Raw genomic sequence first — 57,671 nt, 5'->3', positions numbered from 1 at the left:
GGAAGGCGTCGATGATTTCTACAAAATAAGGGTTCTCGCGGTGTAAAATTAAGGCATTCATATAAATGACCCCCATTTCGTCAGTAATAGAGGCATCAACTTTCATAAATTGAGTTGTTTTAAACTTTTCAAACCATAGCCCAAATTTCCGAGCGCGGGCAAGATGTCTAGCATCGGCAGTGTCAATAACTTGAGGGCTTGAATTTTACTTCGTATGTAATGTCATAATTGGTTTCAAATACATACGAATTGTTCTTCCCCCCTTTAAATTCAAAATCATACTTTGACGACTTTTGACCCTCTTTCTGCATTTCTTTCTCGAAGTTTTCGTATTGCCTCTTGGTATTCAGGCGTTTTTACATCTTCTTGTGCTTCTTTCTCCAATTCGCGTTTGCTTGCCAACAATCTTTTCGCCCAGGCTACTGCCCGCTCTTGGCGCAACTGCTCCTCTGTTTTTGCGATAGTTTCCATGTTCGTTGGATTTTTTTACAAAGATAGTGATTCGGGATGTAAAAATTTTTAATAGTATGCTTGCATACTATTTTTGTTTGTTCTAATTTTGTATGCAAGCATAACACTATTTAAAAATTCCTGAAAAACCATGACAACCGTAGAAAATCGCGCTAGTATCAAAGGTGGAGAATTCTTGATTAAAGATACGGAGGCATCTCAAGTGTTTATTCCCGAAGAGTTTACCGAAGAACAGTTGATGATTGCGCAATCGTGCCGTGACTTTTTGGCGACCGAAATTTGGCCACGCGTCGAAGAAATCGACAAGGCAAAGTCTCCTGAGCTGATGTCGTCGCTGCTCGATAAAGCGGGTGAGCTCGGCTTGTTAGGAACGGCAGTTCCTGAAGAGTACGGCGGATTTGGAATGAACTTTAATACATCGATGCTCGTAGCCGAAGCGACGGGAGCGGGGAACTCGTTCTCGGTGGCGTTGTCGGCACACACGGGGATTGGCACATTGCCCATCGTGTATTACGGAAACGAAGCACAAAAATCGAACTACTTACCAAAGTTAGCTTCTGGCGAATGGAAAGCAGCGTATTGCTTGACCGAACCCGATTCAGGCTCGGATGCCAATTCGGGTAAAACCAAGGCGGTATTGAGCGAAGACGGAAAGAGCTACGTGCTCAATGGCCAGAAAATGTGGATAACCAACGGTGGATTTGCCGACGTATTTATTGTATTTGCTAAAATAGACGAAGGCGGAAAAACCGATAAAAACCTAACGGCTTTTATTGTAGAGAAGACATTTGGCGGAATTACAATGAATGAGCCTGAGCACAAAATGGGTATCAAAGGCTCAGACACGCGCCAAGTTTTCTTCAATGACTGCCACGTACCCGTTGAGAATATGCTTTCTGACCGCGGAAACGGGTTTAAGATTGCGGTAAATATTCTCAATATTGGTCGTATCAAATTGGCGGCGGCTACCATGGGCGGAGCAAAACAAGTAGCGGCCCACGCGGTACAATATGCCAACGAACGTAAACAGTTTGGAACGGCGATTAGCAATTTTGGCGCTATTAAGCACAAATTGGGCGAAATGGCCGTGAAATTGTACGCTACTGAGTCGGCTTCGTACCGCGCAGGTCAAAACATCGACGATGCCATTGAAGACCTTAAAGCAAAGGGTATAAACGATGCCGAAGCCAAGTTGAAAGCCTTGGAACAATTTGCCATTGAGTGCGCCATGATGAAAGTACACGGCTCGGAAGTGCTTGATTATGTGGTGGATGAAGGTGTGCAGGTGTATGGTGGTATGGGCTTTTCGGCCGATGCGCCTATGGATCGTGCGTACCGCGACAGTCGTATCAACCGTATTTTTGAAGGTACAAACGAAATCAACCGCATGTTGACGGTCGATATGATGCTCAAGCGTGCCATGAAAGGTGAACTCGATTTGATGGGGCCTGCGATGGCGGTGGCCAAAGAAATCATGTCGATTCCTGATTTTAGCAGCACCGACGATGAAGTACCATTTGCTGCCGAGAAAAAAGTGATTAAAAACTTGAAAAAAGCGGCCTTGATGGTAGCGGGTGCGGCTGTGCAGAAGTTTATGATGAAGCTTTCGGAAGAGCAAGAAGTCTTGATGAACGTAGCCGATATGGCCATCGAGATTTACGCGGCAGAATCAGCCGTTTTGCGTACCGAAAAGCTAATAGGAATCAAAGGCGAGGCGGCTTGTGCGTTGCAGAAAGATTTGGCAATGTGCTATTTGCACGAAGCTGTTGAAAAAGTAAACAGCGCAGGAAAATCGGCGATTATGTCGTTTGCAGAAGGTGATGAGCTTCGCGTGATGCTCATGGGCTTGAAACGCTTCACGAAAATTGAGCCGTTCAATACCAAAAATGCGCGTCGTCGCATTGCCGATGCGATGATTGCGGAGAACAAATACGTTTTTTAATCAATAAACATAGTTACACTTTAAGCTAAGAACCAAGTAGTTGACCAAGCCGTGCTTCGATTGAAGCACGGCTTTTTTTTATGAGTTCAACAACTGCCCCACTACTTCGGGAAAATGTTTGTGTTCCAGTACTTGCACTTTTTTAGCAACGTCCTCGGGCGTATCGGTGGCTACTACGGGGCAAGAGGCTTGAAAAATAATGGCTCCTTCGTCGTAGCGCTCGTTGACATAATGAATCGTAATGCCCGACTCCGTCTCTTGGGCGGCCACCACGGCTTCGTGGACAAAATGCCCGTACATGCCTTTTCCGCCGTATTTGGGAAGAAGCGCGGGGTGAATATTGACAATTTTGTTGGGAAATGCCTGCACCATGCTTTCGGGAATCAGCATCATAAAACCCGCTAAAACAACAAGGTCGATGGCCTGTCCTTGGAGAAGTTCAACGATGCGGGCCGACTCGTAAAAAGTGGTACGGTCGAACACCACCACAGGAACGTGCAAACGCCGTGCGCGAGCAATGACGCCCGCTTGAGGGTTGTTGGTAAGAATCAACGAGATTTCGACCTGGCTATCGGAAGCAAAGTGTTCAGCGATTTTTTCGGCATTAGAACCCGAGCCCGAAGCAAAAATGGCAATACGTTTTTTGGTCATGGGAGGTGAGTTTTGAGGTACTTGCGGGGGCAAAGTTAGCTTTTTGTAGGGGTTGATGCGCTATTATCCCCTAGAATCGCCTAATTTCGCTCTCAGTTGTTAGTTTTGATTGATTTTTAAATACTATGCAAATTCTTGAAGTAGGCACCGATGCTGCCCGTCAGCGCGAGTTTTTGATGTTACCCGTGCGGCTTTATAAAAATAATCCCTACTGGATTCGCCCGCTCGATAAAGACGTGGAGGATACGTTTAACCCCGATAAAAATAAATATTTTAAGGGAGGTGCTTGCGTTCGGTGGATTGCCGTGGACGACCAAGGGCAGACCATCGGAAGGGTGGCGGCTTTTGTCAATCAAGGAACAGTGTTGAAAGGAAACGACCAACCGACGGGCGGAATGGGCTTTTTTGAGTGCATCGAAGACCAAGCAGCGGCGTTTGCCCTTTTTGATACTTGTAAAAAATGGTTGCAAGAACAAGGCATGGAGGCCATGGACGGCCCAGTTAACTTTGGCGAACGCGATCGTTTTTGGGGACTCTTGACCGAAGGTTTTGACAAAGAACCTCTCTACGGAATGGGGTATCATTTTCCATATTATCAAACATTCTTTGAAGCCTACGGATTTCAGACCTACTTCAATCAGCTTACGTTCTTTTTGCACATGTTCAAAGAGAAGTTTATGGAGCGGGTAAACATGTTGTTTTTTGAACGCGCGGAGCGGATTTTAAACAATCCAGAATTTTCGTTTAAACACATCGATAAAAAGCAGTTGGGGCAGTTTGCAGAAGATTTTCGGACGGTCTATAACAAAGCTTGGGCAAAACACCTCGGTACCGACGACATGACTCCCGAAAAGGCAAAAGCCATTATGCAGCGGATGAAGCCCATCATGGACGAGGAAATGATGTGGTTTGGTTACCGAGACGGCGAACCCGTGGCGTTTTTTATTATGCTTCCCGAACTGAATCAAATCTTCAAGCACGTCAATGGGAAACTAGATTTGATAGGGAAAATCAAGTTTTTGTACCACAAGCTTCGGAAGAAAAATTACAAAGCCTTCGGGGTAATTTTTGGCGTTATTCCTGAATATCAAGGTCGAGGAGTGGAGTCGGCCATGGCTCTGGCTTCGACGCGCGTGGCTTGGCGTCCCAATTACCAATATACCGAACTTGAATTTAACTGGATTGGTGACTTTAACCCTAAGATGGTGCGCTTTGCGGAGCTTTTGGGCGGCGTACCTCACAAAATTCATACGACCTATCGTTATCTTTTTGACCGTACCAAAGAGTTCAAACGCCACCCGATGATTTAAAAGCAGTCGCGTCGGGTTGTGAGCAACCCTTTTCACAGTGTGGTTGTGAGCAACCCGACGCACAGTGGGGAGGGTTGCTCACAACCCTCCTTTTTTGTCGCTATGTTTGACAGCTTTTAACCAATCTTCTACTCCTTTGCGAATTTGCTTCGCCATTTTTTTGCGAAAATCATCGTCGGTCAACAGCGCTTCGTCGTCGGGATGACTCATAAACGCACCTTCTACGAGTATATTCGGGTATTCGATGGGGCTATTTAGGGCAAAATTGAACCGCCCGATGTTACCATATTCCACCAGCCCCATTTCGAGTAACCGCTCCAATACCGCTTGACTTAGCGGTCGGTAGCCAATGTGTTTGTAGTAGGTACTTGTTCCGCGTGTTTTGGTGGTATCTCCCGCGGCATTGTTATGAATACTAATCAACAAATCAGGTTGAAGTGCGCGGAAATGTACAATGCGGTCAGTGTTATTAAAAAGAGTATCGTTCGTTCGGGTCATGAGCACGCGTACCCCTTTGTCTTCCAGTTCTTTTTTGAGGTGTAAAGCGATGCTCAAATTCAGGTCCTTTTCCCATTGCTTTGAGCGCAAACCACGCGCGCCCAAATTACTGCCTCCGTGGCCTGCGTCAATGGCCACGGTAAGCTCCCCGAGTTTGAGTTTTTCGGGTTGGTGTTTGACGCGAATCACAAGGCGGCGCCCTTCGTACCCAATCCGATATCCCCAGTGTTGGCCGTGGGCTAGTTGGATGGTTATGCGCAAATGCTCATCGGCAAGTTGTTCATAATCAACGTTCTTGATTTCGGTGGCGGACTTAAATTGCGTAATCCAGTTGGTATTGGTGGTTGCGCCAAAAATATCAACGACAATCCGCGAAGGATTCATTTCTTGCCAACTCCGATACGGAAGGCGCTCCGTGAGTGGAATAGAAATATAATCAAAACGGTCATCGCCCCACGTTCTCCACGAAGTTGTTAAATACTGAATCGGTGGTTTGACGATGGTATCGCGACGGGTAAGGTTTTGCGGAATCCAAGCCGATAGCGTAGAAGTCAGTCGAACGCGGTATTGGTCTTTGTAACGCCCTGTTACGTTCAGCAAAACCAGTGAATCCAAATACCCCATTTTGGCTCCTCCTAGACGGTCTTCGCCCAGGCCATAATTGAGGTAGGCCAACGGGCCTTTGGTACGAATAAAAACGGCCGAGTCGGGGCGAAATTGGTAAAGTGTATCGCGAAGCTGGGCGGAACCAGTGTAGTAAAAAAAGACAAGAAAGAGGCTATAAAACAGACGGGGCATGGGAGTAAGATTTGGCTAAAAGTACGCAAAATCTTACTCCAAATAAAAAGGAAGATACCATTAGGCAGGTTTTAGCGACGATTCCCGAATGACCAATTTAGTTTCTAAACGCTTGGTTTCGAAACGGATGGTACTTTTGGGGCGTTCGATTAAATCAATCAAAAACTCGGTGGCTAGTTGCCCCATTTCGTAGGCAGGCTGCGTAACAGCACTGAGCGCAGGACTAAGCAAATGCGCGGAAATGAGGTTGGTAAACCCAACGATGGCAATGTCTTCGGGAATGCGTAAGCCTTCGCGTTTGATGAGCGACATCGACGAAGTAGTAAGGCGGTCGCCTGCGGAAAAAATCGCGTCGGGGCGTTCGGGATGATGAATGAGTTCGAGGACGGCTTTTTCCACTTCTTCGGGAATCATCCCACCGTGGCTACAGTACTTGATGTACGATTCTTCAATCGGGATTCCGTGGTTTTGTAGTGCCTTTTTGTAGCCCTCAAGTCGCTCGTAAGTGATTGATAACCAAGAGGGACTGGTCAGGTGGGCGATTTTTCTAAAACCTTGTTGAATCAAGTGGGCCGTGGCTTCGTAGGCACCCACAAAGTTGTCGGCGCTCACTTTATGGGTGATGTAATCTTGCGGAACGCGGTCAAAAAAAACAATCGGAAGCCCTTTGGATTGCAATTCTTTGAAGTGCTCCAAGTCGTTGCTTTCACCCGATAGTGACACGATGAGGCCATCTACGCGGCGTTGGGCAAGGTACTGCGTATTGACGAGTTCGCGTTCGTACGATTCGTGATTTTGGGAAATAACAACGTGGTAGCCGCGGTTGTAGGCAATCGACTCCATCCCATTAATGGCCTGCGAAAAGAAGTTGTTGGCGATTTCGGGGATAATTACTCCAATCGAACGGCTTCGGTTTTCTTTCAGGCTAAGCGCGATGGGGTTGGGGCGATAGTTCATGCGTTCGGCATATTCCATCACGAGGCGTTTGGTCTCAGGGTTAATTTCATAACTCCCCCGCAATGCCCTCGAAACAGTTGAGGTCGAAAGGTTGAGTGCTTTCGCTATGTCTTTTATAGTAATCACTTCCACAGTCCTAGATGTTGGTTTTGTACAATTTATCCCCTCGATAATGACGGAAATAATTTGGAGAGGTGAAGATACACTTTTTTGTAAAGTAACTAAAAAAAAATACCTGAAAGTAAAAACTCCCCTTTTTGGCAACGTTACCGACAACGATTGCATAAAAAAAGTCAACAATTTATTTGTAATGTACCATAAAGGCGTACTAAACTTGACTACTGCTTTCTGAGTAGCTGTTGTATTAACCCAAGTTCAATTTCTAAAAAAAATTAAAATTTATTCTTAATGAACAACTTTGACTTGACGGGTAAAGTGGCGTTGGTATCGGGTTGCGATAGTGGCATCGGCATGGCTATGGCCGTTGGGCTGGCTGAAGCGGGGGCTGATATTGTGGGCGTATCGCGTTCAATGCCTTTGGAAGGAAGCGGAATTGAGCAGGCCGTCAGGGCATTGGGACGGAAATTTAGCCCGTATCAAGCAGATGTAGGAAACCGAAATTCGCTGTACCGTTTTATCAAACAAGTCAAAGAAGATTTTGCCCACATTGATATTCTATTCAACAACGCGGGCATTATTTTGAGAAACCCAGCGGCGGAGCATTCTGATGAATATTGGGATCAGGTTCTTTCGGTGAACTTGGACGCTCAATTCATTTTGGCGAGAGAATTTGGAAAAGAAATGATAACGCGCGGTTACGGAAAAATCGTTTTTACGGCTTCAATGCTCACTTTTCAGGGAGGAATCAATGTGCCAAGTTATGCCGCGAGTAAAGGTGCTATCGGAAGCTTGGTGAAAGCACTCGCCAACGAGTGGGCTTCTAAAGGAATCAACGTCAACGCCATTGCGCCAGGCTACATTGCTACGGCCAACACGGCGGCACTCCGTGCCGACGAAGACCGAAGTGCGGCAATTTTGGGCCGTATTCCTGCGGCTCGTTGGGGGCAGCCCGAAGACTTCAAAGGGCCTGCGGTGTTTTTGGCCTCGTCGGCTTCGGACTATGTCCACGGAACCATTCTGACCGTTGACGGTGGTTGGATGGGCCGCTAATATTTTTATGAAACGAACAAATCGACTGAAAATAAAGAACCAAATGCAAATCAGACACGAAAGTAGCCGTAAGGAAGTAGCCCAAATGAACACAGAGGAGTTGCGGGAAAACTTTTTGATTGAAACCTTGTTTGTCCCCGACCAAATCTCGTGGGTTTATTCGCACTATGACCGCGTATTGGCGGGAGGAGTGATGCCTGTTGCCACCCCCGTAACGCTCGAAACCCACGACGCGCTCAAAGCGAACTTCTTTCTGGAACGTCGCGAGTTGGGTATCATCAACGTAGCAGGAAAAGGGGCTGTAGTGGCTGATGGACAAACGTTTGCGTTGGATAAGCTAGGCTGTTTGTATCTTGGAAAAGGTACGCAGCAAGTGAGTTTTCAAAGCGAAGATAGTACAAATCCTGCGCGCTTTTTCTTGCTTTCGTCGCCAGCGCACCATACATACCCTAATCACGCTTTTACCAAAGAGGAAGCATCGCCCGTGACGTTGGGAGCACTAGAAACTTCTAATCATCGTACCATCTACAAATACATCCACGAAGGTGGGATTCAGAGTTGCCAGTTGGTCATGGGGCTCACGGTGCTTCAGCCAGGAAGTGTGTGGAATACCATGCCGTCGCACACCCACGACCGCCGTATGGAAGCGTACTGCTATTTTGATATTCCTGAAAACCATGCCGTGTTGCATTTGATGGGTGAGCCTACCCAAACGCGCCACCTGTGGGTAGCAAACCACCAAGCCATTATTTCGCCACCGTGGTCGGTACATTCTGGCTGTGGTACGTCGAGTTACTCATTCATTTGGGGCATGGCGGGTGAAAACAAAGACTTTACCGATATGGACGGAGTGCCTATTCTTTCATTACGATAACGATTGCTCACTTACTTAATTTAACTAACACTTGATATGAAAAAACAATTATTCACACTGCTGTTACTGCTGGGTTGCATGTCGGTGGGATGGTCGCAAAACCGTCGGGTGACGGGGACCGTAACCGACGGCAATACAGGCGAAACCCTGCCAGGGGTAAGTATCTTGGTTAAAGGCTCGTCGGTAGGAACGACGACCAATACGGACGGAAAGTTTACGATTAACGTTCCCGACAAAAAAGAAACGGCGATTATTTTCAGTTTTGTAGGGTATTTGCCCGAAACGGTCGTCTTAGGCGCTCGTTCGGAAGTGTCTGTTGCGTTAAAAACCGACCAAAAAATGCTCGAAGAAGTGGTGGTTATTGGTTATGGAGAAGCCATTAATCGCCGCGACCTGACGGGTTCGGTATCGTCAGTTGGCGCAAAACAATTGAAAGATATTCCGTTGACCAACGCCGCCGAAGCCCTTACAGGACGTTTAGCTGGGGTTCGCGTAACGACTTCAGAAGGAGCACCAGGCGCTGATATTCAGATTCGTATTCGTGGGGGTGGTTCGATTACCCAAGACAACTCACCGATTTATATTGTGGACGGGATTCAGGTAGAAAACGCACTTAGTTTTTTATCTCCCCAAGACATCGAAACCATTGACGTATTGAAAGATGCGTCCACCACTGCTATCTATGGAGCACGTGGTGCCAACGGCGTAGTGATTATCACCACCAAATCGGGTAAAAACGGTAAAACGACTGTTAGCTATAACGGGTCGGTAGGTTTCCGCGAAATCTTTAAAAAAATGGATGTGATGAGCCCGTACGATTTTGTGCGTTGGCAATACGAACGTAGTCGCAACGATGCCACTGCCGAAAAAAGCTTTTCGGACATGTACGGAACGTGGGAAAACATCAATCAGTACAAAACCGTTACGCCTATTGATTGGCAAGAAGAAGTGTTTGGTCGGAGAGCTCAGTACCAAAATCATAACTTGAACGTAAACGGAGGCAATGCCAATACTAACTACAACCTAAGCTTAACCGCCAACCGTGAAGACGGCGTGTTGTTAGAGTCAGGGTTTGACCGTTATTTAGCTACATTTAAGATGGATCACAAAGCCAATGATAAGTTACGTTTAGGCTTTAACGTTCGTTATTTGAACCAGACGGTGAGCGGGGCAGGTACAACGGCAAGCGGTACCAAATCAACCAACCGCCTACGTCACTCGGTGCAATACCGTCCTTTGTTGGTAGCTGCTCAGCCAGAGGTAGATGACTTTGACGAAAACCTGTATATCTCGTCAGGAAACTTGGTGAATCCTATTTTGATGACCCAAGCCGAATACCGTAAAGCATACACGAAGGCTATTAACTTGAGTGGGTACGCGAGCTACGCTATTTTGAAGAATTTGACCTTTAAAACAACCGTTGGTATTGATAATAACGATGTGCAAACGAACTCTTTTTGGAGCAAAATCACGGGAACGGCTCGCAACTTCGCGTCGCAGCCCGTAGCGTCGATTTTACAACAAGGAACGGTGACCATCAATAACTCAAATACCTTGCAGTACGCCAAGAAGTTTGACAATAAGCACGACTTGAACGTGATTGTAGGGCAAGAAATTTACCACAACGCCTCAAAAAGTACCTTGATGGAAACCCGCTATTTCCCAGCTGATATTTCGGCAGAGCAAGCGTTGGCCAACATGGGGTTAGGTTCTGCACCTACGGGAGCTACTCAGCCACGTCCAAGCTCTAATGAAACGCCACCTAACCGTTTATTTTCGTTGTTTGGACGCGTAAGTTATGGCTACAATGATAAATACTTAGCCACCGTCTCGTTACGTTCCGACCGCTCGACCAAGTTTAAATATGCCAACGGAGCGTTGGTATTCCCTTCGGGTACGTTGGCGTGGCGCTTTACGAAAGAAGATTTCTTGAAAAATAACCAAATCCTAACCGATGGTAAACTTCGTTTGGGCTACGGGGTAGCGGGGAACAACCGCATTGGTGATTTGTTGTACCAACAATTATACGGCGTAACGGGCGAATACGCCCTCAACCATACCGTGGTACCAGGTTATGCACCGGTAGCGTTGGCCAACGAAGATTTGAAGTGGGAGTCAAACGTGTCGCAAAACGTCGGTCTTGACCTTTCGTTTTTGAACAATCGCTTCCAAGTGTCGATTGATGCCTACAAAAACTCAGGAAATAACCTTCTTTTGGCCGTAGCCATTCCGCCAACGTCGGGGTATTCGTCGCAAATCAAGAACTTAGGTTCGACGACCAACAAAGGGGTAGAGTTGCAGCTGAATGCGTACATTATTCAGAAAAAAGACATTACGTGGAACTCAAGCTTTAACATTTCTACCAACAAAAACACCGTAACAAGCCTTGGAACAGTAACGCAACTAACGCGTAACTCAGGATGGCAAGGCTCTGATGGTACCGACGATTACTTGGTAAAAGTGGGTGAGCCAGTAGGGTTAATGTACGGTTTTGTAACGGACGGTTACTATAAAATCGACGATTTTACGTACAACGAAACCACCAAAACGTACACCATCAAACCAGGCGTTCCTGTTAACTCGGTGTACGGAACGCCGCAGCCAGGGATGTTGAAATGGAAAGACATCGACGGCGATGGCTTGATTACGGCCGACAAAGACCGTACGGTCATTGGGAATGCAAACCCGAAATTTATCGGAGGATGGAACAACCAAGTCGTTTATAAAAACTTTGATTTGAGCTTGTTCTTGAACTGGGTCGTAGGCAATGACATTTACAACGCCAACAAAATCGAAATGACGGACGGTGCATTTCCGAGCTTGAACATGTTGTCGTTCATGAAAGACCGTTGGACCAACATCAACGACCAAGGCGCAGTAGTGACTGATCCTGCCGAATTGGCCAAAATCAATGCCAATGCGACGATTTGGTCGCCTGTGCGGGTTCAGCGTTATTGGTTGCACTCGTGGGCGGTCGAAGATGGCTCTTTCTTGCGGGTCAACAACCTAACGGTAGGCTATTCATTGCCGAATGACTGGTTGAAAAAAATCAAGATTTCGCGTTTTAGAGCGTATGCAACGGTCAATAACCTAGCCACTTTTACGAAGTACACAGGCTATGACCCAGAAGTAAACACGCGCCGTACTGACCCATTGACGCAAGGGGTTGATTTTGCAGGCTATCCTCGGGCAAAAACGTGGGTAGTTGGGGTAAATGTAACCTTCTAACACGCACTAAAACTGATTTTAAGACATTCTAACTTTGATAGAAATGAATAAATTACTCAAAAAAATAGCCACCTTGGGAATTCCGTTTGCCATAACAATGACGATGGTGACGGGTTGCAAGGAGTTCTTGGAAGTACAACCAAAGTCTCAAATTAGCATTTCGGACGCGTTTTCTAACCTTGCCAATGCCACCAACGCCGTGATTGGTGTTTATGACGAACTCATGGGCGACAATGGCTACGGAATCCGTATCAACATGTATTATCCGTATGATTCGGACGAAATGATTGTGTCAGGAAACATCGACAACGGACGCCGTGGTATTGGCCGTTATCAGTTGTTGTTGACCAATACCGAAATTCGTAACCCTTTTTTGCAATTGTACCGTGGGATTGAAAAAGCCAATTTGTGCATCGAACAAATTCCACAAATGGCGCTTTACAACAATGGTAGTGAAGCAGATAAAAAAGAACTACGTCGTTTGCACGGAGAAGTGCTGACGCTCAGAGCACAATTTATGTTTGAATTGCTTCGTAACTGGGGCGATGTGCCTGCACCGTTTACGCCAGCTTACAAACAAACTGATTTGTTTATACCGCAGTCTGACCGTGATGAGACGTATAAAAAACTCATTGATGACCTCAAAGTGGCCACCGACCTTGTGCCTTGGAGAACCGAAATTCCTGTGCGCAACGAACGCGTGACGAAAGGGGCGGTAAAAGCGCTTCGAGCGAAGTTAGCCATGTTTCGCGGCGGGTATTCGTTGCGTAGCAATGGTAAAATTGAGCGTAATGCCGATTACCAAACGTACATCAAAATTGCGCGTGATGAGTGCGCCGATTTGTTGGCAAAACGTACTGAACACACGCTTAACCCTAGTTTCGAGGATGTTTGGCGTAAGTTGACTTCGTTTACCTACGACCCTTACGGCGAAATTATTTTTGAAGTAGGGGCAGGAGGGTCAAATTCAACCTCGGATAGCCGCATGGGGAATTACAACGGCCCATCGGTCAATGCTTCGTCGCGTTATGGTACAGGAGGCGGTGGTCTATTAGTGTTGCCTAACTATTTTTATGCCTTTGACTCTACTGATACGCGTCGTGATGTAACGACAACATTGTATGCTGTGGCTGCAACGAACGTCAAGTCTCCGCGCCGTTTGGGTGAAATTACGGATGGTAAATTCCGTAAAGATTGGCGGAATCCATTGTTGCCAGGAACAGCCCTAAACGTAGGATACAACTGGCCGTTGATTCGTTTTGCCGATGTTTTGTTGATGTTTGCCGAAGCAGAAAATGAATTGAACGGAGGACCAACAGCGGCAGCCATTTCGGCTTTTGAAGAGGTTCGCAAGAGAGCTTACAAAGGAAATGAAACCAAAATAGGAAAAACTCCTACGGACAAAGCGGGCTTTTTTGACGCCATCGTCAATGAGCGTTATCTTGAGTTTGGGAGCGAAGGGATTCGTAAATTTGACCTGATTCGTTGGAATTTATTAGCGCAAAAAATTGCCGAAACGCGCCAAAAAATCCAAGACATTCGGGATGCCAAAGGGGCGTACGCCAACGTGCCACAGTACATTTTTTGGAGAAATAACGGGGAAGAAATTCAGTGGCAAAACTCTTTCTATAAGCCGAGTACCACCACCACGGCCCCAACGGGTTGGACGCGTTTGGATTGGCGTCAGCACCTAACGACTAACCTTATTGATGGGGTGCAATTGCACGCGGGCATTGCTCGTTTCTTTGTGACGGGTAAAAGCGAATTGTTCCCGTACGATCAAGCAACGGTGGATGCTTATCAAGGTAAGTTGAAGCAAAATCCTGGGTATTAATAATGAGAATAATATCTTTTGTTTTCTTACTACTTTGTAGCTTCATTCTGGGATGCAAAGCAGGAACTAACTTCCCGAAAGCTTTGAGCTTTCGGGAAGTTGAAGTTCTTAAAGATTCAGTCGCTGAGCGGATGTTGTTGTACCAACGAAACAACGGTGGTTGGCCGCAGCCAGGAGGAGACCCCATAAATTATAACAACACACTTTCGGAGTCGTTGAAAATCAGCTTATTGGCTGATAAAAATAAGCTGGATGCGACCATCGACGATAAAGCAACCACGCGCGAAATCAACGCGCTGGTATCTGCCTACAAAAAGACCCAAAATGCAGTGTATTTGAAAGCCGCTGAAAATGGAATAAAGTACTTATTGACGGCGCAAAATACCGCAGGAGGCTGGGGACAGTTCTTCCCAGATACCAGTGGATACCATAAACACATCACGTACAACGACCAAGCGATGATGGATGTGATGTGGATTTTTAAAAACATTACCGAGGGAAAAAACGATTTTGATGCAGTAAAAACCTTGATTCCCCAAGCCAAAGCCGCAATGACAAAGGGAATCAACTGCATCCTGAAAACCCAGTATGTCCAGAATGGAAAACTCACGGCTTGGTGTGCCCAGCACGACCGTAAAACGCTCCTTCCTGCCAAGGCACGGGCGTTTGAGCTAGCCTCACTAAGCGGCAATGAAAGCGTAGGCATCGTCCAGTTTTTGATGGCCATCGACAATCCTTCGCCCGAAATCAAAAGAGCTATTACGTCGGCGGTAGCGTGGTTGGAATCCGTCAAAATCGTTGGAATTCGGGTGGATAACATCGTGGATGCGTCACAGCCAAAGGGAAAAGACCGTATCGTGGTGGCCGACCCTAGCTCGACCTTGTGGGCACGTTTTTACAACCTCGATACCAATAAACCCTTTTTTACGGGGCGGGATAGTGTCCCAAGGGCGACTTTGGCCGAAATCGAAAACGAACGCCGCGTGGGCTATGCCTACTATGGAAATTGGCCTGCTAAGCTTTTATCAACGGAGTACCCAAATTGGGTTCAAAAATGGGGAAATAAATAAAAACATGAGAAACGTCCTTTTGTTATGTCTTCTGTTGGCGGGGTCGGTGTTGGCTCAAACAACCCCTAAGAACCTCCTAATTGTTGCCCAAGACGGGTCGGGGGACTTTACGACGGTGCAGGCAGCATTTAATGCTATCCCGCTCAATAATACGAAAGACGTGCTCATTCGTATCAAAAAGGGGATTTACAAAGAAAAACTGACGCTCGATTCGACCAAAAACCACGTGACTATCATGGGAGAAGACCCCGAAGGTACAGTTTTGACGTACGATGATTTTTCGGGAAAAATAAACCCACAAGGCGTAAAGCTCGGAACCACTACCTCCACTTCGACGCGCATCGTTGCCAACGATTTTATGGCCATCAATATCACCTTTGCCAACTCCGCAGGCCCCGTTGGTCAGGCTGTGGCTATGTTGGTCGATGGTGACCGTGCTCGTTTTATCAATTGTCGGTTTTTAGGATGCCAAGATACACTCTACCCCAAGCGAGAAGGAACGCGGCAGTATTACCAAAACTGTTACATTGAAGGAACGGTCGATTTTATTTTTGGCTGGGCAACGGCCTATTTTCAACAATGCCACATACGATCAAAGTTGCAAGGTGGCTACTACACGGCAGCCTCTACGCCGCAAGGACAAGCCCACGGTTTTGTGTTTAACGAATGCACGCTCGATGGCGAATCGCCCGAGGCAAGTGTGTATTTGGGACGGCCGTGGCGAGATTATGCCCAAACGGTGTTTTTGAACTGTACGATGTCGAACGTGGTGAAGCCCGAAGGCTGGCATAATTGGGATAAGGTTCATGCCGAAAAAACCGCTTTTTATGCCGAATATGGTTCAAAAGGTGCGGGTGCTATTGCCTCAAAACGAGTGGCATGGTCAAAACAGGTGACCGAAATCGAAGCCCAAAAATATACGATTGGGAAGGTGCTTGCAGGGAAAGATAATTGGAATCCGCAAGGGCCGTTGTTGACCTTTGGCTTGACCAACGTCCCTGATACTTCGTTTAACGTACCCAAAGCTTTTTCTCAACTTCAAAAACAGTACCCAAACGCCTCTAAAGTATCCTTTCCGCTGCCAATTTCAGTAGCAGAAGAACGGAATGTGACCTATTGTTCGGTAGGTACTCGCAATTTGCAGTTGGATGTGTTTTATCCCAAAAGCAAGTCCAAGAAACCTCGCCCAGCGGTGTTGGTGATTCATGGCGGTGGCTGGCGTTCGGGCGACCGTACGCACCACGTGCCTTTGGCGCAAAAACTGGCGGAACAAGGTTTTGTAGCCGTAACAGTTGAGTACCGCCTTTCGACCGAAGCCTTGTACCCCGCTGCCGTTCATGACTTGAAAGCGGCGGTACGTTGGATGCGTGCCAATGCCAAAAAATACCAGATTGACCCCAATAAAATTGCCTCTTTGGGCTTTTCGGCGGGAGGGCAATTGGCGGCTTTGCTGGGGACAACCAACGATAATCCCGCTTTTGAGGGAAGCCAAGGCGAGTACATGGCTTTCTCAAGCCGAGTCAACGCCATTGTTGATTTGGATGGAACGTTGGCCTTTATTCATCCCGAATCGGGAGAGGGCGACGACAGCAAAGGAATTTCGGCCGCTACGTATTGGTTTGGCTACAACAAAACCCAAAAGCCTGAGCTTTGGCACGAAGCAGGCGCCCTCAATCACGTGGACAAAAGCACGCCTCCTATTTTGTTTGTGAATAGTTCCGTAGATCGTATGCACGCTGGTCGTGACGACATGCGACGAAAACTGGATGCACTTCATATCTATTCCGAAGTCCATTCTTTTCCCGACGCGCCGCATACGTTTGTACTGTTTCATCCGTGGTTTGAACCCGTCTTGAACCACAGCGTTCGGTTCTTAAACAAGGTTTTTGAAACGAAAATTAAATAGCCTTTTTTAACCAAACCATAGTTTCGTATTTTTTCGAGAAAGGGAGCGCTCTGCTCCCTTTTTTATTGCTACTAAATAGGGTTAAAGTTCTATTCAAGCAGACAGTTCAGGAGGGTTAGTTTTTTTAAAAAAAGTATAATTGTCATCAGGTTTCGGCGGATAATTCTTGAAAAATTGCAAAAACCCCTTAAAATGGCTCAAAAAGCCTTTTTTTAAGAACCCACCTCAACACAATGAAGCCCTTATGAGTCTATTGGCGGAGAAAAACGATAAATAACCTCAAAAGAAAAAAGAAAATTCTTTCATTTGTTTTTGTTTTTATTGTTTTTTTCTTCGTTTGTCAGGGGTAGTTAACTGAAAAAATAACACAATTAGCTTTTGTTTTCATGGTAATCCAACGTTTTTTTATTCCTTTTTTCTTCTGCTTAGTCGTTACTCAAGCTGCTTTTTCGCAATTGGCCAAATGGCAGTCGGGAGTAGTGGTAGATGAATTTGTTTTTGAAACAGCGCCTTTCCCTGAAAGCCACGCTTCAACCATCGCCGAAACGCCCAAAGGGTTGGTCGCGGCTTGGTTTGGGGGGACCAAAGAACGTAATCCCGACGTATGTATTTGGGTGAGTCGTCAAGTAAATGGCAAGTGGATCGCTCCCCAGAACGTAGCCGATGGCGTGGTCAACGACAAACTTCGCTATGCGTGTTGGAATCCCGTTTTGTACCAAATTCCGAAGGGCGACTTGATGTTGTTCTACAAAATTGGCCCAAGCCCGTCGGAATGGAAAGGCTGGTTGAAGACCTCTTCGGACGGTGGCCTTACGTGGTCAGACGCTAAAGCCCTGCCCGAAGGATTTTTAGGCCCGATTAAAAACAAGCCCGTGTTGCTTTCCAACGGAAATTTGATGAGTCCAACCAGCACCGAAGGCAAAAGCGGTTGGCAAATTCATTTTGAGGTAACGCCCGATTTTGGCAAAACGTGGCGAAAAATAGGCCCCATCAACGACGGCAAAACCCTCAACGCCATTCAACCGAGCATTTTAGACCACGGCAAAGGCAAATTGCAGATATTGGCGCGCAGCCGAAACCGCGCATTAGTGGAAGCATGGTCAAATGACAATGGCGAGACTTGGTCGGAATTGACTAAATCAAGTTTACCCAATAATAACTCTGGTACCGATGCCGTGACGCTCAAAGACGGCCGTCATGCGCTGGTTTACAATCACGTATTGCCTCCAGGGGATTTGGCCAAAGGCCCTCGTACACCCTTGCATCTTTCTGTTTCAAAAGATGGGAAAGAATGGGCGGCAGCGGTGATTTTGGAAGATTCGCCCATTAGTCAGTATTCGTATCCATCGGTGATTCAGACGTCCGATGGGATGATTCACGTGATTTATACGTGGCGTCGCCAACGCATCAAACACGCGGTGGTCAACCCCAAGAAGCTAAAATTAGTGCCTATCAAAGACGGCCAATGGCCCGCTTTGGAGGGCTATAAAGCGCCCCAACCAATTGAAGCCGCGAAAGAGTAATAATTTGAAAATGTGATAATTCGGCAATTTGAAAATGATTTTAGTTACACCATTTTCAAATTTGCTAATTTTTCAAATTACCCAATTAACCGAATCCTCTAATAACCATAAATAAGTACCCATGCTCACCCATCGTCGTCAATTCCTGAAACAAAGTAGTGTACTAATTGCAAGTATGCTATTGGGAGGGACGCGTGGGTGGGCGGGTTCAAGTCACCGTTACAAAGTAGCGGTGGTGGATTTGATGATTTTGAAACGCCAAAAATTAAGTGCTTTCCAGCTAACCAAAGAGATTGGCGCCGACGGAGTAGAAATCGACATGGGAGGTTTGGGTAATCGAGAAACCTTTGATAGCCAATTAGCTAGGTCAGAAGTGCGCCAGCAGTTTTTGGACAAAGCCAAAGAGCTTCAACTGGAGATTTGTTCGCTGGCAATGACGGGTTTTTATGCCCAATCGTTTGCGACGCGCCCCACTTACCAGCGCATGGTGCAAGACTGCATCGATACCATGAAGGCCATGAATGTGAAAGTGGGCTTTTTGCCATTGGGTGTTCAGGGAGATTTGGTACAAAACCCCGAATTACGCCCCGCCATCGTAGAAAGGCTCAAAGTAGTAGGGCAAATGGCCAAAAAAGCAGGAGTGGTGATTGGCATTGAAACGTCGTTGGACGCTCAAGGAGAAGTGGAACTTTTGAAAGAAATAGGTTCAAAACACATCCAAATCTATTTCAATTTTTCCAATCCGCTCAAGGCAGGACGTGATTTGCTGAAAGAGCTTAAACTACTGGGTCGCAAGCGCATTTGCCAGATTCATTGTACGGATGAGGATGGCGTTTGGCTTGAACATAACACCCGCCTCGACCTTAAAAAAGTAAAACAAACCCTCGATGAGATGAAATGGGAAGGCTGGCTGGTTATTGAGCGTTCCCGCGATGCCAAAGAGCCGCACAACGTCAAGAAAAATTTTGGAGCAAATACCCAATACATCAAGTCTGTTTTCCAAACCTCTTAAACGGATGAAAAAACTCCTTTTTCATATCCTTCTACTTCCTTTTTGGGGGTACGCACAGGACTACCAACTGTGGTACAATGCGCCTGCCGAAAAATGGACGGAAGCGTTGCCCATTGGCAACGGCAGAGTGGGGGCAATGGTGTTTGGAGGGGTAAAAAAAGACCGTATTCAGTTCAACGAAGAAACCCTCTGGACGGGCGAGCCACGTAACCCAAACCGACAAGATGCGGCGAAGTACCTGGCCGAAATCCGTCAGTTGTTGGCCGAAGGAAAGCAAAAAGCCGCCGAACAACTGGCCGAAACCCATTTTATGGGGCTAAAAACCCAAGAAGGCAACAGAAAACAATGGACGGCTGACATGCTGGCCTTGAAGGGCTTGGTGGGAAATCCTGCGTTGATGGACTTTGATGACTCCCGCTGGGAAACCATGCCTGTGCCTTCCTACGAAGGCTGGGAAGCCATTGGTTTTGAAGGGTTGGATGGAGCCGTTTGGTTTCGTACGACCGTTGACGTTCCTGCCAACTGGCAAGGGAAAAGCATAGTGCTGGACCTAAACCGCGTTCGTGATTATGACCTGACGTACGTCAATGGGCAATTGATTGGAACTACCAACAGCCTTGACCCTAGAAAATACCGCGTCCCTGCCAATTTATTGAAACCAGGCAGCAATGTAATTGCCATTCAGGTGATTAACTTTTTTGACAAAGGTGGAATTGCAGGTTATAAAGATACTTCGCGGCCCATCGGGTTGTATCCTGAAGGCGAACCGACTGCGTTGATTTCGTTGGTAAAACCGTGGAAATACAAAATTCAGGACGAAAATCCCCCTGCGACACCCAAATACCAGGCCGATTATCAGCCGTTTGGGGATTTGACGTTGACGTTTTCAGATTTGGGCGAAATCAGCGATTACCGCCGCGAGCTTCGTCTGTCGGACGCACTTTGTAAAACCAGCTTTCGCACCAACGGAACGCATTTTACCCGAACGTATTTTGTGAGTGAACCTCAGCAAGTCATGGTCGTTCGCTTAGAAGCTGACCGCAAAGCCAGTTTATCCCTCACGGCTGCGTTGAGCAGTCCGCACAAAGGCTACTTACTTCGCCGCGTGGACAAGCATACGTTGGCATTGTCAGTAAAAGTGAAAAACGGTGCGTTGAAAGGCGAAAGTTACCTGACAGTGCAGTTGCAAAATGGCACGCTTAAATGCACCGACCAAGGCATTGAAATTGAAAAAGCCGACCAAGTCACGTTTTACCTAGCAGCAGCGACGAACTACGTCAATTACCAAGATATTTCGGCCAATCCCGTAGCGTTGTGTCAACAAACGATGACGAAAATTGGCAAAAAAACGTACGAAGAAATACTAACAGCGCACATTAAAGAATACCAATCGTATTACCAAACGTTCTCGATTGATTTGGGTAAAAGCGCCGCCGAAAACCTACCAACTCAGCAACGACTTACGCAGTTTGGCCAAACCCCAGACCCCGCTTTGATGGCCTTATACGTACAATATGGCCGTTATTTGTTGATTTCTAGCTCACGCCCTAAGACCCGCCCCGCCAACTTGCAGGGGATTTGGAACGACTTATTAGCGCCGCCCTGGGGAAGTAAATATACCACCAACATCAACGCCGAAATGAACTATTGGGGAGCCGAAGTGCTCAACCTCTCGTCGTTGCACGAGCCGTTGTTGGAAATGATCAAAGAATTGTCGGTAGCAGGGCAAGAAACGGCTCGTAACTACTACAACGCGCGCGGCTGGGTGGTGCACCACAATACCGATATTTGGCGCAATACCACCCCCATCAACGCCTCCAATCACGGTATTTGGGTCACGGGGGCGGCGTGGCTTTGTCAGCACCTGTGGGAACACTACTTGTTTACCCAAGACCGTGAATTTTTGCAAAAAACCGCCTACCCGATGATGAAAGAAGCGTCGGCGTTTTTTGTGGATTTTTTGGTCAAAGACCCCAAAACAGGTTGGTTGATTAGTACACCTTCCAATTCACCCGAAAACGGCGGGCTGGTGGCAGGCCCAACGATGGACCATCAAATCATTCGCGGATTGCTTAAAAGCTGCATCGCGGCGTCGGAAGTACTAAAAACCGACGAGGCATGGCGTAAGACCTTGCAAACTACTTACGCCCAAATTGCCCCCAACCAAATTGGGAAATACGGACAGTTGCAAGAATGGCTCGAAGACAAAGACGATACCACCAACAAACACCGCCACGTATCGCACTTGTGGGGGCTACACCCAGGTAACGAAATCAATTGGGACGAAACACCTGAGGTGACCAAAGCCGCTCGCCAATCGCTGCTGTACCGTGGCGACGAAGGGACAGGCTGGAGTTTGGCGTGGAAAATCAACTTTTGGGCACGTTTTAAAGACGGTGAACACGCCCAAAAAATGGTCAAAATGCTGTTGCGCCCTGCTTCGGGAGCAGGCGGGTCGTACGCCAACTTGTTTGACGCCCACCCACCGTTTCAGATTGACGGCAATTTTGGTGGCTCGGCAGGCATCGTCGAGATGTTGCTACAAAGCCACACCAAGTACATTGACCTCCTCCCTGCATTGCCCCAAGACTTACCCAAAGGAAATATCCGAGGCATTAAAGCGCGTGGTGGTTTTGAACTAGATGTGAGTTGGGAACAAGGCAAACTCACCTACGTAAAAATCACGTCTATGGCGGGAAACCCTTGCACCCTTCGCTACGCTGGCAAAGTACGAGAGTTGGTTATCCAAAAAGGGCAAACAATTGAATTGAAAGAGTTTTGAATAAATATAACTAATTGAAAATGAAAAGATTGTTGTTTGTTTTCTGGGCTGTGACCACGACTGCATTGGGGCAAGCCAACGACAAAGAAATCGCGTATGAACAAGTAGTAATGCAGCGTGCCCAAAAGATAGTGGCGGCGTTGCAACTGCCTGATTCTGCTCAGTTCAAACGGGTAAGCCACCGCGTAGCCAAGCAATACCTCGATTTGAATACCCTTCACGAAGGCGTAAAGGCGGCTAAAAAAACATTGACCGACCCGTCGGAAGAAAAAACAAAACAGTTGGAGGCAGAAACGAACGCTCAACTGGGGCAATTGCACAAAAATTACTTGGCCGACCTCGCCAAAGAACTTACGCCCGCCCAAGTGGACCAAGTGAAAGACGGAATGACGTACGGGGTATTGCCCAAAACGTACCGTGGCTACCAAGAAATGCTGCCAGATTTGACCGAAACCCAAAAAGCCCAAATCCTAACGTGGCTCACCGAAGCCCGCGAGTTGGCCATGGATGCCGATACGTCGGAGAAAAAACATGCGTGGTTTGGCAAGTACAAAGGCAAAATCAACAACTACTTATCGGCCCAAGGAATTGACATGAAAAAGGCGGGTCAAGACTGGGAAAAACGAATCAAAGAAGCAAAAAACAAATCCTAATGCCCGTGCAAGCGGTTGCTCACAACCGCGCCTCTATGCACGTGATTGTTCACAACCACGCCTCTGTGTGAGCGGTTGCTCACAACCGCGCTTGAAAAATACCGATTATCAAACCTCAATTTAAGTTCACAACTAATCCAATTACTCTTCAATGAATCCTTTTTTACAAACCAAACTAACATGGGACAAAAGCCTCGCCAAGGCATGTCTCACGGCGGTAGTAGCTGTTTGTTTTATGGGAGTTTCCTACGCTGAAAAACACGGAGGAACTGCCCCAAAAACAACCGTGAAAACGGCCGCCATTACCGTAACAGGAAATGTAAAGGACGCTGCTGGGCAACCCATTCCAGGGGCCAACGTGATTATCAAAGGTTCAAAAGTAGGAACATTTACCAACGGCGAAGGGAATTTTAAAATTGATGTACCCAAAGGGAACGAAATCTTGGTGATTAGCTCAGTAGGGTATAAAGTGCGCGAAGTGGCCGTCAATGGCCAAACCAATATTAACTTAACCCTCGACGACGACGTGGCTTCCATCAGTGAGGTAGTCGTAGTCGGTTATGGGTCGCAGAAAAAAGTGAGCCTTACGGGAGCCGTTGCTGCCGTTGACATGAAAGCAATTCAAGAACTACCCGTCGGGAGTTTGTCGGCGGCGTTGCAAGGACAAATGCCAGGGGTAGGCGTTTCGGGAGGAATGGGCCGTCCAGGGGACAATGCCCAGCTGACGGTTCGGAATCCAATTATTTTATCTAAAGACGGTGGTACGCTACGCCCTTTGTTTGTGATTGACAACGTGGTACGAACCGAGGATGATTTTAACCTTTTGGACGTGTCGGAAGTGGAAGCCATTTCGGTCTTGAAAGATGCCGCAGCGGCTATTTACGGAGCGCGTTCTAACCAAGGGGTAGTGGTGGTAAGCACCAAACGCGGAAAAGCAGGTGCCCCGAAATTTAGCTACAGTGGTTCGGTAGGGGTATCGGATGCAGCGATGTTGCCCAAAATGATGAATGGGTATGAACATGCTACCTACATGAACGACCTTAATTTTGCTGGAGGAAAGACCGCTGCCGACCCATTGATTTATACCCAAGACGAACTCGACCATTTTAAACAAAACAACTACGATTGGTTAAAAATGGCGTGGAAGCCGTCGTCGGTGATGCGTCATGCGCTTAATGTGAGCGGAGGAAGTGAGCGGGCTACGTACTTTGCAGGGATTACTTACAATGCCCAAAATGCCAATTTCGACAAGATTAACGCCAACAAATGGACCTTCCGAGCAAGTGCAGATATTACCGTGGCAAAGGGTTTGAAGACGGGTTTGTCGTTGAGCGGTGATTTGTACGACAAACAAATGTATTACCTCAAACAAGGCGGTGAAAACCCCGAAAACGACATGAAGTCGTTGCTATATACACCGCAGTTTAATCCGCCGTATATCAATGGCCTGCCTGTGTTGTTATCAAATGCCAGCAACGTAAACACGGTTGACGCGTTTCACTTTTTTGAAGTACAAAATTCTGACAATTTTACTCGTACGCGCAACACGGGCTTGAACGTAACGGCTAATATTGACTACGAAATTCCGTTCATCAAAGGCTTGAAAGCCCGCGTATTGTTTGCCAAAACCCTTGATAATAGCTTCGGAAAGCAATACGGGACGAAGTACAACGTGTACGCGTTCAGCATGTTAGGTCAGAATAAGCACATTTACGGAGGCGATATTTTACGGACGGTTTCTATGAACAACGGCGACCGTGTACGCATCAACCCAAGTTACAATGACACGTACCAATTTAACGGCTATTTGAACTACGACCGCCAATTTGGGAAACATCATGTTTCGGGAATTGCCTTTTTTGAACAATCAGAAACCAACTACGACAACGTAGCCGCCATGGCCGAAGGTGTCATCATCGGCGGGCTGCCCAATATGCGTTATGCCACAGGTACTCAAACGGCTTCTGAAAGCCAATCAGAGTCAGGAAACTTGTCGTATGCAGGTCGTATCAATTATAATTATGGCAATAAATACTTGTTAGAAGTTGCGGCACGCTACGATGCTTCTACCAACTTTGCTCCCGAGTATCGTTGGGGCTTTTTCCCGTCGGTATCGGCAGGTTGGGTCATTTCGGACGAAAATTTCTTCAAAAACAACGTGTCTTTTGTGGACTTCCTGAAATTCCGTGGGTCGGTTGGATTCATGGGGGGAGATGCCACCAAAGCCTATAACTGGTTGACGAGTTATTCTATCCAAACGGGCAAAGGAGCCGTATTTGGCGGAAACAGCGACCGTCCGTTGATTATTTCTCCTAACAACGCCATGGCCAACCGTCAGGCACGTTGGGATAACAACACCAAGTACAACTTCGGGATTGATGCTCAATTCATGAAAAATCGCTTATCGTTGGGGTTAGATGCCTTTTATGACCATCGTTACAACATGCTTACGGCTCTTACGTCGTCGGTGCCGTTGCTCGTTGGGGCTACTCTTCCGTCGGAAAACTATGCGTCGGTCGATGGTTTTGGTTACGAAATTTCGTTGGGCTGGGCTGATAAAATTACCAACGACTGGACGTATAAAGTCAATGCGTTTTTGTCGTGGAGCGATAACAGACAGTTGATTGTGGATGTGGACAAAGGTAAAATTGGCACTTACGAAGACCCCATCGGAAAATCTACTGACATGGGCGTTCAAGGCTACCAGTATGCGGGTATGTTTCGTACGCAGCAAGACGTGGACAGTTGGTTGGAGAAAAACCCAGGTTACACCATTTTTGGGGCTGCTCCTAAGCCAGGAATGCTTTATTATCAGGACGTAAGAGGCCCCAAAGATGCAACAGGACAATACACTGCTCCCGACGGGAAAATTACGACGGATGATCAGTTGTTCTTAACCAAAAAAGCAAATAATCATTACGGATTGGGTTTCAACGTAAGCACTACCTACAAAAACCTGTCGGTATCGGTCGTAATGGGAGCGTCGTTTGGTGGACAAGGGGTAGTTGAATCAACGGCACGTGCGCAAGCGACCTTGACGGCCAATCGTCCGCAGTTTTGGACTGACCACTGGACGCCTGAAAACACCACAGCAACTTACCCAAGCCCTTACTATAAAGATACCTATCAGGTTCAATCCGATTTTTGGTTTGTCAATGCTTTTACCGCGGGTATGCGCAACTTCAACGTATCGTATGGATTACCTGCGAAGGCCGCAAAAAAATTGGGTATGAGCAACTTGAAGGTATATCTGGTGGCGGTGAATCCGTTCAATTTCTACAATCCATACAGCTACAAAGTGTACTCAGGAAGCTACGATGCATATCCAACGTTGCGCTCGTTCTCGTTGGGTGTCAACCTTGGCTTATAGTGAAAGTGCAGTGGTTGCGGCTGCTTACAACCGCGCCATAACCTGTTAGTAATGAACAAAAAAGGTGGTTCGCCACAAAACAAATGACAACAATGAAACGTAACTATTTTTCTATACTCAGCCTTTTGGGACTGCTTGGACTGGCAAGTTGCGAAAAGGTACTCGATAAAACCGATTTAGGTTCGGTCAACGGAAGCCTTATTTTTAAAGATTCGCTCCTTGCTCGCATGAACTTGGACTACATCTACGACCAGAACTTACCTGCTTCGTGGGGAGGCACGTGGGGAACGCGCCCCGATCTTTCGGATGAGTCGTCGGGTGAAAGCAAATTTTTTGAAGGCACGCTGTTGGTCAACGACGTAGCTGATTTTGGAACGGCGCTCAATGCAACAAACAACTACGGGAAAATTCGAGTAATCAATACCTTTATCAATGATGTAAATGGAGGAACCATTGCGCAGGCGACCAAAAATCGCCTCAATGCACAGGCGCAGTTCTTTCGGGCTTGGCGTTATTTTGACTTGGTTCGTTTGTATGGAGGTGTGCCTTTGGTCACAAAACCGCTTCAGGCTGTGGGAGTGGAAGCGCGTGATGCCGCGTTTTTGTCAAGAAATACGACCACCGAAACGTATAAGCAAATTGTCAGTGACTTAGATTCAGCTATTTTGTTTTTGCCAGGAAAGTGGGGCTCATCAGATTGGGGACGCATCACCAAAGGAGGGGCGGCCGCGCTCAAAGGACGCGCACTTTTGTATGCTGCCAGTCCACAATTCAACCCAACCGACGATGCGGCTAAATGGCAAGCTTCGTACGCGGCCAACAAACAAGCGTATGATTTGCTCGTGGCCAACGGATACGGTTTACACGCCTCGTTTGATCAATTGTGGTTTCAGGAAGCGAACAACCCAGAGGCGGTTTTCTTGACGGGGTTTAATACCTCAACGGGCGACCAAACCAAGAAAAACAACGGCTACGACAATTCGACGCGTCCATCGTACGCAGGAACAGCGGGAGGCTCCAACCAGCCTTCGTGGGAAATGGTCAAAGCGTTTCCGATGAAAGACGGGAAAAAAGTGGGTGAATCGACCAAATACACCTATTCTGACCAATTGTTCTACAAAAACCGTGATCCTCGTTTTGACAAAACCATCGCGTACAATGGTGCCAACTGGCCTTTAAATGGGAATACTTCTTATAAACTTTGGACGTATTTTGCTGGTGGTAAAACAGTAGAAACGAAAGCTTCAAACACTGGTTTTTACACGCGTAAAGCCATCAATCCCACCGTGGGCGTGAGCGATGTACAGTATTCGGGCACCGATTGGATTGAGATTCGTTTTGCGGAAGTATTGCTTAATTTGGCCGAAAGTGCCTGTGGAATTAATAGTCTCGAAGAGGCTTATACCCACCTCAAAGCCATCCGCAAAAGAGCGGGAATTGAAGCAGGAACCGACGGCTTATACGGCCTAAAAGCCAACATGACGCGTGCCGAGATGTTTGAAGCGATTTTGTTTGAGCGCCAGATTGAGTTTGCCTTTGAAGGAAAGCGTTTTTGGGACTTGCGTCGTTGGAAACTCATTGAGAAAACCCTCAACGGTAAAAGAAGAACAGGCGTGACCATCAACCTTAAAACAACGGGCGTGCCTGCCGATTTTGCTACCACGCGCGACAACGTTGATTTGGATGTGGCCTATACCAATTATTTCACCATTGTGACAAAACAATTGGATACTAAGTACGCAATCAATTGGAAACCAGAATATTATTTCTTTGCCATCCCGCAGTCGGCCATTGACAATAATCCTAAGATTATTCAAAACAATACGTGGGGCGGCGGCTTTGATCCTTTAAAGTAAAAAAAACAAATCTATGACAGAGACAGTAATCACACCAGACTTAGAATTATACAATACTGGTTTTCTGAAAAATTTGCGGCTATCTGCGCTTGAAAATCTGCGTTATCTGCGGGCTAAATTTTCATCATTTTTGGTGATAGCGGTGTTACTGGTAACAAAACAACCCGTTTTAGCCCAGTATCCGCAAGTACCCCAAGACATCCAAAAAGCCAGCGACGATATGCTCAAAGAAGCGATGCATCAGTCGAATATTGCTTGGCAAAAGGCGTTGCCCATCATTCAAAAAGAATCCCGTGAGGGAAAACCGTACATCCCGTGGGCGGCACGTCCCGTTGATTTGCCCCAAGCGTCGATTCCTGCCTTTCCAGGGGCGGAAGGTGGCGGCGCATTTTCGTTTGGCGGGCGAGGGGGTAAAGTGTATGTGGTGACGAGCCTCGAAGACAGTGGCCCAGGCACCCTCCGCGATGCTTGCGAACAGGGAGGTGCGCGAACGGTGGTCTTTAACGTAGCAGGTATTATCCGACTCAAATCACCGCTTATTATTCGGGCACCTTACATTACGATTGCAGGGCAGACAGCCCCAGGTGATGGGGTGTGCGTGGCGGGAGAGTCGGTTTGGATCAATACCCACGATGTCGTGATTCGGTACATGCGTTTTCGTCGGGGAGAAACCAACGTCGGTCGTCGCGATGATTCGATTGGCGGAAACCCCATCGGAAATATCATCATCGACCACGTGTCATCGAGCTGGGGCTTAGACGAAAACATGTCGATGTATCGCCACATGTACAACGACAGCACGGGAGCAACTGAACAAAAGTTACCTACGGTCAATATTACCATTCAAAATTCCATTTTTTCCGAAGCATTAGATACGTGGAACCATGCCTTTGGAAGCACGTTGGGGGGCGAAAACTGTACGTTTATGCGCAACCTTTGGGCCGACAACGCAGGGCGAAACCCGTCGATTGGCTGGTTTGGAGTTTTCAATTTTGTCAATAATGTAGTGTTCAACTGGGTACACCGCTCGGTGGACGGTGGCGATTACCGCGCCATGTACAACATTGTCAATAATTATTTCAAACCAGGCCCGCTGACGCCGAAAGATTCACCTATTGGGTATCGTATTTTGAAACCTGAATCAGGGAGAAGTAAGCTGGGGTACTTGACCTTTGGACGTGCTTATGTGGATGGCAACGTGGTGGAAGGAAACGATGTGGTGACCAAAGACAACTGGAACGGTGGTGTACAAGTCGAAAATTTCAAAAATGCCGACAAGTACATGCCCGACATCAAAGTAAACAAGCCACTTCCGATGCCAGAAATGACGATTTTGTCCACCCCAAAAGCCCACGACTACGTGTTGGCTAATGCAGGAGCAACATTGCCGAAGCGCGACCCCGTAGATACACGCATTGTGGAGCAAGTTCGTACGGGAAAAATTACGTATTTAGAAGGCGTCAAACTGCCCGAAACACAGTTTAAGCACCGTCGCTTGCCGATTGATTCGTACAAGCAAGGAATTATTACCGATATTTCTCAAGTAGGTGGGTATCCTGAATACAAAGGAACGCCTTACGTGGATACCGACAGCGACGGAATGCCCGATACGTGGGAAACCAAAAACGGGCTAAATCCTCGTGACCCTTCGGATGCGCGTTTGGATAAAAACAAAGACGGTTACACCAACATCGAAGACTACCTCAACAGCGTCGTTTCGGTGAAACAAGTGAAGCCATAGTCTTTTTACCACAAAGAAGGGCACGATGAGCACAAAGAGATTTTCCTTAGTGTTCTTTGTGCTATTCTTTGAGTCCATTGTGGTTTAAAATAAATCGTGGTGAGGGTTGCTTACAACCCAATCGAATACATAAACGAATAAGTCAATATCCGTTTTGAGAATATTTTTACATAAACTATTGTTCCTGACGGCGGTAATGGGGGCAGAGCTTCAGGCTCAAACTCCCAAACCCGTCAAAAAACAACCCCCTGTTTTTCAAAACGAACAGGGCAAAATGCTTTATACCCCCGATTCACTCGGCAACCGCCTTCCTGACTTTTCGTACTGTGGGTATCGGGCGGGAGCCGAGTCCATTCCCGACGTGCCGATTCGGGTAGTAGTGAATGCGCAAAAAGGCGACGCCACTAACCGCATTCAGGCAGCGATTGAGTACGTAGCCACCTTACCCTTGGATAAAAATGGATTCAGAGGAACGGTTTTGTTGGGAAAAGGAACGTTTGAAGTGGCGGGTCAACTGAGCCTGAAAGCCTCAGGAGTTGTGCTGCGCGGAAGTGGCATGACCGAAAACGGAACCACCATCATAGGTGCAGGTACGTCGCGGGAGCATTTGGTTAATGTCATTGGTGGACAAAATGTACTATCAAAGAGCCGTTTACGAATCACAAACCCGTACGTACCCGTCAATGCGATGACATTGGCCGTGGAAGATGCGTCGGGGCTAAAAGTGGGAGATGCTGTACAAGTACACCGCCCTTCGACCAAAGAATGGATTCAAACCCTTGGGACGGAGCATTTTGGCGGAGGTGTGACGGCGCTGGGCTGGAAAGCAGGACAACGAGACAGCTATTGGGATCGAACGATTACGGCCATTTCGGGCAATGAATTGGCGCTTGATGCCCCCTTGACGATTGCATTGGATGCCGCCTACGGAGGCGGAAGCGTACGAGTTTATCAACAACAAAACACGATTACTAACGTAGGAGTTGAAAATCTGAGATTGGTATCGGCTTACGATGTTTCTAACCCCAAAGACGAAGACCACCGTTGGGTAGGGATTTCGCTAGACAATGTCCAAGACGCTTGGGTCCGTCAAGTGACATTCAAACACTTTGCAGGAGCGGCTGTGAGCGTTTTGGCCGCTGCTCGTCGCGTTACCGTCGAGGATTGTCGAGCGTTGGAGCCTATTTCAGAAATTGGCGGAGAGCGTCGTTATACTTTTTTTACGCAAGGACAACAAGGGCTTTTTCAGCGTTTGTATGCCGAAAACGGCTACCACGATTTTGCAGTGGGATATTGCGCGGCAGGTCCCAACGCCTTTGTGCAATGCGAATCGCATGAGCCGCATAGTTTCAGCGGGACGATTGACAGTTGGGCGTCTGGGGTATTGTTTGACATTGTGAATAGTGATGGAAATGCCCTTAGTTTTGGAAACCGTGGACAAGACGGTCAAGGGGCAGGCTGGACGGCGGCCAACAGCGTGTTTTGGCAATGCACAGCGGCCAAAGTGGATTGTCCAAAGCCACCTACGGCCCAAAATTGGGCGTTTGGTACGTGGGCGCAGTTTGCAGGAAATGGGCATTGGGAAATGTCCAACGAACACATTCGCCCCCGAAGCCTGTATTATGCACAATTGGCTGACCGCCTGGGCGAATCGACAAAGGCGCGGATGATTTTAATGCCCGTAGAGTCCGAAGCGTCGAGTAGCCCCAAAGTAGAGGTAGCAATGGCGCTGACAAAATTGGCGCAGCAACCCGTTTTGACGTTGAACGAATTTATTCAAAAAGCCCCCGAAAGACAGCCCATTCCAACCCAAGCAACGGCAAAAACCATTGAACAACTTGGTTTACCAACGGCACAAAAACCATCGAATGTTTCTGCATTGACCCTTCAAAATGGTTGGTTGGTGCGCGGGAATACCGTTCAAACGGGCAAGCGGCAGGATGTGCCTTGGTGGAATGGAAGCGCGCGTCCGCATGGGTTGGAAAATGCCAAACTTCATTTAACCCGCTTTGTGCCTCGGATGACGGGACGCGGCCTGACCGATGACCTGAACGAGGTGAGTGACTGGATGAAAGCCAATAATGTGTTGGCGATTGACCACAATTATGGCCTTTGGTACGACCGCCGCCGCGATGACCACGAGCGCATTCGACGGATGGACGGCGAGGTTTGGACGCCTTTTTATGAGTTGCCTTTTGCGCGAAGTGGCAAAGAAACCGCTTGGGACGGACTCAGCAAATACGATTTGACCCGTTACAATCGGTGGTATTGGAGCCGCCTCCAGCAGTTTGCCCAATTGGCCGACCAAAAGGGGCTGGTACTGATTCACCAAAACTATTTCCAACACAACATCATCGAAGCGGGAGCGCATTATGCTGATTTTCCGTGGCGTCCTGCCAATAACCTCAACCAAACAGGCTTTCCCGAGCCCGTACCGTACGCAGGCGACAAACGGATTTTTATGGCCGAACAGTTTTATGACGTGTCGCACCCCGTTCGTCGGCAGTTGCACCGAGCTTATATTCGCCAATGCCTTGATAATTTTTCGGAACAAACGGGGGTCATTCAGTTGATTAGTGCCGAATATACGGGGCCGTTGTCGTTTGTGCAGTTCTGGCTGGATGCTATTAGAGAGTGGGAAAAAGAGAAAAAGAAGAATGTGTGGGTCGGCCTCAGTACCACCAAAGACGTTCAAGACGCGATTTTGGCCGATGCTTCACGCGCTGCTGCGGTCGATATAATAGATATTCGGTACTGGCACTACCAAGCCAATGGCACGGCTTATGCACCCGCTGGAGGGCAAAACTTAGCGCCCCGACAGCACGCCCGATTGCTCAGTCCCAAACGAAGTTCGTTTGACCAAGTGTATCGGGCCGTGAGCGAATACCGCCGACAGTTTCCCGACAAAGCCGTAATGTATTCAGGTGATGGATATGACGCGTTCGGTTGGGCCGTATTGTTGGCGGGTGGCTCGATGGCAACTATCCCCACGGTGGCCGATGGGCAATTTTTGAAAGACCTACCCACCATGAAGCCGTTGGTATCTTCTCCGCAGCAATGGGTATTGGGGAATGCCAACGTTGGATTTGTCATTTATACCGAATCTTCCGAAGCATCGCTTGATTTAACGCAAGTTTCCCATTCCTACACCGTACGGTTTATTTCCCCAAAAACGGGAGAAATCACGACTTCGGCAGAACAAGTAAAGGGTGGAACGGTAGTGACGGTGAAGAACCTAACGGGAACGGCTTCGGTCATTTGGTTGCAAAAAAGATAAGCCATTCCAAGGTTTCAAACCTTGGAATGGTTCAAAACAGATAACATTCTCCAATGAAACGACTTTTATCCCTTTTGCTCATTACCTATTTATGCTGCTCGTGTGGCAAAGACGTGTGGCTATTTACGTCTTTCCACGAGCCTGCCAACGAGGGCTTACGAATGCTGTACAGCTACGACGGTCGCCACTGGAACGACCTCAATAAAACCTTGTTAAAACCCGAAATCGGTACGCAAAAAGTAATGCGTGACCCTTCAATGGTGCGTGGGAAAGACGGAACGTACCATTTGGTATGGACAACGAGTTGGAAGGGAGACAAAGGGTTTGGGTATGCCAGTTCCAAAGACCTGATTCATTGGTCGGAGCAACGACTCTTGCCCGTGATGGCACACGAACCAACTACCGTCAACGTGTGGGCACCCGAACTGTTTTATGACGACGAAGCCGACCGATTTATCATTATTTGGTCTTCCACGATTCCGTTTCGTTTTCCTCGCGGCATCGAAGACGAAGACAACAATCACCGCATGTATTACACGACGACCAAAGATTTTAAGACATTTACCCCCACCCAACTTTTCTTTGACCCAGGCTTTAGTGTGATTGATGCAGTGATTGTCAAGCGTCAAAAAAACGATTATGTGTTGGTACTAAAAGACAATACCCGCCCCGAACGAAACCTAAAAGTAGCTTTTGGTAAAACTCCGTTAGGACCTTTTGAAAACGTATCGGTGCCATTTAGCAAAAAATTTACGGAAGGCCCTTCGGTCGTGAAAACGGGTGATGAGTGGCTGATTTATTTTGACACCTATCAAGATAAACGCTATGACGCCGTTCGGACTCAAGATTTTAAAACCTTTAGCGACGCCAATGCGGATATTTCAGTGCCGCAGGGCCACAAGCACGGGACTATTTTTAAGGCCAAAAAGAAAGTACTGAAAGGCTTACTGGAGTGAGTAGGTCAGGGCTGAAGCCCTTTTGCTGAGTAGCTAAGGCCGATCCACGCCCTAAAGGACGTGGTTTTAGGATAATCTTCACTGGCTCGATGCTGTTCTATTAACCCCATGCTTTAGCGTGGGGCATGAAAAAAAACGTAATAGCGAAGGGCTTTAGCCCTGACAAACTTTGGTACAAATGAAGCACAAACACCATTCCCTTTTTCTGCTGACTTGGCTAATTGGCACAGTTGTCCAAGCCCAAGACACCATTCGCTACGTAGGCAAAACACTGTCTAATGTGGATTATCACCACGGGCAATTAAGCCCTGCGGTGGGAGTGCATAACATTCAGGTATTCAGGGCCGACCGCGAAAATAAAAACGGAACGGCCTTGGATTGGACTTACAACCACGCCCCGATGCTGGTGTATTGGAACAACACGTTTTACCTGCATTATTTGAGCAATCCCGTGGGGGAACACGTCCCGCCTGGCGCAACCCTCATTACATCTTCCAAAGATGGCTATCAATGGACCACCCCAACGGTGCTTTTTCCCACTTACCGTATTCCTGACGGTTGGACAAAACAAGGGTATGCAGGCGTGGCCAAAAACCTTGATGCTGTCATGCACCAACGCATGGGTTTTTATGTCTCGAAGAAAAATCGCTTGTTGACATTGGCGTATTATGGAATTGCCTTGGATGCCAAAGACGATCCGAACGACGGGAAAGGAATTGGCCGCGTGGTGCGGGAAATTTACGCCGACGGGCGGTTTGGCCCCATTTATTTTATTCGACACAACGCTACTTGGGATAAGTCGAAATCGGCTTATCCGTTTTATACCACTTCCAACGATGCAGGTTTTGTGGAAGCATGTAACGAGCTGTTGGCCAATCCGCTCATGATGCAGCAATGGCTCGAAGAAGCCGACCGCGACGACCCGCTCGTGCCGTTGAAGCGGGAATTGAAGGCGTTTAGTTACTACCATTTACCCAATGGAAACGTGGTGGGTTTATGGAAACACGCCTTGACGTCGGTGAGCAAGGACAACGGCAAAACGTGGTTGTACGCGCCATTACGCGCGCCTGGCTTTGTCAACAGCAATGCTAAAATTTGGGGGCAACGGACGTCCGATGGACGCTATGCCACGGTCTATAACCCTGCGGAGTTTCGTTGGCCGCTGGCGGTATCGGTTAGCAAAGATGGACTCGCGTACGATAACTTGTTGTTGGTCAATGGCGAAATTACGTCCATGCGTTACGGCGGAAACTACAAATCGTACGGGCCACAATACGTTCGTGGCATGGAAGAAGGCAACGGCACGCCACCCGATAAAAACTTGTGGGTGACGTATAGCATGAACAAAGAGGATATTTGGGTATCCAAAATTCCCGTGCCCATTACCGATGAAGTAAAAACGCACGTCAATGACGTATTCAATGACTTAGCTGCGGGAGATGAACTGAAATTTTGGAATATTTTTAGCCCGCTTAGAGCGTCAGTAAAAATCGAAAAAGCAGCCGATGGTTCCAAAAACTTGGTACTACGCGACAGCGATGCGTTTGATTACGCTAAAGCCGAACGGGTTATTCCTGAGAGCAAAAAAGTGGTGGTTACGTTCACGGTTGTTCCCCAACAAACCGACAAAGGACGGTTGCACATTGAATTACAAGATGCCAAAGGCAGTGCCGCTACGCGCTTGATTTTTGATGTGGATGGGGAACTGAAAGCCAAAGTTGGCTACCGAAATTCGGGCATTATGAAATACGAAGCAGGCAAAGCCTACGAAATTCGGCTCGAACTCGACCCAAGCAAACGAATTTTTAATGTGTTTGTAAATGGCCAAAGCAAGGGGGCAAAAGTCTATTTCGCTCCCGTAGCCTCGTTCAAACGGGTCGTTTTCCGTACGGGCGAAGTCCGCCGTTTCCCCGACGCCGACACCCCCACCGACCAGAATTACGACTTGCCTAACAGCAGCGCCGTGGAGTCGGAAGCTGTATTTGTCATAAAATCGTTGAAAACAGCGAATAACTGATGTTTTTTGCCATACTCCGTGATACTCTGTGTCTAACTCTGTGAACCTCCGTGTTCCCAAAAATGAAAATTCATGAGAAAACAACCCTTTTATTGGTTATGTCTTATTCTGTTTTCGGCGAAGGCGGCTTTTTCCCAACAAACCGTCAACATCTGGGCAACTGACCCAAGCGCACGGGTGAATTTTGGGGTAGAAAAGCTAAAAACAGCCTTGAGCGTTGCAGGTTATCAAGTGACTTTAAACAAAAGCATTGCCAAGAATAGCTACCAAATTGTCGTTGGAGTAGCCACCGACCCCGTTTTTCAAAAACTTACACTTGGTCAAAAACTCACGCTTGCCGCCAATCCCTCCAAAGAAAGTTTTGAACTCCTCAAGCAGCCCACTTCTCCGTTGTTTGTGGCGGGGAGCGATGCTTCGGGGGCTTTGTACGGGTGTTTAGAATTAGCGGAGCAATTCAAGAAAAACCAACGTTTACCCCAACAACTTTCGCTCAAAGACCAACCCGAAATGGTGCTTCGTGGGACGTGTATTGGTATTCAAAAACCTGTTTATTTACCTGGTCGTGAGGTATATGAATATCCTTATACTCCCGAGACGTTTCCGTGGTTATACGACAAAGCGCAGTGGATTAGGTATTTAGACATGATGGTCGAAAATCGGTACAATTCGCTCTATTTGTGGAACGGACACCCGTTTGCGTCGTTGGTGAAATTGAAAGACTACCCGTACGCGTTGGAGGTGGATGAGGCAACGTTTCAAAAAAATGAAGCGCTTTTTAGCTTCCTCACCACCGAGGCCGATAAGCGCGGAATTTGGGTGATTCAGATGTTTTATAACATCATTGTTTCTAAACCTTTTGCCGAAAAACATGGCATTAAAACCCAAGACCGCAACCGCCCGATTGTGCCATTGATTGCCGATTATACGCGTAAATCCATAGCAGCTTTTGTCGAAAAATACCCGAACGTAGGGCTACTCATTACCCTCGGTGAAGCGATGGAAGGGCAGGGGCAGGATGACGTCGATTGGTTTACCAAAACCATCATTCCAGGCGTGCAAGATGGACTCAAAGCCCTGGGGAAAACGACCGAGCCGCCCATTGTGCTTCGTGCCCACGATACCGACGCCCCTCGGGTGATGAAATCGGCGTTGCCTTTGTACAAAAATCTCTATACCATGGCTAAGTACAACGGCGAAGCGCTAACCACCTACACGCCTCGCGGCAAATGGGCCGATTTGCACCGCAGTTTGAGCCGCATTGGGACAGTACACGTCGAAAATGTGCATATTTTGGCCAATTTAGAGCCTTTTCGCTATGGTTCGGCCGATTTTATTCAAAAATCGGTACAAGCCATGCACAACGTGTACGAAGCCAATGGACTGCATTTGTATCCGCAAGCATCGTATTGGGATTGGCCTTACACGGCCGATAAAGCCGAAAAACGCCTTTTTCAACTGGATCGTGACTGGATTTGGTACAAAACGTGGGCGCGCTACGCGTGGAATTCAAAACGGGAGCGCCCCGCCGAAATAAATTATTGGGGCAATCAACTGGCAGAGAAATACGGCTTACCGCTCGATAAGGGCAAAGATGTGTTGGAAGCTTACGAACAAACGGGGGAAATTTCTCCTAAACTCCTTCGCCGCTACGGAATCACGGACGGAAACCGCCAAACGCTGACGTTGGGCATGTTGATGACGCAGCTCATTAATCCGTTTCGGTACGGTTTGTTTACCCTCATGTACGAATCGGAAGCGCCTGAGGGTGAAATGATTATTGAGTATGCAGAAAAAGACTGGAACCGACAGCCGCACCTTGGCGAAACGCCCGTGAAGGTAGCCGATGAGGTGGTTGTTCACGGCCAAAAAGCCGTAGAGGCGATTGAACGTGCCGCCGCCAGTGTGACCCAAAACAAGGAGGAATTTGGTCGCCTTCGCAACGACGTCCATTGCCAAGATGCCATGGCGAATTTCTATGCCGAAAAAGCGCGGGCGGCACTGGCAACGCTACGTTTTAAGTACTCAAACGATGTTCGTGATTTGGAGAAGGCATTACCGCATTTGGAGAAAAGCGTAAGCCATTACGCTAAGCTCGTTGCCTTGACCAAAGATACTTATTTGTATGCCAACAGTATGCAAACGCAGCAACGCAAAATTCCGATGCGTGGGTTTGAGGGTGCGTACAAAACGTGGACAGAAATGCTGCCCGTTTATGAAAAAGAGTTGAAAACGTTTAAGCATAAAATAGATTCGCTCAAAACCCGTAGTTCGCAGACTGCCAAGCAATTGGTTCTATTGCAACCTGCCGAAGTGACCCTACAAAGCCCGCAGGCAGCGTGGTTTTCGGCGGTAAAAGGACAAGCCGTTTTTAGTGATACGGCGGCAGTGATTAGCGGAATTGCGCCCGAATTACAGGCGTTGAAAGGAATTAAGTTGGCCAAAAATCAACTTCAATCGCAACGTACCACACTGACTTTCACGACGCAAGAGCCTGTGAAGTTATTGGTTGGGTTTTTCAACGAAAAGAAAGCCAGTTATTTACCAACTCCCGAGCTAGAAACCGACGCCAGCGCCAATGATTACGGACAAGCCGAAATCAAAATTTCAAATGCTGTTTTGGTCAATGGTTTGCCACCTGCTAATGTCCATGCGTATTTGTTTGGGGCGGGAACGCATACCCTAAATCTGGGCAAAGGGGCGTGCCTTTTGTTGGGCTTTGTGAAAGGAAACCAAACCATCCCTATTTTCGACGCGGGCATGGCGGGCAACAAGAAGAATATTGATTGGTTGTTTGAATAGTATCAGGCCAGAGGCCTGATAATAGTTGTCACGCGGCAGAGCCACGCGCCATCCAAGGCCAAAATGACAAAATATAAGATTTAACCCATGTACACGAAAAAATATAATACGCTCTTTGCCTTTTGCCCCTTGCAAATTTGCCGTGGGACGGTCAGACTCTTACCCCTTGCCTTTTGCCTTTTGTTCCTTCAAAGTTTCGCTCAAAAGGCAACGGTTTTAACCACCGACGCACTCAAAAAAGACATTGCTTATTTTAATTCCATCGACGAGGAAGCCGTCAAAAACTACGTCACCAACGAGCAATCGTTTGAATGGCTTTCTAAAAACGTTCCATTGTTTGATTGCCCCGATTCGGTCATTCGGACGGTCTATAATTACCGTTGGTGGTCGTTCCGAAAGCACCTCAAACAAACGCCTGATGGCTTTATTTTTACCGAATTTATCACCAAAGTCAACCACGCGGGTAAGCACAACGCCATTAGCAGCGCCTTGGGGCACCACATTTACGAAGGGCGCTGGTTGCACAATCCGCAGTACATCAACGACTACATTTCGTTTTGGCTGTACGTTGACCCTAAACATAGCGTTCAACGTTTTCATGCTTTTAGTAGCTGGGTGGACGATGCCGTTTATGGTCGGTATTTGGTAAACTTAGACAAAACTTTTTTACAAAAAACACTGCTTGATTTAGAGGCCGATTACCGTAAATGGGAAGCGGAGAAAATGCTCCCAACGCAGCTTTTTTGGCAATTTGACGTTCGTGATGCGATGGAAGAATCGATAAGTGGCTCGCGAAAAGAAAAAAACATCCGCCCGACCATCAACAGTTATATGTACGGAAATGCCCTTGCGTTATCGCGCATGGCGGCGATTGTGGGCAATGATACGCTTCGTCAGAAATACCAGCAAAAAGCCGAAACGCTCAAACGCCTCGTTCACGAAAACTTGTGGGATGAATCAGCGTCGTTTTTTAAAGTAAAACACGAAAACGGCCACCTCGACCAAGCCCGCGAAGCCATTGGGTTTATTCCGTGGTACTTCAACCTGCCCGACGATGCTCCAAAATACGCCCGACAGTGGGAACAACTTACCGATACGACGGGGTTTCGGGCCCCTTGGGGATTGACCACCGCCGAGCGCCGACATCCGCTGTTTCGGACGCACGGTTCGGGGCACGGCTGCGAGTGGGACGGCCCCGTGTGGCCTTTTGCCACGACCCAAACGCTCCGAGCGCTATCAAATTTGCTTACTAATTACAAAAACCACGGGAGAATGACGCCGCAGGTGTTCTACGATGAGCTTCACCGTTATGCGCGTTCGCACCAAATGAAGGGCAAGTTGTACCTCGGAGAATACCAAGACGAGAAAAATGGCCGATGGCTCAAAGGCGACGACCCCCGCAGCAAGTTTTACAACCACTCAGGCTATGCCGATTTGATTATCAGTGACTTGGTAGGGCTCAAACCCCGCGCCGATGATGTTTTGGAAATTCACCCGTTAGTTCCTCAAAATCAGTGGGATTGGTTTTGTTTGGATAAAGTTTTGTACCACGGAAAAAGCGTAACTGTGCTTTGGGATAAAACGGGTAAACACTACCAAAAAGGAAAAGGCTTGCGCGTATTGGTGGACGGTAAAGAAGTAGGACGAGCCAAAAAACTGCAACCGATGAAGTTGAAATTAGGGCGGTAGAAGTAAGAAAGTAGCTATAAATCCTTTAAAAAGCGGACTCTCACTGAGTTCGCTTTTTACTTTTATAAACATACACAGAATGAAACGAAGCAATTTCTTACTGGTCGGCCTGCTGGCAATGTTCAATGTTTGTGCGTGGGGACAAAACGCCGATAAGTACCTCTTTATTGGTACTTACACAACCAAAACCAGCGAAGGCATTTATGTCTATAAATTCAATACCGAAACGGGTGATTTTAGCCCAGTAAGCATTGCCAAAGGGGTCAAAAATCCTTCTTTTTTGGCTATTTCACCCGATAAACGTTTTGTGTATTCGGTTGCGGAAGTCAATGGCGGAGCGGTTAATTCGTACTCATTCGATAAAAATACAGGAGCATTGACGTTCATCAATACCCAATCGGCGGGAGGAAATGGCCCCTGTCACGTGGCGACTGACAAAAAAGGGAAATGGGTGATGGTGGGAAACTACGGAGGTGGTAGTTTGAGTATTTTACCCGTGCAGGCCGACGGCTCGTTGGGAGTGGCTACCCAAACTATTCAGCACGAAGGCAAAAGCGTGAATGAGGCACGCCAAGAGAAAGCACACGTCCATTCCATCAATGTTGCGCCTAACAACGTCGATGTATTTGTGCCTGATTTGGGTATGGACAAGATTATGACCTACACCCTCGATACAAAAGCAGGACGTCTTACGCCTGGCAATCCTGCGTTTACGGCGGCCACGCCTGGGGCTGGGCCACGCCACTTTACGTTTCACCCCAACGGAAAATGGGCGTACGTCATCAATGAACTTGACGCAACAATGACGCGCTTTGAGTACAAAAAAGGGAAATTAACGCCCATACAAACGGTGACGACGCTCCCCAATGGCTACACGGGGCGTATGTGGTGCGCCGATATTCACGTTTCGCCCGACGGGAAGTTTTTGTACGGCTCCAACCGCGCCCAAGAGAGCTTAGTCATTTATGGCATTGCCCCAAAAACGGGTGAGCTTACCTACGTCGGAAACCAAGATGTACTCGGTAAAACACCCCGCAATTTTATGATTGATCCTACGGGAAAATGGGTGCTTGTGGCGAATCAAGATACCGACAACGTCGTGATTTTTAGCCGAGATACCAAAACGGGGAAATTGACACCCACTGGCAAAGAAATCAAAGTCTCGATGCCTGTGTGTTTGAAGGTGCTGGAGTGAGAAGGGTTAAATTTGCTTTTCTGACATTTTTCTCTAATTTTGATTAAAACTAAAAGAAGTAAAACGATGTCGGTGATTGAGCTAAAAGAAAAAATACATCAACAAATTGACTTGCTAACCGATGAGCAAGACATTGAAGATTTGTATGCTAATCTCAGTTTCTTTTTTCAAAGTAGAGAAATTCATTTTGATAGTAATGCCCCTGCGTTTGTACAAACTTTGACCACTTCGTTACAACAAAACCCAGCCGAAGGAGTGAGAAGTGATGAGTTGCGAAACAAGGTAAACGAATGGCTTTCCAAATAATATATTCGCCCAATTCCCAAGAAGATATTAGGGAAATATTGGTCTATCTGTTAGATAAATGGGGTTTTGAAGCTTCTCACAACTTTTCAGAATTTCTAATTGATACCGTTGATATGCTTGTACGGCAGCCTTACGCTGGCCGAAAACACGAACTTTTAAGCTCCGTTCGTGAGTTTAGAGTCAAACCCCACTACTTAGTTTATTACAGCGTTTTGGAAGAACAACAAATTATTCATGTGCTGAACATTGTTGATTCAAGGCGCAAACGCTAATTTTTATCCCTACCAATGAACCGACGAAATTTTCTCCATACCAACGCGGCCTTGGGATGGGGTGTGCTGAATTGGCAAAAGCCATTGCAACCCGCTGCCGAAAACGTGCGCCTGTATTGGGCCAAGCTACTTTACAAAATCGCCGAACCCGTCCTGAGAAATTTGAGCCAACACACGCTGGTCAAAAACTGGAAAGTGGAGTTTAGCCCCACCTGGGACAACCGCAATGCCAAAGTCGCGTACTTGGAGGCTTTTGGCCGTACCATCGTGGGCGTGGCACCTTGGTTGGCCTTGCCCGACGACGATACCGAAGAGGGAGTATTACGCAAAAAGCTCAAACAGTACGCCCTCAAAAGCATCGAAAACAGCGTCAACCCCGACTCGCCCGATTACATGCTGTGGCGAAAAGAAGGCCAAACGCTGGTGGACGCCGCCTTTTTGGCGCAGGCGTTTCTCAAAGCGCCCGATGCGCTCTGGAAACCGCTGGATGCTACTACCCAAAAACGGGTGATTGAGGAGTTTACACTGTTACGACGAGTTGTTCCGCCCAACAATAATTGGGTACTTTTTGCGGCCATTGTAGAAGCTTTTCTGTTGTCGATTGGCGAAAATGCCGACCGTTATCGCATTGAGTTTGGCGTTCGGAAAATTGAGGAGTGGTACGTAGGAGATGGTTGGTTCAAAGACGGCGAAGTGTTTCACATAGATTATTACAATTCGTTTGTCATCCAACCCATGTTGGTGGACGTACTGCAAACGTGGCTGGAAGTCAACAAACGCCAAGCGCCCAACGGAAACCACAAAGCCTTACAAGACCGTACTAACCTTGCCATAAAACGAATGCAGCGCCATGCCGATTTTTTGGAACGTTTAATCTCCCCAGAAGGTACATTTCCTGCCTTTGGCCGTAGTATTACGTACCGAGTAGCTGCATTTCAGTCGTTGACGCACGCCGCATTGATTCATCAGCTACCCGAAAACGTAACTCCGTCGCAGGCGCGTTGTGCCCTGACGGCCGTCATCAAGCGGATGTTTTCGCAAGAAGGGGTGTTCGACCAAGAAGGCTGGCTGACGCTGGGCTTTGCGGGACATCAGCCCACGATTGCCGACTCGTATTCCAACTCAGGAAGTATGTATCTGACTACGTTGGGATTTTTGCCACTTGGCTTACCTGCGTCTGACCCTTTCTGGGTCGATGCTGATGCCGAATGGACGCAAAAGAAAGCGTGGTCAGGAAAGCCCTTTAAAAAAGACGGAGCCGTTAATTATTAGCCAATTATGTACAGTTTTCTACTATCGTTGTTCCTCATGAATCTTGCTAACCCTTCTGTTACCTTAACTTCCCAGCAATGGTTGACGTTGCCCGAAACGCAATTCAAATACGCTACCGACGGTCGCACGGCTCCTCAGCCAACGCAAGTAAAACTTCGTTACGACGACACGTATTTGTACATTGATTTTGAGTGCGGCCAAAACCCTTTTTGGAAAGAAAATAGCTACCGAGGGCACAATACCGATATGTGGAATCAGGAAGTGTTTGAGTTGTTTATTGCCGAAGGCGAAGCCATTCCGACGCGGTATTTGGAACTAGAAATTAACCCTAATAATGCTCTTTTTGTGGGATGGATTGAAAATCCTACGAAAGAAGCCCCGCAAAATTTGGCGTTTGTACCTTACGAAAAAGCGGGAATAAAACATGAAGTGAAGACCGCAGGCGATACGTGGTCGGGCAAAATGCAGATTCCGTGGGCTTTATTGGGCGGTAAAAAGGACACCTATCGCCTCAATTTTTACCGCATCGTCTCGCTCCAATCGCATTCAACTACTGACTGGAAATGTAGCCCTGCCGATTGTGCTTTTTTGTGTTGGAGTCCAACCATGAGTGGAGCAACCCCACGATTCCATCGTCCTGATTCTTTTGGGACATTACATTTGAAATAAAACAAAACCTCCCGAAAGTTTTGAACTTTCGGGAGGTTGAGCAACCCGACCCACTTATTAAATCTTCACCGCTTGGCGCGCTAACATTTTCCACTGTCCTTTTTGTTTTTGCCAAACGAGCAGAATCGCAATATTAGCGGTTCCTGCTTGCCCTTTGTTGTTGGTTTTGGCAGAAAGCTTGTGGCGAACGATGGCATTGTTGCCCACAATTTTGATGGTTTGTTCGGTCAAATCAATCGTAACAAAGTCAGATTCTCCGCTCACAATAGCGCGAACAAACTCTGCTTTGTCTTCCACTTTTCCACTTGAATGCCCGTAGCTAAGGCCGTCAGCGGCAAGGTTTTCGAGGACTGTTTTATCAGCGTCTATCATCGCTTTTTTGAGCGCTTCAACGGCGTTGGCTACCGCTACTCCATCTTTCGACTGTGCTTGCGCTGCCCACGAGCAAACGCTAAGAAAAAGTACTAAGACTATCTTTTTCATCATTATAATTCAACGGGTTTCATTTTTGGTACTAAGAAGTGCATAACCACCCAGGCCAAAACATAGGCTGCTCCGCATACAAAAAACATGATGTAATATGCCGTTTCGATTTGATTAATAGAACGGTAATAGACAAACATGTTTTTCTGAACCAACAGTGAAAGCAAAATACCTCCCAACGCGCCAAACATACCGCCGATTCCAGTGACGGAGGCTGTGGTGTATTTGGGAAACATATCAGAAACTGTCGTGAAAATATTGGCACTCCATGCTTGGTGAGCCGCCGCCGCAAAACCAATGACTAAAACGGCCAACCACATGTTTATACCACCCAAAATTTGAGCAAAAACGATAGGTGACACGCAAAGTGCGTAAACCAACATCGACGTTTTACGGGCTTTAAAGACAGGCCAGCCCATCTTGATGAGATACATAGGCACATAACCTCCACCTACGCTTCCAATCGTGGATAACGTATAAACCAACGCCACAGGAATCGCGATTTCAGTGCCTGTGAGTTTGTATTGGCTTTGGAGAAAATCGGGCAACCAAAACAAGTAAAACCACCAAATAGGGTCAGTGAGGAGTTTACCAAGTGCAAAAGCCCACGTTTGTTTAAAACTCAACAGCTTTGTCCAAGGAACTTGTGGTTTATCTACGTCATTTTTATCGGCCAATACCTCCGCCGCGTCAGAGTGAATGTAATCGTATTCGGCTTTAGAGAGTTTGGGGCTTTTGCTTGGCGTTTCGTAAAACATTAGCCAAAGAACCAGCCATATAAAACCCAACATCCCTGTAATAATAAAAGCCCATTGCCAGCCCATTTCAGCCGCGATAAAAGGCACTGAAAGCGGGGCTACAATCGCTCCAAAATTGGTGCCTGAGTTGAAAATTCCCGTGGCAAAAGCGCGTTCTTTTTTAGGAAACCACTCTGCTACGGTTTTAATCGCAGCTGGGAAGTTGCCCGCTTCGGTAATACCCAACGCCGAGCGCACGACTGCAAACCCGAAAACCGTATTGACCAAAGCATGGGCTACTGCTGCGAGGCTCCACAGCGTAGTCGCCACTGCATAACCGATTTTGGTACCCAACTTATCCACTAAACGTCCTGCACCAAGCATCCCGAAAGCATAAAATAGTTTAAATGCAATCTCAATGTTGGCATAGTCACCATCGTTCCAATTGAGTTCTTCAGAAAGGGTGGATTTTAAAAGGCTAATAACCTGCCTGTCAAGGTAGTTAATGGTAGTTGCAAAAAACACCAGACCACAAATCGTCCAGCGATAATTACCGATTTTTTCCATTTAGGTAGAAGGGTTTAAATCCTTGTAATATAGAAGGTTGTTTAGGGGCAACCTACTACTTCGTAAGGGTTTGGTAATAACTAATTAGAGCACTTATCTTTTGCGTAATTTCTTCGAAATTGCCTGCTTCGACGACATTTTTTGGAAAAAGTTGCGAGCCGATTCCCACGGCGCTTACCCCTGCGCCAAACCATTCTTTGAGGCTTTCTGGAGTGGGTTCTACGCCTCCTGTTACCATTACTTTGGTGGCAGGCATCGGGCCTTTAAGCGCTTTCACAAAGCCAGACCCAACCACATTGCCAGGGAAAATCTTCACGATTTCAGCGCCCAGTACCGTGGCTTTATATACCTCCGAGATGGTCATCGCACCTGGCATCCAAGCAATGTTATGTGCTTTACAAACGTCAGCGACATCGGGAGATGTAACGGGTTGTACTAAGAAGTCGGCACCCGCTGCAATGAACTCTTCGGCTTGCTGTCCGTTGAAAATCGTTCCAATACCTAAAGCCATTTCTGGGTAGTTTGTACTTATGTATTGGCGCAATACTTTGAAAACTTCTTTGGCTTTGTCGCCACGATTGGTAAACTCAAACGCCCGAATTCCGCCCTCGTAACACGCCTTGATGATTTGACAGGTAAGGTCTGCGTCGGCATGGTAAAACACGGGGACAATTGGGGCGTTGGCTAAGGTTTGATAGACTTTTTGTGGTTCAAAGGCCATTTCTGAGGGGAAATTAATGGTTATGTATTTTCAGGAGATGAGGAATTCAAAGTAGCCTCGGTAGAGGCGCAACATTTGTAGTACTTTGGAGGGTTTCTTGCACATCCTCTACGCGTTGTTGAGTGGCGTCGCCGTATTCTTGCAGTTTGCCAAAAGCAGCCGCCGCTGCAAAATCAATAATGTCTTGCGGAGCGTGATGTTGGCTTAATCCGTAAATGAGTCCACCCATAAAACAGTCACCGCTGCCGACTTTATCGACTACTTTTTCGGTCGTGAATTCAGGGGAAACGTACTGCTGCCCATCTTTGTAGAGAGTGGTGTAATACTCAATGCCTTGTCCAAACGCGTCAAAACGGAACGTATGTGCTACCACTTTGCATTTGGGATAAGCCGCTTGAAGTGCTTCTGCGGTCGTAATACTATGTTCCAAATACCTTTCTTGGGTATGAACTTCTTCCACTGTTTTATCGACAGGAATGCCCAAAAGGGTATTGGCCGCCCAAATATTGCCCATGATGACATCACAATACTTGACCAATTCGGGCATAATTTCAACGGGTTTTTTGCCGTATTGCCACAATTTCGCACGGTAATTGAGGTCCACCGAAATGGTCAAGCCTTTGCGGGAAGCAACTTCTAAGGCTTCTTTACAGGCATCGGCTACGTCTTGGTTGAGGGCGGGGCTAATGGCACTAAAATGAAACCAAGAGCAGCCTTCCAACACTTCTTCCCAGTTAACTTTCCCTACAGCAAGTTCGGAAAACGACGAAAACGCGCGGTCGTAAATCACGCCCGCGTTTTTGAGGTCAGCACCTTGAGGAAGGTAATACGCCCCAATTCGGCTTCCAAAATGGCGAATACCCGCGGTATCAATGCCTTTTTGGGTCAAATATTCTTTGATTTCGACCGAAAGTTGGTTTTCGGGCATGATGGTACTGTACCGAACAGGAATGTTCCAATTAGCAAGGGCATTGGCCACATTGAGCTCGGCTCCTCCCACAAACACAGGCATGTTTGCTTGCTTAATCCATTCTCCGTTGAACTGAGGCGAAAAGCGAAGGAGAACTTCCCCAAAGCAGCAAATAGTCCCCAATCCTACGTTATTTTTGATGTCCATAGTGCTATACTTTTAGTACATAGGCGGTTGTGAGCAACCGCCTGTACGAAAAATGAAAACTTAATAAATCTTAGTGCCTTAGTGGTTGAGAAAAAAAGGTTCTAAAATCCAAAGTATTGTTTTGCGTTGTTGTAACAAATGTTCTGAACCACTTGGCCAACCCATTCCATATCGCTCGGGATTTCGCCGTTTTCGATGTCATTTCCGAACATATTACACAAAATACGACGGAAATACTCGTGACGAGGGAACGACAAAAACGAACGTGAGTCGGTGAGCATACCTACAAAGCGGCTCAACAAGCCCATGTTCGACAAAGCCGTAATTTGTTTTTCCATGCCGTCTTTTTGGTCTAAAAACCACCATCCCGACCCAAACTGAACCTTACCCGCAATCGACCCGTCGTTGAAGTTGCCAATCATGGTCGCAATCACTTCGTTATCGGCAGGGTTGAGATTATAAATAATGGTTTTGGCCAATTGGTCGTATTCGTCCAAACGTCCCAAGAATTTCGACAATGCCATTGCTTGCGACCAGTCACCAATCGAATCCCAGCCGGTATCAGGGCCTAGAAGACGTAAAGCGCGGGCGTTGTTGTTGCGGAGTGCTCCCAAGTGGAACTGTTGCGTCCAACCAAGCTCGTGGTACATCGTGCCCAAGAAGTGCAAAATGGCGGATTGGTACACCAAGATGTCGTTTTGAGACAGCGTCTGTCCTGCAAGTGCTTTTTGCAAAATACTATCGGCTGCTTCTGGAGTAAAGTCAGCGGCGTAGATTTGCTCTAGGCCGTGGTCAGACAATTTACAGCCCAAAGAAGCAAAGAAATCGGCGCGCGCACGGAGTGCCTTGGTAAGGTCGTCGTAACGATTGATTTCAAAACCAACGATAGCACCTAATTTTTGGAGATAGGTAGCAAAGTTGGCGTTGCCAATTAGGATAAACTTATCAGGTCGGAAGGCTGGACGCATTTGAACTTCAAACGTCCCTTCTGTAGCTAATTGTTGGTGGTATTCTAGTGTATCGAGCGGGTCGTCGGTGGTACATACCACTTCTACGTTCATTTTGCGGAGCAAGTTACGCACCGAATAATCAGGGGTGCGCAGTTTCTCCGAACATTCGTCATAGATACGACGGGCGCTTTTGGGGCTTAAAACTTCGTGAACGTCGAAATAACGCTGCAACTCAAGGTGCGTCCAGTGGTATAGTGGGTTACGAAGGGTATAAGGCACGGTTTCGGCCCATTTTTCAAACTTTTCGTAATCGGTGGCAGCGCCCGTACAATAGTTTTCATTGATACCATTGGTACGCATCGCCCTCCATTTGTAGTGGTCGCCGTACAACCAAATTTGCGTCAGGTTCTCAAACGTTTTGTCGGCTACGATTTGGTCAGGAGGAAGGTGGTTATGGTAATCAATGATAGGCATTTGCTTCGCAAACTCGTGGTAGAGTGTGCGTGCGCTATCGGTTTGGAGTAAAAAATCTTCGTCAAGAAATGTCTTAGTTACCAACATGTCAGTAAATGAGGATTAAATTTAGAGAATCTCGTTCGTTTCGGCTACCTGAGAGGGATGTCTTAGAAAAAAGCTTTCGAGGGATTGTTTTACCCCATTTTCGAGCATATTTTCCAAGTTATCTATGATACTTTGCGTAAAGCCAGGTAGAAGCGATAAGTCCGCATCCCAAAGTGTTTTGTCTTGCAGCACTTTTTCAACTAGCTCTGCGGTATCGTATTGTTGCCATTTTTGGTAGAAATACTCGGCTTTTTCGTCTTGAATGGGATAAGGAATGCCGTTACGTTCACCAAAATACACAAAACCTTCTTTGGCAACAGGTTTCATAAAATACAAGTAAGCGGCAAACCCTAAAGAGATATATTGAGGAACGCAGTCGAAGATTTCGTAGTAGCGTAACAACGTAGCTACGTTCCGCATTTTCATTTTGGAGGTGTAATTGAGCGTGATGCTAAGCCACTGGTGATTGAGGTGAGGGTTGCGGAAACGGTCAATGACTTGCATTCCAAATCGCTGCGGACGTTTGTCGTCCATTGGATACGGAATGGCCAAGCCCAATTCGGCCAACATTAAATTGCCGATGAAAGAAGCCATAATTTCGTCTTGCATGGCGCTGATAACCGTGTCATAACCTGCAAGGTAGGCTAAACCGCAGCTAAGCGTATGCGTGCCGTTGAGCAAGCGAAGCTTGAGTTCACGAAACAAGTTAATATCGGGTTCAATAAAAATACCGTCGTCGGTTGTGGCAAATGAGAGAACTTGTTTGACGTGTTCGTCGCCTTCAATGGCCCACAAACGAAATACTTCGCTCAACGTCAGTAACTTATCTTCGTAACCTAGTTCATCGTACAACGCTTGGCACGTATCGGCGTCGGGTTTGCCAGGGACGATACGGTCAACGAGCGAGTTGCAAAAGTGATTGGCACTTTCGAGCCAATCAAAGAAGCCCGACTCTAGGCCATTGCGGTGAGCCAGTTCAATCACAATCGACTCCAATTTGGTGCCATTATCAGGAATCAATTCGGTCGGAACAATCACCAAACCTGATTCTTGGCTTCCCCCAAATGCTTTGAAACGAGCGTAAAGAAAGGCCAACAATTTGCCAGGAAACGAAGTAGGAGTTGTGTCCGAAATATCGTCTTGAACCAATTGAATTCCGACCTCAGTGGTATTGGAAAGAATAATTTGTAGTTCAGGATTTTTGGCGCACTCAAGAATAGCCTCCCACTGCGACTTGGCTGACAACACGCGACTGATGGCCGAGCAAATGATGTTTTCTTCGACGAGTTCGTTGTTTTCAATCCCGCGAACACAAAGTGTATATAAACCATCTTGCTCGTCGAAAGCAGCCGAATCGCCCGAGTCAGTCGATTTTACAACCACAATACGGCCATTGAATACGCCTTGGCGATTGGCTTTGTCAATCAAATAATCAGGTAAGCCTCTCAGCAGTACCCCCGTCCCAAATTGTAATACTTTTTCGGGAAGGTCAAATATAGACGCCTCAGGTACGACCAAATTTGGGTGCTGGCGTAGGCGCGATAGTTCGTTTATAGATAGATGGCTCATTGGTGGAATAGTGCTATCAATTCAAATTTTTGGTTCAAAAAAAGGAAGGTTGTATTGTATTCGGATTCGAGATTACGACCTATTCTGCTTGACTTCAATCTTTTGTCGAATTATTTCCACGCAATCGTTTTCGGTAACGTTTTCGTAAAAACTTGCCAGTTGCTTGCCTTCTCCAAACAGAGAAGGACAAGCAGGTTGGATTCGCAAGCGACTGGGAAGCCTAAGTTTTTTATTTTTTTGTGGTCAACAGCCACGTTGCCAAATCTTTGGCGGCTGAAAAGTTTTCGTAGGTCATCGGAATGCGACGACCGTCGGTATATTCGTTGTAAAGCCAAGGGTCACCCACGGCAAAAACCGTGCCTTTGCCAACTTTCGATACGGCCATGATAACGTCGCCTTTTTGCGTGATAAGTGCTTGCGCAGGAGCTTTTACTTCCAACGGAGATAACTCTTTGATATAGACTACGCGCGTATTCTTAAATACAGCGTTGTCTGCTGGAATGTCCACGCGTCCTTGTTCCCACTGCTGTCCTTGTACCATGTTGACGTTTTTGGGCAAAAACTGGAGTCCAAATTCTTTGGCCAAACGGTTGAAGTGAGGATGTTCGCAGTTGGATGTGTCATTAGACATCAGCACCAGCGTTCCTCCTGCTTTTACCCAAGCGCTGATGGCTTTGATGTCGCCCTCTTGGACAAAATTTGGGGCAGCAGTTTCTTTCTTGGTGTCGGGGTCAACGATGATATAGACGTTGACATTTTTGAGGTTAGCAGCGGTTGGGGCGGCTGTAATGCTGGTGGTTTTGGCCCCTAAATCGCGAAAAATAGTTCCCCAAAGCCAAAAACCTGAATGTTGGCGGTCTTCCCACGTGTAGTGAAATTGCTCTTGGTTGCCATTGTGGTCTTTTCTGAATTCATGATTAAAATAATAATCAGCAGCTACCACTTTGCCTTTTCCGAGGCTGTTTTCTGCGGCAATTTCCATTTCTACGCTGGCAAAAATAAACGGCCCCACACCTTTGAGGTCGTTTTTGCGGATTGGCTCGCTCAAGTAATATTCGTAAGTGCCATCGCGGTAAGGAGAACCTCCAAGGCCACCCACGCTCACCGTTTTGTTAAGGCTGATGGTACCATTGGCTTCTTCTTCCACAAATTCCTTCAAAATACCTGCGTATCCTTTTTTGGCCGAAGCAAGGTAAGTGGCAGGCAAATACCCCATCCGTACGCCTTTGGCGAGGGCATACACAAACATGCACGAAGCCGATGCTTCAAAGTAGTTTCCTTTGCGCGTTCCTTGGGTAGTCATTTGGTACCACACGCCCGACTTGGCGTCTTGGTATTTTACCAATGCAGGGGCAAGGCGCTGAAGGTATTTAATAAGATTGGCGTGTTCAGGATGGTTGGCGGGCATATAATCTAAGACATCGACCAATGCCATGGCGTACCAGCCAATCGCTCTGCTCCAAAAGTGAGGCGAAAGACCCGTTTTGGGGTCTGCCCATTTTTGCTCTTTACTTTCGTCGTACGCGTGGTAAACCAAGCCCGTTTTGGGGTCAACGGCGTATTTTTCGATGAGGGCAAACTGTTTGGCGATGTGGTCGAAATGCTCAGGATGGTTAAAAATAAGACTGTACTCAGCAGCAAAAGGCTCAGCCATAAACAGGCCGTCGAGCCACATTTGATACGGGTAACGTTTTTTGTGCCAAAATCCACCTTCTTTGGTTTGGGGTTGGTTCTCAATTTGCTTCCAAAGCAAATCGGCGGCTTTGCGGTACTTGTCTTTGTCGGGTTGGGTTTGTTGGTACAAGGTCAACAAGGCCCGACCCGTAGGGATATTATCAAGGTTAAAATCGTCGTATTTGTACGTGCGGATGGAGCCGTCTTTTTGAACATAGCGATCCATATCACGGCGCACGTATTCAAAGTATTTGCCATTTCCTGTCCGATTCCACACTTTTTCGATGGCTTTGTACATCAAGCCCTGCTCATAATCCCAACTGGCAGGTTTGTTTTCTTTGACCGCGATGGAGTCTTTGTGCCAAGTCATAAACGACTCAGCCATGCGTACCGAATAGGGGGCTTTTTGGGCGGTAGCTGTGTAGGCTACCAACATACCTACGATGAGATGTAGAAGAACGCGTTTCATATTGATAGTTAAAAAATGGAGGCTAAAAGTAATGACTGTTTGTGGTACTGCTTTCCTGTACCTTAGGCTACAAAAAATCTTCGCGGAGTGGGTTAAATACGTCGATGAGTACACCTTCTTCGTGACATACCGCGCCATGCAATACATTGGAAGGTACAAAATAGACATCTCCTGCTTGAAGCAAACGACTTTCGTCTCCAATCGTCACCTCAAAGGCCCCACTGGCGACGTAGCTAATTTGTAAATGAGGATGCTTGTGCATAGTACCTATTCCTCCCTGTAAAAAGGCTACTTTAACCAACATTAATTCGTTGGAGAAGGACATAATCTTCCGTTGGATTTTATCGTCAACTTTTTCCCAAGGGATGTCACCGTCGGCCACCAAGGCTTTCTCGAATGCAGGATGAATAGAAGAGTTCAAAATTGTATTTTTTAGCTATGAATGTGTTGGCTTTGACTACCAAGGTTGTAGTTTGGTAGGATTGAGTTTATTTTTAATTATGGAGTAAATCAACGATTTGCGCCGATATTTTTACGCAATCGTTACCGATAACGTTTGCAAAATTGTACTTAACAAAAAATAGATTGTAATCAGGCAAGAAAATGCCACTTGTTGACGCTTTGCCTCAATAAAAACTACGCATAAAATATTGGCCCAAAAATTAGACTTTTCAAAGTTTTTGGTCGTCCTTCCAACGCACTTTTGTAGTTTTGCATTTGTAGTGCTTCGCATTCGCTCTTCAACTCACTTCCCATGAATCAGACCAACAGTGTTTTTCTCATTACCCTTGGCATTGCCACAATGGGTTTTTTGATTAAAAAATTTGATTTTGTGACCGAAAAAGACGGAAAATCAATCTCTAAATTTCTGATGCACACGACGTTCCCTGCGTTGATGATTGTCAGCACGATTCGCATTGATTTTAAACCCGCTTTGTTTTTTAGCCCTTTGCTGTGCATTGCTTTGGGGTCGATAATGACGCTTATTGGCTGGTTTTGGTTTTCGGGTTATTCCGACCGCCTAAGAGGAATGCTGACGATGGCCTGCGGGGGGCTCAATGTAGGTTTATTTGCCTTTCCTATTATTGAGGGAATTTGGGGTAGAGAAGGACTGGTTTACGTCGCGATGTTCGACATTGGTAATACCATCATTACCTTCGGATTGGTTTATTCGGTGGGGAGTTATTTTGCGGTAAAAGAAGAAGGCACTTCCGTAGAATTTAAAAAAGTGCTGCGAAAAGTACTCCAACTGCCGCCGCTGCAAGCCATGTTTATTGGTCTAACGATCAACGCGCTCGACATCGAACTTCCGACCGTTGCCTACGATTTTTTGGACGTACTGGCCAAAGCCAACAAGCCGTTGGTGCTTTTACTGATGGGGATTTACATGAGTTTTGCCCTCGAAAAGAGCCAAGTATGGGCAGTGGCAAAGGTTCTGGCTATTCGGTATGGCTGTGGGCTATTGGCGGTTGTGTTGCTTTATACGTTTATTCCTGAGCCTTCCATGTTTCGTAATGTGTTGATTGTCTGCGTAATTCTGCCAATTGGAATGACGATTCTTCCTTTTGCCGACGAACTCAATTACGATTCTCGAATCGCGGGAGTTTTGGTCAATGTGTCTTTGATTATTAGCTTTCTACTGATGTGGGGGCTTGTGGTAGGATTGCATTTAGCCTAGCGTCTCCTAGAGAATTAACAACCCATTCTCACGAAGTTTTTTCCACGTTGGCGTTTTGGAGAAAGCGCTAAAACTTCCCAAATGAGCTGCTTCAAACTCCGTTTGTAATTGTTGGAAAGCAAGTGGTTGTTCAAAAAGGTGAATCGCGATTTTTGGAAATAACCCTTCCCAAAAATGCGCTTGCTGGGCAGGAAGTTGAATGCTCCAATCGTGTTTTTTATCGTAAAAATGGAGTTCGGCCAATTCGATTACTTTTTTTCCTTGCTTTACCTCAAAATACTCCACATTAGGGAGCTTCCCAAGCCAAACCACAAAGGCATTTTTACGGACGCTATCTTCATTTTGCGCCATTTGTCGCTGAATGTAATTCGGCGGAATCGTCGTCGTAGGTACTTTTGAATCAAACCATTTTGAAAGAGGAATATCAAAACCTACTCCGTGCATGTAGTTAAACAATGACTTGCGAAGCCCTTCGCTGTACAAATCGTGGTTGGCGCCTTTGGGGTCGTCGTGGTACAAATCATTATCGGCAAAACCTCCGAAGCTAGGCCCAATGCGCTGCACGTCGAAAGCGTCGGGCGCCAAACCCACGGGACTGTGGGAAGTCATGGCAAAACGGTGCCAAAAACCTGATTGGAGAACGCCATTTTCAAATAATTGACGCACCATTTCGAGCGAATCAATGGTTTCTTGAGCCGTTTGTGTCGGAAATCCGTACATCAAATAGGCGTGAACCATGATGCCCGCTTGGGTAAACCCATCGGCGACGCGTGCTACTTGTCCTACAGTTACCCCTTTTTTCATCATCGCCAACAAGCGATCAGAAGCGACTTCTAGTCCACCCGACATGGCAATGCAGCCTGAGGCTTTGAGTAATAAAGATAAATCGTGGGTGAAGTTTTTTTCAAAACGAATATTAGTCCACCAAACGACGGTTAGCTTGCGGCGGATGATTTCAATTGCTACGTCGCGAAGCAAAGCGGGCGGCGCGGCCTCGTCCACAAAATGAAAGCCATTTTGCTGGGTTTTGGCAATAATCTCTTCGATTCGGTCGCAAATCAGCGCGGCCGTGAGAGGTTCATAGTTTTTGATATAATCCAGCGAAATGTCACAGAAAGAACATTTTCCCCAGTAGCAGCCGTGGGCAAGGGTCAGTTTGTTCCAGCGCCCATCGCTCCAAAGGCGGTGCATTGGATTGACAATTTCGATAACCGAAAGGTAGTCCAATAAACATAAGTCGGAATAATCGGGCGTCCCCGTGTCTCGTTGCGCTACGTCTTTTTCCGAAGCACCGTTGTAATAAACAACTTGATTGTCGGTACGAGCAAACGTCCGTTTGAGCGAAGACAAAGAGCGTTTTTCTTCTAGGTATTGGAGCAATGTGCGCAGAGGAGCCTCGCCGTCGTCGAGACAAACAAAATCGAGGTAATCAAATACGCGCGGGTCCGAAAGTGAGCGCAGTTCGGTATTACAAAAGCCACCTCCCATCACGATTTTTACGTCAGGATAGTGTTTTTTGAGGTACTGACCGCACTTTAGTGCTCCAAACAAATTGCCTGGAAAAGGAACACTCAAACAAACAACGGTAGGCTGGAATGCCCCCATTTTTTGTTCCAATAACTCATGGAGAAAAACGGTAATAAGCGTGTCAGGCTTTTGAAGTTCGGCCAAGAGTTCGTCAAAATGCGTAGCAGTGCGTCCTAAGCGTTCGGCGTAGCGGCTAAATCCAAAATGAGGGTCGATGGCTTCTTGCAGAAAATCACCCAAATCTTCCAAGTAGAGAGTTGCCAAATGGCGGGCTTTATCCTGCGTACCCATGGTTCCAAACGCCCAATCGAGGTCTTCCACGTCTTTGAAGCGGGATGCTTCGGGCAAATAGGCGCGGTCGCAGATGCTGTGGGCGAGGGTGGGATTTTTATTTTGTAGAAAAGAAATGACGGGCTCGATGGTCGCGATGTATTCGTCGCGAAGGTGATAGACACGAAACGCGTTTTCGGTAAGCTCTATGTCATGCTCGGCTTTTTCGAGGGCATCGAAGAGTTGGGTAAGCCCTTGGGCCGAAAATAGCTTCAAAATGACTTCAATCCCCAAATCGGCTTGGTGAGAAACAACGCCCAGCGTGTTCAGAAACCCCTTGATGTAAGCCGTAGCAGGGTAGGGGGTATTCAGCTGAGTGAAAGGCGGAGTGAGTAGTAAAACCTTTTGCAACTGCTATTTTGTAAAGTCTTCGACCAATTCTTCGGCTTTGGCAAGCGCAGCTTCTAAATCATCATTGACTAGAATAACGTCAAATTTATCTTGGAATGACATTTCAAATTTTACCTTGAAGAGTCGTTTAGACAAGCTGTCTTCGGTTTCTGTCCCGCGTGACATGAGGCGTTCTTTGATTGCTTCTTCGCTGGGAGCTTTCACAAAGATGGCCAATGCCCGCTCTTGGAAATACTCTTTTAGCTTGAGCCCACCTTTTACGTCAACGTCAAAAACGACGTGTTTGCCGCTGGCCCACAAGCGTTCGATTTCTGATTTTAACGTACCGTAGTAGCCTCCAGGATATACTTCTTCCCATTCAACAAACTCGTTGTTGTCAATTCTTTTCTTAAAATCGTCGGGCGTAAGAAAGTAATAGTCTTTGCCATCCACTTCGTTGCGGCCACGGCGGTCGCGGGTGCAGGCCGAAATAGAAAACCCTAAGTTGTTGTACTTAGTAAGAAGGTGTCTAACGATAGTGGTTTTACCAGAACCAGACGGGGCGGAGAAGATGATGAGTTTTCCTTCCAAAGCGTATTATATATTGAGTTTGGCTTTGATTGTAGCGACGAGATTGTCGGGGCAAAGGCGTTTATCAATTTTCGATTGAAGAGATTCTTTGACGCACTTTTCGAGGTGATACATTTTGATGCAATGCAAGCAGTGGTCCATGTTCTTTCGGAAGTGATCCTTCTCGTCCTCGGTTGCTCCTCCATCTAAGACCGCCTGAATCTTTTTCAGACACTCTGCGTGGTGCTCGCAGTACTCTTTCTGATACTTCGTGTTCTCTGTGGCAGAAG

42 protein-coding genes (2 of these 42 only partly in view) are annotated in these 57,671 nt (G+C 47.1%); 26 read left to right on the top strand and 16 right to left on the bottom strand.

Going from position 1 to position 57,671, the window contains the following annotated elements:
• Both AC23N5_RS03190 and AC23N5_RS03185 read right to left on the bottom strand, forming a co-directional pair.
• On the bottom strand, positions 1–187 hold the 5' portion of the coding sequence (locus AC23N5_RS03190; protein ID WP_487754671.1) for a DUF6169 family protein. The gene continues 35 nt to the left of window position 1, outside the view; the window shows 187 of its 222 coding nt (coding positions 1–187); the start codon lies at positions 185–187; its stop codon lies off the left edge, out of view.
• An 89-nt stretch (positions 188–276) separates the two neighbouring features.
• The gene (locus AC23N5_RS03185) at positions 277–471 is read right to left on the bottom strand and encodes a hypothetical protein (protein ID WP_183977565.1); all 195 of its coding nucleotides are present in this window, start codon (positions 469–471) and stop codon (positions 277–279) included.
• A 130-nt stretch (positions 472–601) separates the two neighbouring features.
• On the opposite strand from AC23N5_RS03185, the gene AC23N5_RS03180 reads away from it, so the two are divergent.
• Complete coding sequence (locus AC23N5_RS03180) at positions 602–2,413, top strand: acyl-CoA dehydrogenase family protein (protein WP_487754451.1); 1,812 nt, start codon at positions 602–604, stop codon at positions 2,411–2,413.
• Between the two features lie 78 nt (positions 2,414–2,491).
• On the opposite strand, the gene purN is transcribed toward AC23N5_RS03180, so the two are convergent.
• Positions 2,492–3,064, bottom strand: a complete 573-nt coding sequence (gene purN / locus AC23N5_RS03175) for a phosphoribosylglycinamide formyltransferase (protein ID WP_487754450.1) — start codon at positions 3,062–3,064, stop codon at positions 2,492–2,494.
• Positions 3,065–3,189: 125 nt separating this feature from the next.
• On the opposite strand from purN, the gene AC23N5_RS03170 reads away from it, so the two are divergent.
• Positions 3,190–4,374 carry a hypothetical protein gene (locus AC23N5_RS03170; protein ID WP_487754449.1) on the top strand — a complete coding sequence of 395 codons (1,185 nt, stop codon included), beginning with the start codon at positions 3,190–3,192 and terminating at the stop codon, positions 4,372–4,374.
• Between the two features lie 78 nt (positions 4,375–4,452).
• Here AC23N5_RS03170 and AC23N5_RS03165 read toward each other — a convergent pair whose 3' ends face one another.
• Positions 4,453–5,670 (bottom strand): N-acetylmuramoyl-L-alanine amidase, encoded by a 1,218-nt coding sequence (locus AC23N5_RS03165; RefSeq protein ID WP_487754448.1) that lies wholly within the window; start codon positions 5,668–5,670, stop codon positions 4,453–4,455.
• Between the two features lie 60 nt (positions 5,671–5,730).
• Positions 5,731–6,759: a LacI family DNA-binding transcriptional regulator gene (locus AC23N5_RS03160; protein ID WP_487754447.1), complete on the bottom strand. Its 1,029-nt coding sequence runs from the start codon at positions 6,757–6,759 to the stop codon at positions 5,731–5,733.
• Positions 6,760–7,035: 276 nt separating this feature from the next.
• On the opposite strand from AC23N5_RS03160, the gene kduD reads away from it, so the two are divergent.
• From kduD to AC23N5_RS03045, 23 genes are all read left to right on the top strand, one after another.
• Entirely contained in the window at positions 7,036–7,797 is a 762-nt protein-coding gene (gene kduD, locus AC23N5_RS03155) for a 2-dehydro-3-deoxy-D-gluconate 5-dehydrogenase KduD (RefSeq protein WP_487754446.1), read from the top strand.
• 43 nt (positions 7,798–7,840) lie between these two features.
• A complete protein-coding gene (kduI, locus tag AC23N5_RS03150) occupies positions 7,841–8,671 on the top strand; it encodes a 5-dehydro-4-deoxy-D-glucuronate isomerase (protein ID WP_487754445.1) in 831 nt (276 codons plus the stop codon).
• A 36-nt stretch (positions 8,672–8,707) separates the two neighbouring features.
• Entirely contained in the window at positions 8,708–11,899 is a 3,192-nt protein-coding gene (locus AC23N5_RS03145; RefSeq protein ID WP_487754444.1) for a SusC/RagA family TonB-linked outer membrane protein, read from the top strand.
• A gap of 43 nt (positions 11,900–11,942) precedes the next feature.
• Positions 11,943–13,733, top strand: a complete 1,791-nt coding sequence (locus AC23N5_RS03140; RefSeq protein WP_183977551.1) for a RagB/SusD family nutrient uptake outer membrane protein — start codon at positions 11,943–11,945, stop codon at positions 13,731–13,733.
• Positions 13,734–13,735: 2 nt separating this feature from the next.
• Positions 13,736–14,803, top strand: coding sequence for a pectate lyase (gene pelA, locus AC23N5_RS03135; protein ID WP_487754443.1), 1,068 nt, complete (start codon positions 13,736–13,738; stop codon positions 14,801–14,803).
• A gap of 4 nt (positions 14,804–14,807) precedes the next feature.
• Positions 14,808–16,709: a pectinesterase family protein gene (locus AC23N5_RS03130; RefSeq protein WP_487754442.1), complete on the top strand. Its 1,902-nt coding sequence runs from the start codon at positions 14,808–14,810 to the stop codon at positions 16,707–16,709.
• Positions 16,710–17,095: 386 nt separating this feature from the next.
• A complete protein-coding gene (locus AC23N5_RS03125; protein WP_487754441.1) occupies positions 17,096–18,232 on the top strand; it encodes a sialidase family protein in 1,137 nt (378 codons plus the stop codon).
• A 121-nt stretch (positions 18,233–18,353) separates the two neighbouring features.
• Entirely contained in the window at positions 18,354–19,244 is an 891-nt protein-coding gene (locus tag AC23N5_RS03120; protein WP_487754440.1) for a sugar phosphate isomerase/epimerase family protein, read from the top strand.
• 4 nt (positions 19,245–19,248) lie between these two features.
• Complete coding sequence (locus AC23N5_RS03115) at positions 19,249–22,026, top strand: glycoside hydrolase family 95 protein (protein WP_487754439.1); 2,778 nt, start codon at positions 19,249–19,251, stop codon at positions 22,024–22,026.
• 20 nt (positions 22,027–22,046) lie between these two features.
• Entirely contained in the window at positions 22,047–22,679 is a 633-nt protein-coding gene (locus AC23N5_RS03110; protein WP_487754438.1) for a DUF3826 domain-containing protein, read from the top strand.
• A 151-nt stretch (positions 22,680–22,830) separates the two neighbouring features.
• Entirely contained in the window at positions 22,831–26,049 is a 3,219-nt protein-coding gene (locus AC23N5_RS03105) for a SusC/RagA family TonB-linked outer membrane protein (RefSeq protein WP_487754437.1), read from the top strand.
• Between the two features lie 92 nt (positions 26,050–26,141).
• Positions 26,142–27,905: a RagB/SusD family nutrient uptake outer membrane protein gene (locus AC23N5_RS03100; RefSeq protein ID WP_487754436.1), complete on the top strand. Its 1,764-nt coding sequence runs from the start codon at positions 26,142–26,144 to the stop codon at positions 27,903–27,905.
• A 13-nt stretch (positions 27,906–27,918) separates the two neighbouring features.
• A complete protein-coding gene (locus AC23N5_RS03095) occupies positions 27,919–29,646 on the top strand; it encodes a pectate lyase family protein (protein WP_487754435.1) in 1,728 nt (575 codons plus the stop codon).
• Between the two features lie 154 nt (positions 29,647–29,800).
• Positions 29,801–32,923, top strand: a complete 3,123-nt coding sequence (locus AC23N5_RS03090) for a DUF6298 domain-containing protein (protein WP_487754434.1) — start codon at positions 29,801–29,803, stop codon at positions 32,921–32,923.
• A 53-nt stretch (positions 32,924–32,976) separates the two neighbouring features.
• Positions 32,977–33,879: a glycoside hydrolase family 43 protein gene (locus tag AC23N5_RS03085; RefSeq protein WP_487754433.1), complete on the top strand. Its 903-nt coding sequence runs from the start codon at positions 32,977–32,979 to the stop codon at positions 33,877–33,879.
• Positions 33,880–34,057: 178 nt separating this feature from the next.
• Complete coding sequence (locus AC23N5_RS03080) at positions 34,058–35,896, top strand: exo-alpha-sialidase (protein WP_487754432.1); 1,839 nt, start codon at positions 34,058–34,060, stop codon at positions 35,894–35,896.
• Between the two features lie 72 nt (positions 35,897–35,968).
• Entirely contained in the window at positions 35,969–38,695 is a 2,727-nt protein-coding gene (locus AC23N5_RS03075; RefSeq protein ID WP_487754431.1) for an alpha-d-galacturonidase, read from the top strand.
• A gap of 87 nt (positions 38,696–38,782) precedes the next feature.
• The gene (locus tag AC23N5_RS03070) at positions 38,783–40,384 is read left to right on the top strand and encodes an MGH1-like glycoside hydrolase domain-containing protein (RefSeq protein ID WP_487754430.1); all 1,602 of its coding nucleotides are present in this window, start codon (positions 38,783–38,785) and stop codon (positions 40,382–40,384) included.
• Between the two features lie 79 nt (positions 40,385–40,463).
• Positions 40,464–41,579, top strand: a complete 1,116-nt coding sequence (locus tag AC23N5_RS03065; RefSeq protein ID WP_487754429.1) for a lactonase family protein — start codon at positions 40,464–40,466, stop codon at positions 41,577–41,579.
• Positions 41,580–41,618: 39 nt separating this feature from the next.
• Complete coding sequence (locus AC23N5_RS03060) at positions 41,619–41,885, top strand: hypothetical protein (protein WP_221225697.1); 267 nt, start codon at positions 41,619–41,621, stop codon at positions 41,883–41,885.
• Positions 41,870–42,157 carry a type II toxin-antitoxin system RelE/ParE family toxin gene (locus tag AC23N5_RS03055; RefSeq protein WP_183977518.1) on the top strand — a complete coding sequence of 96 codons (288 nt, stop codon included), beginning with the start codon at positions 41,870–41,872 and terminating at the stop codon, positions 42,155–42,157. The genes AC23N5_RS03060 and AC23N5_RS03055 overlap by 16 nt, the downstream gene beginning before the upstream one ends.
• A 15-nt stretch (positions 42,158–42,172) precedes the next feature.
• Positions 42,173–43,429, top strand: coding sequence for a DUF2264 domain-containing protein (locus AC23N5_RS03050; protein ID WP_487754428.1), 1,257 nt, complete (start codon positions 42,173–42,175; stop codon positions 43,427–43,429).
• 36 nt (positions 43,430–43,465) lie between these two features.
• Entirely contained in the window at positions 43,466–44,098 is a 633-nt protein-coding gene (locus AC23N5_RS03045; RefSeq protein WP_487754427.1) for a carbohydrate-binding family 9-like protein, read from the top strand.
• 57 nt (positions 44,099–44,155) lie between these two features.
• Here AC23N5_RS03045 and AC23N5_RS03040 read toward each other — a convergent pair whose 3' ends face one another.
• From AC23N5_RS03040 to AC23N5_RS03005, 8 genes are all read right to left on the bottom strand, one after another.
• Positions 44,156–44,581: a nuclear transport factor 2 family protein gene (locus AC23N5_RS03040; protein ID WP_487754426.1), complete on the bottom strand. Its 426-nt coding sequence runs from the start codon at positions 44,579–44,581 to the stop codon at positions 44,156–44,158.
• A gap of 2 nt (positions 44,582–44,583) precedes the next feature.
• Positions 44,584–45,885 (bottom strand): MFS transporter, encoded by a 1,302-nt coding sequence (locus tag AC23N5_RS03035; RefSeq protein ID WP_487754425.1) that lies wholly within the window; start codon positions 45,883–45,885, stop codon positions 44,584–44,586.
• 55 nt (positions 45,886–45,940) lie between these two features.
• Positions 45,941–46,606: a bifunctional 4-hydroxy-2-oxoglutarate aldolase/2-dehydro-3-deoxy-phosphogluconate aldolase gene (locus AC23N5_RS03030; protein ID WP_487754424.1), complete on the bottom strand. Its 666-nt coding sequence runs from the start codon at positions 46,604–46,606 to the stop codon at positions 45,941–45,943.
• 46 nt (positions 46,607–46,652) lie between these two features.
• The gene (locus AC23N5_RS03025; protein WP_487754423.1) at positions 46,653–47,723 is read right to left on the bottom strand and encodes a PfkB family carbohydrate kinase; all 1,071 of its coding nucleotides are present in this window, start codon (positions 47,721–47,723) and stop codon (positions 46,653–46,655) included.
• 101 nt (positions 47,724–47,824) lie between these two features.
• Positions 47,825–49,234 (bottom strand): glucuronate isomerase, encoded by a 1,410-nt coding sequence (gene uxaC / locus AC23N5_RS03020; protein WP_487754422.1) that lies wholly within the window; start codon positions 49,232–49,234, stop codon positions 47,825–47,827.
• A 21-nt stretch (positions 49,235–49,255) separates the two neighbouring features.
• Positions 49,256–50,803 (bottom strand): tagaturonate reductase, encoded by a 1,548-nt coding sequence (locus tag AC23N5_RS03015; protein ID WP_487754421.1) that lies wholly within the window; start codon positions 50,801–50,803, stop codon positions 49,256–49,258.
• A 229-nt stretch (positions 50,804–51,032) separates the two neighbouring features.
• The gene (locus tag AC23N5_RS03010; RefSeq protein WP_487754420.1) at positions 51,033–52,946 is read right to left on the bottom strand and encodes a glycoside hydrolase family 88 protein; all 1,914 of its coding nucleotides are present in this window, start codon (positions 52,944–52,946) and stop codon (positions 51,033–51,035) included.
• A gap of 67 nt (positions 52,947–53,013) precedes the next feature.
• Positions 53,014–53,367: a cupin domain-containing protein gene (locus tag AC23N5_RS03005; RefSeq protein ID WP_229601419.1), complete on the bottom strand. Its 354-nt coding sequence runs from the start codon at positions 53,365–53,367 to the stop codon at positions 53,014–53,016.
• A gap of 333 nt (positions 53,368–53,700) precedes the next feature.
• Between AC23N5_RS03005 and AC23N5_RS03000 the strand changes: the two genes are divergently transcribed.
• The gene (locus AC23N5_RS03000) at positions 53,701–54,624 is read left to right on the top strand and encodes an AEC family transporter (RefSeq protein ID WP_487754419.1); all 924 of its coding nucleotides are present in this window, start codon (positions 53,701–53,703) and stop codon (positions 54,622–54,624) included.
• A gap of 6 nt (positions 54,625–54,630) precedes the next feature.
• Here AC23N5_RS03000 and AC23N5_RS02995 read toward each other — a convergent pair whose 3' ends face one another.
• The 3 genes in view from AC23N5_RS02995 to AC23N5_RS02985 are tightly spaced (at most 6 nt apart) and all read right to left on the bottom strand, a layout consistent with a single transcriptional unit that may run on beyond the window.
• On the bottom strand, positions 54,631–56,832 hold the full coding sequence (locus AC23N5_RS02995) for a B12-binding domain-containing radical SAM protein (RefSeq protein ID WP_487754418.1): 2,202 nt from the start codon (positions 56,830–56,832) through the stop codon (positions 54,631–54,633).
• Positions 56,833–56,835: 3 nt separating this feature from the next.
• Positions 56,836–57,402 carry a guanylate kinase gene (gene gmk, locus AC23N5_RS02990; RefSeq protein ID WP_487754417.1) on the bottom strand — a complete coding sequence of 189 codons (567 nt, stop codon included), beginning with the start codon at positions 57,400–57,402 and terminating at the stop codon, positions 56,836–56,838.
• Positions 57,403–57,408: 6 nt separating this feature from the next.
• Positions 57,409–57,671, bottom strand: the 3' portion of a protein-coding gene (locus tag AC23N5_RS02985; RefSeq protein ID WP_221225696.1) for a hypothetical protein. Its footprint extends 13 nt past the window's final position; the window shows 263 of its 276 coding nt (coding positions 14–276); the start codon falls outside the window, past its right edge — the gene reads right to left on this strand; it ends in the stop codon at positions 57,409–57,411.

It is taken from the genome of Runella sp. R5_40 (genome assembly GCF_057652295.1).
Note: the sequence above shows the minus strand (reverse complement) of the source record. Positions and strands in the feature narration are given on the sequence as shown.

Coding starts and splice junctions, on each gene's coding strand:
- AC23N5_RS03185 (WP_183977565.1), bottom strand. CDS start 471: ATGGAAACTATCGCAAAAACAGAGGAGCAGTTGCGCCAAGAGCGGGCA.
- AC23N5_RS03180 (WP_487754451.1), top strand. CDS start 602: ATGACAACCGTAGAAAATCGCGCTAGTATCAAAGGTGGAGAATTCTTG.
- purN (WP_487754450.1), bottom strand. CDS start 3,064: ATGACCAAAAAACGTATTGCCATTTTTGCTTCGGGCTCGGGTTCTAAT.
- AC23N5_RS03170 (WP_487754449.1), top strand. CDS start 3,190: ATGCAAATTCTTGAAGTAGGCACCGATGCTGCCCGTCAGCGCGAGTTT.
- AC23N5_RS03165 (WP_487754448.1), bottom strand. CDS start 5,670: ATGCCCCGTCTGTTTTATAGCCTCTTTCTTGTCTTTTTTTACTACACT.
- kduD (WP_487754446.1), top strand. CDS start 7,036: ATGAACAACTTTGACTTGACGGGTAAAGTGGCGTTGGTATCGGGTTGC.
- kduI (WP_487754445.1), top strand. CDS start 7,841: ATGCAAATCAGACACGAAAGTAGCCGTAAGGAAGTAGCCCAAATGAAC.
- AC23N5_RS03145 (WP_487754444.1), top strand. CDS start 8,708: ATGAAAAAACAATTATTCACACTGCTGTTACTGCTGGGTTGCATGTCG.
- AC23N5_RS03140 (WP_183977551.1), top strand. CDS start 11,943: ATGAATAAATTACTCAAAAAAATAGCCACCTTGGGAATTCCGTTTGCC.
- pelA (WP_487754443.1), top strand. CDS start 13,736: ATGAGAATAATATCTTTTGTTTTCTTACTACTTTGTAGCTTCATTCTG.
- AC23N5_RS03130 (WP_487754442.1), top strand. CDS start 14,808: ATGAGAAACGTCCTTTTGTTATGTCTTCTGTTGGCGGGGTCGGTGTTG.
- AC23N5_RS03125 (WP_487754441.1), top strand. CDS start 17,096: ATGGTAATCCAACGTTTTTTTATTCCTTTTTTCTTCTGCTTAGTCGTT.
- AC23N5_RS03120 (WP_487754440.1), top strand. CDS start 18,354: ATGCTCACCCATCGTCGTCAATTCCTGAAACAAAGTAGTGTACTAATT.
- AC23N5_RS03115 (WP_487754439.1), top strand. CDS start 19,249: ATGAAAAAACTCCTTTTTCATATCCTTCTACTTCCTTTTTGGGGGTAC.
- AC23N5_RS03110 (WP_487754438.1), top strand. CDS start 22,047: ATGAAAAGATTGTTGTTTGTTTTCTGGGCTGTGACCACGACTGCATTG.
- AC23N5_RS03105 (WP_487754437.1), top strand. CDS start 22,831: ATGAATCCTTTTTTACAAACCAAACTAACATGGGACAAAAGCCTCGCC.
- AC23N5_RS03100 (WP_487754436.1), top strand. CDS start 26,142: ATGAAACGTAACTATTTTTCTATACTCAGCCTTTTGGGACTGCTTGGA.
- AC23N5_RS03095 (WP_487754435.1), top strand. CDS start 27,919: ATGACAGAGACAGTAATCACACCAGACTTAGAATTATACAATACTGGT.
- AC23N5_RS03085 (WP_487754433.1), top strand. CDS start 32,977: ATGAAACGACTTTTATCCCTTTTGCTCATTACCTATTTATGCTGCTCG.
- AC23N5_RS03080 (WP_487754432.1), top strand. CDS start 34,058: ATGAAGCACAAACACCATTCCCTTTTTCTGCTGACTTGGCTAATTGGC.
- AC23N5_RS03075 (WP_487754431.1), top strand. CDS start 35,969: ATGAGAAAACAACCCTTTTATTGGTTATGTCTTATTCTGTTTTCGGCG.
- AC23N5_RS03070 (WP_487754430.1), top strand. CDS start 38,783: ATGTACACGAAAAAATATAATACGCTCTTTGCCTTTTGCCCCTTGCAA.
- AC23N5_RS03065 (WP_487754429.1), top strand. CDS start 40,464: ATGAAACGAAGCAATTTCTTACTGGTCGGCCTGCTGGCAATGTTCAAT.
- AC23N5_RS03055 (WP_183977518.1), top strand. CDS start 41,870: ATGGCTTTCCAAATAATATATTCGCCCAATTCCCAAGAAGATATTAGG.
- AC23N5_RS03050 (WP_487754428.1), top strand. CDS start 42,173: ATGAACCGACGAAATTTTCTCCATACCAACGCGGCCTTGGGATGGGGT.
- AC23N5_RS03045 (WP_487754427.1), top strand. CDS start 43,466: ATGAATCTTGCTAACCCTTCTGTTACCTTAACTTCCCAGCAATGGTTG.
- AC23N5_RS03040 (WP_487754426.1), bottom strand. CDS start 44,581: ATGAAAAAGATAGTCTTAGTACTTTTTCTTAGCGTTTGCTCGTGGGCA.
- AC23N5_RS03035 (WP_487754425.1), bottom strand. CDS start 45,885: ATGGAAAAAATCGGTAATTATCGCTGGACGATTTGTGGTCTGGTGTTT.
- AC23N5_RS03030 (WP_487754424.1), bottom strand. CDS start 46,606: ATGGCCTTTGAACCACAAAAAGTCTATCAAACCTTAGCCAACGCCCCA.
- AC23N5_RS03025 (WP_487754423.1), bottom strand. CDS start 47,723: ATGGACATCAAAAATAACGTAGGATTGGGGACTATTTGCTGCTTTGGG.
- uxaC (WP_487754422.1), bottom strand. CDS start 49,234: ATGTTGGTAACTAAGACATTTCTTGACGAAGATTTTTTACTCCAAACC.
- AC23N5_RS03015 (WP_487754421.1), bottom strand. CDS start 50,803: ATGAGCCATCTATCTATAAACGAACTATCGCGCCTACGCCAGCACCCA.
- AC23N5_RS03010 (WP_487754420.1), bottom strand. CDS start 52,946: ATGAAACGCGTTCTTCTACATCTCATCGTAGGTATGTTGGTAGCCTAC.
- AC23N5_RS03000 (WP_487754419.1), top strand. CDS start 53,701: ATGAATCAGACCAACAGTGTTTTTCTCATTACCCTTGGCATTGCCACA.